58 protein-coding genes (2 of these 58 running past the window's edge) are annotated in these 56,871 nt (G+C 44.8%); 20 read left to right on the top strand and 38 right to left on the bottom strand.

From position 1 onward, the window contains the following. The 5 genes from metX to G511_RS0100305 all read right to left on the bottom strand — a co-directional run. Window positions 1-122, bottom strand: the start of a protein-coding gene (gene metX / locus G511_RS21420) for a homoserine O-succinyltransferase MetX (RefSeq protein ID WP_051221344.1). Its footprint begins 1,075 nt before the window's first position; only the first 122 of its 1,197 coding nucleotides appear in the window; its start codon is at window positions 120-122; its stop codon lies beyond the left edge, outside the window. 106 nt (window positions 123-228) lie between these two features. Next, complete coding sequence (locus tag G511_RS0100290; RefSeq protein ID WP_028467824.1) at window positions 229-519, bottom strand: DUF167 family protein; 291 nt, start codon at window positions 517-519, stop codon at window positions 229-231. Window positions 520-540: 21 nt separating this feature from the next. Further along, complete coding sequence (locus tag G511_RS0100295) at window positions 541-1,089, bottom strand: YggT family protein (RefSeq protein ID WP_028467825.1); 549 nt, start codon at window positions 1,087-1,089, stop codon at window positions 541-543. Window positions 1,090-1,243: 154 nt separating this feature from the next. Continuing rightward, window positions 1,244-2,071: a pyrroline-5-carboxylate reductase gene (proC, locus tag G511_RS0100300; protein WP_028467826.1), complete on the bottom strand. Its 828-nt coding sequence runs from the start codon at window positions 2,069-2,071 to the stop codon at window positions 1,244-1,246. 18 nt (window positions 2,072-2,089) lie between these two features. Continuing rightward, window positions 2,090-2,797 (bottom strand): YggS family pyridoxal phosphate-dependent enzyme, encoded by a 708-nt coding sequence (locus tag G511_RS0100305; RefSeq protein WP_028467827.1) that lies wholly within the window; start codon window positions 2,795-2,797, stop codon window positions 2,090-2,092. 86 nt (window positions 2,798-2,883) lie between these two features. On the opposite strand from G511_RS0100305, the gene G511_RS0100310 reads away from it, so the two are divergent. Next, complete coding sequence (locus tag G511_RS0100310; protein WP_028467828.1) at window positions 2,884-3,918, top strand: type IV pilus twitching motility protein PilT; 1,035 nt, start codon at window positions 2,884-2,886, stop codon at window positions 3,916-3,918. Between the two features lie 55 nt (window positions 3,919-3,973). Further along, window positions 3,974-5,140 (top strand): PilT/PilU family type 4a pilus ATPase, encoded by a 1,167-nt coding sequence (locus G511_RS0100315; RefSeq protein WP_028467829.1) that lies wholly within the window; start codon window positions 3,974-3,976, stop codon window positions 5,138-5,140. A gap of 61 nt (window positions 5,141-5,201) precedes the next feature. On the opposite strand, the gene G511_RS0100320 is transcribed toward G511_RS0100315, so the two are convergent. From G511_RS0100320 to metK, 10 genes are all read right to left on the bottom strand, one after another. Next, window positions 5,202-6,473, bottom strand: a complete 1,272-nt coding sequence (locus G511_RS0100320) for a dihydroorotase (protein WP_028467830.1) — start codon at window positions 6,471-6,473, stop codon at window positions 5,202-5,204. A gap of 5 nt (window positions 6,474-6,478) precedes the next feature. Further along, window positions 6,479-7,477 carry an aspartate carbamoyltransferase catalytic subunit gene (locus G511_RS0100325; protein ID WP_028467831.1) on the bottom strand — a complete coding sequence of 333 codons (999 nt, stop codon included), beginning with the start codon at window positions 7,475-7,477 and terminating at the stop codon, window positions 6,479-6,481. Window positions 7,478-7,495: 18 nt separating this feature from the next. Beyond that, on the bottom strand, window positions 7,496-8,005 hold the full coding sequence (pyrR, locus tag G511_RS0100330; RefSeq protein WP_028467832.1) for a bifunctional pyr operon transcriptional regulator/uracil phosphoribosyltransferase PyrR: 510 nt from the start codon (window positions 8,003-8,005) through the stop codon (window positions 7,496-7,498). Then, the gene (gene ruvX / locus G511_RS0100335) at window positions 7,980-8,462 is read right to left on the bottom strand and encodes a Holliday junction resolvase RuvX (protein ID WP_028467833.1); all 483 of its coding nucleotides are present in this window, start codon (window positions 8,460-8,462) and stop codon (window positions 7,980-7,982) included. Before ruvX ends, pyrR begins: the two co-directional genes overlap by 26 nt. 32 nt (window positions 8,463-8,494) lie before the next feature. Then, window positions 8,495-9,061: a YqgE/AlgH family protein gene (locus G511_RS0100340; RefSeq protein ID WP_028467834.1), complete on the bottom strand. Its 567-nt coding sequence runs from the start codon at window positions 9,059-9,061 to the stop codon at window positions 8,495-8,497. A 38-nt stretch (window positions 9,062-9,099) separates the two neighbouring features. After that, the gene (locus tag G511_RS0100345) at window positions 9,100-10,062 is read right to left on the bottom strand and encodes an energy transducer TonB (protein WP_245573790.1); all 963 of its coding nucleotides are present in this window, start codon (window positions 10,060-10,062) and stop codon (window positions 9,100-9,102) included. Further along, window positions 10,062-11,015: a glutathione synthase gene (gene gshB, locus G511_RS0100350; RefSeq protein ID WP_036550780.1), complete on the bottom strand. Its 954-nt coding sequence runs from the start codon at window positions 11,013-11,015 to the stop codon at window positions 10,062-10,064. Before gshB ends, G511_RS0100345 begins: the two co-directional genes overlap by 1 nt. 64 nt (window positions 11,016-11,079) lie before the next feature. Further along, on the bottom strand, window positions 11,080-11,826 hold the full coding sequence (locus tag G511_RS0100355) for a 16S rRNA (uracil(1498)-N(3))-methyltransferase (protein WP_342664778.1): 747 nt from the start codon (window positions 11,824-11,826) through the stop codon (window positions 11,080-11,082). A 35-nt stretch (window positions 11,827-11,861) separates the two neighbouring features. Beyond that, window positions 11,862-13,982: an EAL domain-containing protein gene (locus tag G511_RS0100360; RefSeq protein ID WP_028467838.1), complete on the bottom strand. Its 2,121-nt coding sequence runs from the start codon at window positions 13,980-13,982 to the stop codon at window positions 11,862-11,864. 164 nt (window positions 13,983-14,146) lie between these two features. Further along, window positions 14,147-15,337 (bottom strand): methionine adenosyltransferase, encoded by a 1,191-nt coding sequence (gene metK / locus G511_RS0100370; protein ID WP_028467839.1) that lies wholly within the window; start codon window positions 15,335-15,337, stop codon window positions 14,147-14,149. Window positions 15,338-15,697: 360 nt separating this feature from the next. On the opposite strand from metK, the gene tkt reads away from it, so the two are divergent. From tkt to G511_RS0100400, 6 genes are all read left to right on the top strand, one after another. Further along, complete coding sequence (gene tkt / locus G511_RS0100375; RefSeq protein WP_028467840.1) at window positions 15,698-17,692, top strand: transketolase; 1,995 nt, start codon at window positions 15,698-15,700, stop codon at window positions 17,690-17,692. A gap of 60 nt (window positions 17,693-17,752) precedes the next feature. Beyond that, window positions 17,753-18,784 (top strand): type I glyceraldehyde-3-phosphate dehydrogenase, encoded by a 1,032-nt coding sequence (locus G511_RS0100380; RefSeq protein WP_028467841.1) that lies wholly within the window; start codon window positions 17,753-17,755, stop codon window positions 18,782-18,784. Window positions 18,785-18,876: 92 nt separating this feature from the next. Further along, window positions 18,877-20,043 (top strand): phosphoglycerate kinase, encoded by a 1,167-nt coding sequence (locus G511_RS0100385; RefSeq protein WP_028467842.1) that lies wholly within the window; start codon window positions 18,877-18,879, stop codon window positions 20,041-20,043. Window positions 20,044-20,112: 69 nt separating this feature from the next. Then, window positions 20,113-21,177 carry a class II fructose-bisphosphate aldolase gene (gene fba / locus G511_RS0100390; protein ID WP_028467843.1) on the top strand — a complete coding sequence of 355 codons (1,065 nt, stop codon included), beginning with the start codon at window positions 20,113-20,115 and terminating at the stop codon, window positions 21,175-21,177. 89 nt (window positions 21,178-21,266) lie between these two features. Further along, entirely contained in the window at window positions 21,267-21,875 is a 609-nt protein-coding gene (locus G511_RS0100395) for a MarC family protein (RefSeq protein WP_028467844.1), read from the top strand. Window positions 21,876-21,975: 100 nt separating this feature from the next. Then, window positions 21,976-22,398: a YidB family protein gene (locus G511_RS0100400; RefSeq protein ID WP_028467845.1), complete on the top strand. Its 423-nt coding sequence runs from the start codon at window positions 21,976-21,978 to the stop codon at window positions 22,396-22,398. A gap of 104 nt (window positions 22,399-22,502) precedes the next feature. On the opposite strand, the gene G511_RS0100405 is transcribed toward G511_RS0100400, so the two are convergent. From G511_RS0100405 to G511_RS0100425, 5 genes are all read right to left on the bottom strand, one after another. Continuing rightward, window positions 22,503-22,859 carry a RidA family protein gene (locus G511_RS0100405; RefSeq protein WP_028467846.1) on the bottom strand — a complete coding sequence of 119 codons (357 nt, stop codon included), beginning with the start codon at window positions 22,857-22,859 and terminating at the stop codon, window positions 22,503-22,505. A gap of 32 nt (window positions 22,860-22,891) precedes the next feature. Next, a complete protein-coding gene (locus G511_RS0100410) occupies window positions 22,892-23,722 on the bottom strand; it encodes an NAD-dependent protein deacetylase (protein WP_245573791.1) in 831 nt (276 codons plus the stop codon). Next, complete coding sequence (locus G511_RS21425; protein ID WP_084628967.1) at window positions 23,715-25,571, bottom strand: cation:proton antiporter; 1,857 nt, start codon at window positions 25,569-25,571, stop codon at window positions 23,715-23,717. The genes G511_RS0100410 and G511_RS21425 overlap by 8 nt, the downstream gene beginning before the upstream one ends. A gap of 160 nt (window positions 25,572-25,731) precedes the next feature. Beyond that, window positions 25,732-26,127, bottom strand: a complete 396-nt coding sequence (locus G511_RS0100420; RefSeq protein WP_028467848.1) for a hypothetical protein — start codon at window positions 26,125-26,127, stop codon at window positions 25,732-25,734. A gap of 34 nt (window positions 26,128-26,161) precedes the next feature. Next, complete coding sequence (locus tag G511_RS0100425) at window positions 26,162-26,590, bottom strand: DUF3995 domain-containing protein (protein WP_028467849.1); 429 nt, start codon at window positions 26,588-26,590, stop codon at window positions 26,162-26,164. An 89-nt stretch (window positions 26,591-26,679) separates the two neighbouring features. On the opposite strand from G511_RS0100425, the gene G511_RS21430 reads away from it, so the two are divergent. From G511_RS21430 to G511_RS0100465, 8 genes are all read left to right on the top strand, one after another. Beyond that, the gene (locus G511_RS21430) at window positions 26,680-27,237 is read left to right on the top strand and encodes a TetR/AcrR family transcriptional regulator (RefSeq protein ID WP_036550782.1); all 558 of its coding nucleotides are present in this window, start codon (window positions 26,680-26,682) and stop codon (window positions 27,235-27,237) included. 116 nt (window positions 27,238-27,353) lie between these two features. Further along, window positions 27,354-28,817 carry a MocR-like pyridoxine biosynthesis transcription factor PdxR gene (gene pdxR / locus G511_RS0100435; RefSeq protein ID WP_028467850.1) on the top strand — a complete coding sequence of 488 codons (1,464 nt, stop codon included), beginning with the start codon at window positions 27,354-27,356 and terminating at the stop codon, window positions 28,815-28,817. A gap of 228 nt (window positions 28,818-29,045) precedes the next feature. Continuing rightward, entirely contained in the window at window positions 29,046-30,584 is a 1,539-nt protein-coding gene (mmsA, locus tag G511_RS0100440; RefSeq protein ID WP_028467851.1) for a CoA-acylating methylmalonate-semialdehyde dehydrogenase, read from the top strand. Window positions 30,585-30,773: 189 nt separating this feature from the next. After that, window positions 30,774-31,562: a putative hydro-lyase gene (locus G511_RS0100445; RefSeq protein WP_028467852.1), complete on the top strand. Its 789-nt coding sequence runs from the start codon at window positions 30,774-30,776 to the stop codon at window positions 31,560-31,562. A 20-nt stretch (window positions 31,563-31,582) separates the two neighbouring features. After that, window positions 31,583-32,344, top strand: a complete 762-nt coding sequence (locus G511_RS0100450; protein WP_036550784.1) for a 5-oxoprolinase subunit PxpA — start codon at window positions 31,583-31,585, stop codon at window positions 32,342-32,344. After that, window positions 32,341-33,018, top strand: coding sequence for a 5-oxoprolinase subunit PxpB (pxpB, locus tag G511_RS0100455; RefSeq protein WP_028467854.1), 678 nt, complete (start codon window positions 32,341-32,343; stop codon window positions 33,016-33,018). The genes G511_RS0100450 and pxpB overlap by 4 nt, the downstream gene beginning before the upstream one ends. Next, entirely contained in the window at window positions 33,015-33,953 is a 939-nt protein-coding gene (locus G511_RS0100460; RefSeq protein WP_028467855.1) for a 5-oxoprolinase subunit C family protein, read from the top strand. Before pxpB ends, G511_RS0100460 begins: the two co-directional genes overlap by 4 nt. A 28-nt stretch (window positions 33,954-33,981) precedes the next feature. Continuing rightward, a complete protein-coding gene (locus G511_RS0100465) occupies window positions 33,982-34,836 on the top strand; it encodes a DUF4392 domain-containing protein (RefSeq protein WP_028467856.1) in 855 nt (284 codons plus the stop codon). Between the two features lie 17 nt (window positions 34,837-34,853). Here G511_RS0100465 and G511_RS0100470 read toward each other — a convergent pair whose 3' ends face one another. Then, complete coding sequence (locus G511_RS0100470) at window positions 34,854-35,768, bottom strand: LysR family transcriptional regulator (protein ID WP_028467857.1); 915 nt, start codon at window positions 35,766-35,768, stop codon at window positions 34,854-34,856. A 468-nt stretch (window positions 35,769-36,236) separates the two neighbouring features. On the opposite strand from G511_RS0100470, the gene G511_RS0100475 reads away from it, so the two are divergent. Continuing rightward, entirely contained in the window at window positions 36,237-37,103 is an 867-nt protein-coding gene (locus G511_RS0100475) for an aminotransferase class IV (RefSeq protein ID WP_028467858.1), read from the top strand. 92 nt (window positions 37,104-37,195) lie between these two features. Here the strand turns inward: G511_RS0100475 and G511_RS0100480 are convergent, their stop codons facing one another. From G511_RS0100480 to G511_RS0100500, 5 genes are all read right to left on the bottom strand, one after another. Beyond that, the gene (locus G511_RS0100480) at window positions 37,196-37,801 is read right to left on the bottom strand and encodes a Yip1 family protein (protein ID WP_028467859.1); all 606 of its coding nucleotides are present in this window, start codon (window positions 37,799-37,801) and stop codon (window positions 37,196-37,198) included. 132 nt (window positions 37,802-37,933) lie between these two features. Continuing rightward, entirely contained in the window at window positions 37,934-38,863 is a 930-nt protein-coding gene (cyoE, locus tag G511_RS0100485) for a heme o synthase (protein ID WP_036550787.1), read from the bottom strand. Continuing rightward, window positions 38,850-39,908, bottom strand: a complete 1,059-nt coding sequence (locus G511_RS21435) for a COX15/CtaA family protein (RefSeq protein ID WP_051221348.1) — start codon at window positions 39,906-39,908, stop codon at window positions 38,850-38,852. The genes cyoE and G511_RS21435 overlap by 14 nt, the downstream gene beginning before the upstream one ends. A 15-nt stretch (window positions 39,909-39,923) precedes the next feature. Beyond that, window positions 39,924-40,412, bottom strand: a complete 489-nt coding sequence (locus G511_RS0100495) for a hypothetical protein (protein ID WP_051221349.1) — start codon at window positions 40,410-40,412, stop codon at window positions 39,924-39,926. Continuing rightward, window positions 40,409-41,143 carry an SURF1 family protein gene (locus G511_RS0100500; RefSeq protein ID WP_028467862.1) on the bottom strand — a complete coding sequence of 245 codons (735 nt, stop codon included), beginning with the start codon at window positions 41,141-41,143 and terminating at the stop codon, window positions 40,409-40,411. Before G511_RS0100500 ends, G511_RS0100495 begins: the two co-directional genes overlap by 4 nt. On the opposite strand from G511_RS0100500, the gene G511_RS0100505 reads away from it, so the two are divergent. Beyond that, a complete protein-coding gene (locus tag G511_RS0100505) occupies window positions 41,142-41,348 on the top strand; it encodes a DUF2909 family protein (protein WP_028467863.1) in 207 nt (68 codons plus the stop codon). The genes G511_RS0100500 and G511_RS0100505 overlap by 2 nt on opposite strands. Window positions 41,349-41,371: 23 nt before the next feature. Here the strand turns inward: G511_RS0100505 and G511_RS0100510 are convergent, their stop codons facing one another. The 6 genes from G511_RS0100510 to G511_RS0100535 form a co-directional block, all read right to left on the bottom strand. Beyond that, on the bottom strand, window positions 41,372-42,253 hold the full coding sequence (locus tag G511_RS0100510; protein WP_236591026.1) for a cytochrome c oxidase subunit 3: 882 nt from the start codon (window positions 42,251-42,253) through the stop codon (window positions 41,372-41,374). Then, window positions 42,250-42,852, bottom strand: coding sequence for a cytochrome c oxidase assembly protein (locus G511_RS21440; protein WP_051221351.1), 603 nt, complete (start codon window positions 42,850-42,852; stop codon window positions 42,250-42,252). The genes G511_RS0100510 and G511_RS21440 overlap by 4 nt, the downstream gene beginning before the upstream one ends. 8 nt (window positions 42,853-42,860) lie before the next feature. After that, the gene (gene ctaD / locus G511_RS0100520; RefSeq protein ID WP_201348999.1) at window positions 42,861-44,444 is read right to left on the bottom strand and encodes a cytochrome c oxidase subunit I; all 1,584 of its coding nucleotides are present in this window, start codon (window positions 44,442-44,444) and stop codon (window positions 42,861-42,863) included. Between the two features lie 7 nt (window positions 44,445-44,451). Then, window positions 44,452-45,576, bottom strand: coding sequence for a cytochrome c oxidase subunit II (coxB, locus tag G511_RS0100525; RefSeq protein WP_028467866.1), 1,125 nt, complete (start codon window positions 45,574-45,576; stop codon window positions 44,452-44,454). Between the two features lie 317 nt (window positions 45,577-45,893). Further along, window positions 45,894-46,100: a DUF2970 domain-containing protein gene (locus G511_RS0100530; RefSeq protein WP_036550790.1), complete on the bottom strand. Its 207-nt coding sequence runs from the start codon at window positions 46,098-46,100 to the stop codon at window positions 45,894-45,896. Between the two features lie 112 nt (window positions 46,101-46,212). Beyond that, entirely contained in the window at window positions 46,213-47,097 is an 885-nt protein-coding gene (locus G511_RS0100535) for a DMT family transporter (protein ID WP_036550793.1), read from the bottom strand. A gap of 44 nt (window positions 47,098-47,141) precedes the next feature. Between G511_RS0100535 and G511_RS21445 the strand changes: the two genes are divergently transcribed. Then, window positions 47,142-47,639, top strand: a complete 498-nt coding sequence (locus G511_RS21445; protein WP_051221353.1) for a DUF6942 family protein — start codon at window positions 47,142-47,144, stop codon at window positions 47,637-47,639. Between the two features lie 101 nt (window positions 47,640-47,740). Here G511_RS21445 and G511_RS0100545 read toward each other — a convergent pair whose 3' ends face one another. From G511_RS0100545 to G511_RS0100555, 3 genes are all read right to left on the bottom strand, one after another. Then, window positions 47,741-49,921, bottom strand: a complete 2,181-nt coding sequence (locus G511_RS0100545; protein WP_028467869.1) for a malate synthase G — start codon at window positions 49,919-49,921, stop codon at window positions 47,741-47,743. A 171-nt stretch (window positions 49,922-50,092) separates the two neighbouring features. Then, a complete protein-coding gene (locus G511_RS0100550; protein ID WP_028467870.1) occupies window positions 50,093-50,506 on the bottom strand; it encodes an acyl-CoA thioesterase in 414 nt (137 codons plus the stop codon). 91 nt (window positions 50,507-50,597) lie between these two features. Continuing rightward, on the bottom strand, window positions 50,598-53,795 hold the full coding sequence (locus G511_RS0100555; RefSeq protein WP_028467871.1) for a mechanosensitive ion channel domain-containing protein: 3,198 nt from the start codon (window positions 53,793-53,795) through the stop codon (window positions 50,598-50,600). Window positions 53,796-53,871: 76 nt separating this feature from the next. Between G511_RS0100555 and G511_RS21450 the strand changes: the two genes are divergently transcribed. After that, window positions 53,872-54,843 (top strand): alpha/beta hydrolase, encoded by a 972-nt coding sequence (locus tag G511_RS21450; RefSeq protein WP_211224838.1) that lies wholly within the window; start codon window positions 53,872-53,874, stop codon window positions 54,841-54,843. A 55-nt stretch (window positions 54,844-54,898) separates the two neighbouring features. Here G511_RS21450 and serA read toward each other — a convergent pair whose 3' ends face one another. From serA to G511_RS0100575, 3 genes are all read right to left on the bottom strand, one after another. After that, window positions 54,899-56,131: a phosphoglycerate dehydrogenase gene (gene serA, locus G511_RS0100565; RefSeq protein WP_028467872.1), complete on the bottom strand. Its 1,233-nt coding sequence runs from the start codon at window positions 56,129-56,131 to the stop codon at window positions 54,899-54,901. 189 nt (window positions 56,132-56,320) lie between these two features. Further along, on the bottom strand, window positions 56,321-56,602 hold the full coding sequence (ppnP, locus tag G511_RS0100570; protein ID WP_211224839.1) for a pyrimidine/purine nucleoside phosphorylase: 282 nt from the start codon (window positions 56,600-56,602) through the stop codon (window positions 56,321-56,323). Window positions 56,603-56,634: 32 nt separating this feature from the next. Continuing rightward, window positions 56,635-56,871, bottom strand: the final stretch of a protein-coding gene (locus G511_RS0100575) for a LysR family transcriptional regulator (protein WP_028467874.1). The gene runs 660 nt beyond the window's last position; only the last 237 of its 897 coding nucleotides appear in the window; the start codon falls outside the window, past its right edge; the stop codon is at window positions 56,635-56,637.

A 56,871-nucleotide genomic window follows, 5' to 3' on the forward strand; every position in this document is an offset into this window, starting at 1 on the left:
GTCTCAACCATCAACGTATATTGGTTAAGAGTCCTACCGCACGCAAGAGATAGCGGTTCTGTAAACTCTATGGCTTGAGGTGCAACTAGGCCAATAGAATCATCTGGGAATTTTTTCAACATGTTTATGTACCTCGACTAAGAAAAAGAACAAGCGTTAGTCGAGCATCACATTTCATACAAGAGCAGAGGTGCTCGTTGCAGTATGAGCATTTTTGGTTGAATAAACTCATGTGCGTTCAATGTTGTGGCGCTCCGGTAATTTGCGCGGGTTGCTAACCCGGACCACTTTATTTCGGCCTGATTCACCGCTAGCTATAGTGATAGATGATTTGCTTACACCAAAAATTTTAGCCAAAAACTTAATCAACTGTGTATTGGCTTTTCCATGAACGGGCGGTGCTGTAATGCGGATTTTAACACTATTGCCGTGTAGACCCACTATTTCGTCACGCGAGGACTTTGGTTGAATATAGCAAGACAGCATTAATCTGCTGTCTTGCCAGTAGTTAAATGACAAAAAACTATCTATATCACTAGATTACATCACCAAGCGAGCTAGTTGCGATTGGATAATTTGTATCGTGAGAAAAATAAGAATAGGTGATAGATCTAAGCCTCCCAAGGGTGGAATGACTTTTTGCGCTAACTTAAACAGTGGTTCGGTTATTTGTCCGATAAGTTGTGGCGCAGGATGATAGCTACCTGGAGCGACCCAGCTAATAATAACAGAACCAATAACAGCCCAAAAATAGATGTTTAGAATACTATCGAGTAAACCAACCACAGCATAAATCACAAGGCTGGCCATATCCGCTTGGACATTACCTTCCGCCATCATGATTAACGCAGTAAAAATCCCAAGCTTCACAAGTAACGCAACAACCAAGGGTGAAAGGTCCATGCGGCCGGCTTTTGGCAGGAGTTTTTGGAGTGGTGCGAGCACCGGCTGGGTTAGGCGTACTATTGATTGAGATATCGGATTGTAATAGTCTGCTCGCGCTAGCTGTAGCAAAAAACGCATTAGCAAAATAAATATAAACAGTTCACCAAGTGTTCTGATGATGAGAGTAATCGGATCTTGTCCCATGGTTGGATCAGTTCCTAATCAAGTAATAGTTTTTGGCAGTATAGTGTCTTTCAGAAAATGAATGAACCATTAAACCATGCTATCAATAAGACTTATGAGGCAATAGTCACCAGCAGGCAAAGCTCTACTAATAGACACGGTTTATAGATATGGTTCAGTCGTCCCCTAGCTCTTTAGCCATTTCTATCGATCTGGTCGCACATGCTTGCATAGCGTTGTCGACCAAAATGTCTAGATGGTTAGCTTGAAAAGAGAGAACTGCTTGCTCTGTTGTGCCGTTGGGAGAACAAACTCTACGCCTTAATTCGGCGGGATCAACATCGCTTAGAAGAGCCATCTCTGCCGCCCCGCGAGCAGTTTGTAGCGTAAGTTGAGTTGCTACTTCCTTTGTTAAGCCCTGCTTTTGAGCTGCTGTAATCATTGCTTCCATGAATAGGAAGTAATAAGCAGGCCCTGAACCTGAGACAGCTGTGACGGCGTGTAACTGGTCTTCTTGCTCTACCCATAAAGTAAGCCCAGTCGCTGATAAAACATTTTCAGCTTGGGCGCGTTGCGCTTGGCTAACTTGTGCATTGGCGAATAAACCATTGGCGCCCATTTTTACCAAGGCTGGCGTATTAGGCATACAGCGAACGATAGCTTGATTGCCACCAAGCCACTGGTTAATGCTATTTGAAGTAATACCCGCCGCCACAGAAATGAAGAGCGGTTTGTTTTCAGCGGCAGTAGTGGCGAGTGGCTGTAATACGGCTTTGAGCATTTGTGGCTTAACCGCTAGAACAACGATATCAGCTGATTGCATCGCTTCGTTATTGTCAGCGCTAACAAATAGTCCTAGAGAAGCTAAATCTGCTAATTTGCTCACAGTAGGGGAGCTAGCTCTGATTTTTCCGGCAGGAAAACCATTGCTGATTAAACCTCCGATGATAGCGCGTGCCATATTTCCAGCACCGATGAAGGCAAGAGTAGGGTGTTGACTCACAATTAATACCTGCAGAAATTAAGTAGGTTTTTTTGAATTAGGGTATTGGCGAGGGCCAAATAAAGCTGTACCTATACGTACCATAGTAGCACCTTCCTGAATCGCAATCTGCATGTCACCAGACATGCCCATTGATAGTGTGTCGAGTTCAGGATGTATGTTCTTCAACGAGATGAAAATAGATTGCATCTGTGCCAATGCTACTTGTTGTTTTGCTATGTCATCTGTTGCTTCGGGTATTGCCATTAGCCCACGCACTGATAAGTGAGGTAAGTTGGCAACTTGCAACAGTAATGCTTCAGCCTCATTAGGTAAGCACCCTGACTTGCTAGCTTCACTGCTTATATTTATTTGTAAGCAAATGTTAAGAGGTGGCAGGTGGTTTGGTCTTTGTTCTGAAAGTCTTTGAGCTATTTTTAAGCGATCTACACTATGTATCCAGTCAAAATTTTCGGCTATAGCACGCGTTTTATTGGATTGAATAGGGCCTATAAAGTGCCAGATTATAGCCAAATCATGGAGTTTTTCTTTTTTCTCAAGGGACTCTTGGAGATAATTTTCACCAAAGTGCCGTTGGCCATGCTGGTAGAGTTCTCGTAGCTCATCTGATGAGCGTGTTTTACTAACGGCAAGTAACGTTATTTCTTCAGGTGCGCGGTGAGCGTGTTGAGCTGCTTGATTTATCAGCCGACCAACACTTTTGAAGTTCTCTGCTATGCTAGACATATGGTTATTAATAGTTCTTCAGATTAGAGATATGTGTCTATTTTGAAGTAACTGGTGAATTTAAGTAAGCCCTGAGTAAATACATTATGGATATTACAGAACTTCTTTCGTTTACAGTTCAGCAGGGCGCTTCCGACCTGCATATTACGGCAGGTATGCCACCGGTTATTCGTGTGGATGGAGATGTGCGGCGAATTAAGCTGCCAGCGTTAGAGCAGAAACAAGTTCAGACGCTTATTTATGACATTATGAACGATAAAATCCGTAAAGACTTTGAAGACCGGTTTGAAGCGGATTTTTCTTTTGAAGTCCCAGGGTTGGCGCGCTTTCGTGTCAACGCTTTTAATCAAAACCGCGGAGCTGCGGCTGTTTTTCGTACTATCCCAAGTAAAGTTCTGACAATGGACGACCTTGGAATGGGAAAAGTTTTCCAAGATTTATCAATGCAAGCGCGTGGCTTAGTGCTAGTAACAGGGCCTACCGGGTCAGGTAAAAGTACAACGCTGGCAGCGATGGTAGATTATGTAAATGAAGTGCGCTCCGATCATATTTTGACAATTGAAGACCCTATTGAGTTTGTGCATGAAAGCAAAAAATGCTTAGTGAATCAGCGTGAAGTGCACAGAGATACGCAGAGCTTTGCTAATGCATTGCGTTCAGCGTTGCGTGAAGATCCTGACATTATTCTTGTTGGTGAGATGCGAGATCTAGAAACCATACGTTTGGCATTAACGGCAGCAGAAACGGGCCACCTAGTGTTCGGCACCTTGCATACAACCTCTGCGGCGAAGACGATTGACCGTATTATTGATGTATTCCCTGCTGCTGAAAAAGACATGGTGCGTTCAATGCTATCCGAGTCTTTACAAGGCGTTATCTCTCAAACTCTTCTGAAAAAAGTTAATGGCGGTCGTGTTGCCGCGCATGAAATTATGATGGGAACCCCTGCCGTTCGAAACTTGATTCGTGAAGATAAAGTAGCGCAGATGTACTCCGCGATTCAAACGGGGGCTTCGCATGGAATGAAAACATTGGATCAATCTCTGACAGAGCTTGTTCAAAAAGGTCTGATATCAAGAGAAACGGCTCGTGATAAAGCCAAAAACCCACAAGGTTTCTAAAATCGTGATTTCATTCTGTACACACGATTATAGTTTTTAAAAGGAGAGTTACAGCGTGGAGTTTACTCAGCTTCTTAAGGTAATGATTGAGCGCGGAGCGTCAGATCTGTTTGTATCGGCAGGGGCCCGACCTAGTATTAAGGTCGATGGCACGCTGAAACCATTAACAAAAGATCCGTTGAAACCATCCCAGGCGCGCTCGTTAGTGTATTCGACGATGACGGATAAACAAATATCCGAATATGAAAGTACACATGAGTGTAACTTTGCTATTAGTGCGCCAGGGTTGGGACGTTTCCGTGTAAGTGCTTACTTTCAGCGTAACTCACCAGGCATGGTGCTTCGACGTATTAACGCGACTATTCCTAGCTTTGAAGAGCTAAACCTTCCCCCTGTAATGAAAGACCTTTCCATGTCTAAGCGTGGTTTGATCTTATTTGTTGGTGGTACATCAACGGGTAAGTCAACATCGTTGGCGTCGATGATAGACTATCGTAATAGACATAGCCGTGGACACATCATCACGATAGAAGACCCGATTGAGTATATTCATGAGCATAAAGAGAGCATTGTGACTCAGCGGGAAGTGGGAATCGATACGGACTCATTTGAAGTAGCGTTAAGAAATACGCTAAGACAAGCTCCGGATGTTATTTTGATGGGTGAGATTCGAACTCAAGAGCTTATGAAGTACGGACTGGCCTTTGCAGAAACGGGACATCTTTGTATGGCCACTTTGCATGCAAATAATGCTAACCAAGCCCTTGATAGAGTTGTAAGTTTTTTCCCGCCAGAACATCATGACCAGCTTTGGATGGAGTTGTCGCTTAACTTGAAAGCGATTGTTGCCCAGCAATTACTGCCTACAAAGGATGGCAAAGGGCGTCGTGCGGCAATAGAAGTGATGATTTGTACGCCGTTGATTCAGGATTTGATCCGTAAAGGTGATATTCATGAAATTAAAGAAGTCATGAAAAAGTCGACTAATTTAGGGATGCAAACATTTGATCAGGCTCTGTTTGAGCTTTATAAAGAAGACGCTATTAATTATGACACGGCGTTAGCACATGCTGATTCAGCAAATGACTTACGTCTGATGATTAAGTTAAGTGCCGATACAAACCCTGGACTAAGTATGCAAGATGATACGGATTCACTGTTTTTGCAGGAAGAAGAAGACTTTATGAATGTGTCTGGTGAAATGGAAATTGGCAAAATGTAATACTGCTGAACGTATAAAAAACCGAACCGTATATCAATAGGGTTCGGTTTTTTTATGCCTGTTATGCCCGATAGACCATTTCGCCCTTCATCAAGGTATGTGTAACCTTACCTTTGAGAGGAGTATTCATAAAGGGTGAGTTGTGGCCCGAAGATACGCAGTTGTCACTGTTTAATTGCCATTGGGTTTCAGGGTTGAAGATGCAAATATCAGCATCACAACCAATACCTAATGAGCCTTTGTTAAGCTCTAGAATAGCGGCAGGAGCAGCGGTTAGTTTCTCTATGAGTTGTGGCAAAGAAAGGAGTTCTTGCTCTACGAGCATCAAGCCTAGAGGGAGTAAGGTTTCTAGACCCGAGATGCCGGGCTCAGTTGCTGCGAATGGCGCTTGTTTGGCTGCGGGGTCGTGTGGTTGGTGGTCAGAGCAAATTGCTTGAATACCGTCGGTCACTAAGCCGTGTCGCAAACCGGCACGATCGAGTTGGCTTCTTAATGGTGGAATAACATGAAACATGCTATTGAAGCCATTTACGTTCATATCCGTTAATAGTAAGTGGTGTATAGAAACATCGGCAGTTACGTTAAGGCCGCGTTTGCGCGCATCCGTTACCATTCTTACTGAACGTTCTGCTGATAGTTGGCCAAAGTGTGCGCGAACACCTGTCTGCTCAACAAGTAGTAAGCAGCGAGCAACCTCGATTGTTTCAGCTGTTTCAGGAATGCCGGTTAATCCTAGTCGAGTACAGGTTGTATCATCGTGCATACAGCCTTCGCCGGTTAAGTCGTGATTTTGTGGTTGAAAAATAACTAAAAAATCATGAGTGGCAGCGTATTCAAGGCAACGTAATAATACCAGTGCACTAGGGATGCTTTTTCGGGCATTACTGAACGCCACGCAACCTGAGCGGCTAAGAGAATGCATGGGTGCTAACTGCTCACCTTGTAGTCCTTGTGTTAGTGCGCCAACAGGTATTACATTGGCAAGCCCTGTTGCTTCGGCACGATCAATGATCATTTCAGCAACTGCAGGGTTATCTACTACAGGTTTGGTTGTAGGTGGCGTGATCATAGTGGTTATACCACCTGCCACAGCTGCGGCCGTTTCGCTAGCTATTGTCGCTTTCTGTGTGTAGCCAGGCTCTCGAACATGTGCACACATGTCTATTAAGCCAGGTATGACAATGTGGCCGCTAGCATCGATGGTTTTGTTTGCTGAAAAGCCTGCTGGTGCTTGATCAATCGAGATGACTTTGCCGTTTTGGATGTATAGGTCGCAGACTTTATCCTGTTGATTCTTAGGGTCTATTAGACGTCCATTTTTTATGATTAGCATGCTGGTTACGCCTCCGTCTTCAGATTTTTTTCAGTCATTTGTCCTGACATCGACATGGACATAACCGCCATTCTTACAGCAATGCCATTAGTTACCTGGTCCAGAATTAATGATTGATGACCGTCTGCGACAGCGGATTCAATTTCTACACCTCGGTTGATAGGACCGGGGTGCATGACGACAGCATCGGGTTTGGCATGTTGAAGCTTTTCGTTAGTCAGCCCGAACAATTTGTAGAATTCTGATTCGCTCGGTAATAAGGCGCTTTGCATGCGCTCTTTTTGTAGGCGCAGCATGATAACCACATCAGCATCTTTAAGCCCTGACTCCATGTTAGTGAAGACCTTGACGCCTAATGCTTCAATATTGCGTGGCAGTAACGTATTAGGTGCTACTACACGTATTTCGGCTGCACCTAACGTGCGCAGTGCGTGAATTTGCGAGCGTGCGACACGTGAATGCAAAATATCCCCAATAATGGTGACCACTAAGGGTGAAAAATCTCCTTTATGGCGCTTTATCGTAAGCATATCTAACATGGCTTGCGTAGGGTGAGCATGACGTCCATCACCTGCGTTTATCACAGCAACGTTGGGCGTAACATGCTCTGCAATAAAGTGCGCTGCTCCGCTGTCTGAGTGGCGTACAACAAACATGTCTGAATGCATCGCTTCTAATGTTTGCAGCGTGTCTTTGAGCGTTTCACCTTTCGAAGTAGATGAGGTACTGATATTCAGGTTAAGCACGTCGGCAGAGAGTCGTTTAGCGGCTAACTCAAATGTGCTTAATGTCCGTGTGCTTGATTCGAAAAACAGATTAACGACCGTCTTTCCACGCAGTAGAGGGACTTTTTTAACCTGCTGAGCGCTCATGTCTACAAATGAGTCGGCGGTATCAATAATTTCTGTCAGGAGTTCTCTGGAAAGCCCTTCGGTAGTGATGAAGTGCTTAAGTTGCCCCTCGCTGTTTAGCTGAATGTTGTTAGGGTCGGTAATTTCGAACATGCTGTGCTCCAGCTCGGGTTAGTCTTTTTGGCTGATTTCCAGTTCCAGAGGGTTGGGTCCGGTCAGTTTAACTTGTTGGTTTGGGCCTAAAGATAAAGTGCTACCGTAAACATCGGCCTGAATAGGTAATTGTCTACGTTGCAGGTCCAATAAGGTCACTAAGGTAACAGATGATGGACGGCCATAATCGAACAGCTCATTCAGTGCTGCGCGAATGGTGCGGCCACTCATGATGACATCGTCTACTAGTACTATATCGCGCCCCTCAGTAGCGAAAGGGATATGAGATGCTTGAACTTTTGGGTGTAAACCAATTTGGGAAAAATCATCACGATAAAAAGAAATGTCGAGCGTGCCTATAGGGCTTTCTAATGCAAGTTCGGTATGAAGCCTCTCTGCAATCCAGATGCCGCCGGTGCGAATACCAATAATTAGTGGAGCATCAATTTGGCGGTGTATTAAGAGTGTTTTAAGCTCAGAAACCATTTTGTCGAGTAGGGATTCAACACTCAGTGTTCCCGATACCATAAAAGTTCTCCAATCGTGTGTGGCTTGGTATGCGTGATGTACTGCCAAACCAGCTTTCAAGAATTATTTGTGCTGCAATGCCATCGACAGATTCTTTACGAAAATTAGTGCCGCCGCCTTGAGCGAAGTGTATCTCTTTTGCTTCAGCCGTTGAAAGTCGCTCATCTACAAGGTAACAGGGGAGTTGATAGCGGTCTTGAATTCGATTGGCAAAGCGGCGTGCTCGACGTGACATTTCGCTGATGGTGCCGTCCATATTTAAGGGTATGCCGACAACTAATGTTGTGGGTTGCCACTCTTTAATGGTTTTGTCTAATGCTGGCCAGTCAGGAGTTCCATCTCGAGCAAGAATGGGGGGTAATGCTAATGTAGTTTCAGTCGTTGGTTGGCCTGTGGCTATGCCTATGCGGCGTGTTCCAAAATCAAATGCGAGCACTTGTTGGTTGGGTTGGGTCATAGTTATTAGAATTCAGGGTTCTCAGGTTTAAGTCAGGCATGCCCAGTGTGGGGTGTCATTAAATTTAGATTAACCCCCAGAATGGTAGCAGCTGCTTGCAACCTTTCTTCTGCGGGCTTGTGGAACATTATATCTGAATTTGCTGGGCAGCTTAACCATACATTATCAGTTATTTCTTGTTCCAGTTGCCCAGGTCCCCAACCGGTGTGCCCTAAGGTAATAAGAGTTTCTGCATTGTCGCTTAGGGCGATTGCTTCAAGAATGTCCATTGATGTTGTTAAAAACAGTTCATCTGTTACCGCATGGGTAGCAAGCCATGGGTTGCCTAAATAGTTTTTATGTAGCACAAAGCCTCTGTCGCTCTGTACTGGGCCACCTGAATATACGGGAATATGGCTGGCAGTGTTGCTGCTGGGTAGATCAAGATGAGAGAGCATTTTATCGAGGTGAAAGTTCAGGGGGCGATTGATAATAAGCCCCATAGCACCGTATTCACTATGGTCGCAAATATAGATAATAGTTTGTGCAAATGTCTCATCTTCTAGATGAGGCATTGAGATTAAAAAGTGGTCGCGCAAACAGGTTTGAGTACTAAGCATGATAAAACCACATATAATGAAAAACGGACTACTAAGGTTTAGTACAGTTGTGTGGTTTTCTCAAATTTCCAGCTGCGAATGATCTCAAGAACATCCGTATTTTTTCTCATCTCGGTACTGAATGGCTGAAAGGGTGAGGCCAGCTTGACGATGCGAATAGCTGCGTCATCTAGTGTTTTACTGCCAGACGATTGCGTAATTTCGATACTTTTTAAACCGCCATCAGGAAGAATGGCAACAAGCACTCGTAAGGTGCCATACAGCTTTTGGCGCCTTGCCTCTTCTGGATAGTTCATATTGCCTATCATCTCAATGCGACGGCGCCAATTATCAAGATAGATAGCATCTTCATGGATTGTCGTCGAAACAGACGATAAACGGCGCGTTTTTGGGCGCTTGGCAAATTGTTCTTGTTGCATCTTTATCTGTGCCTGGAGATTAGCAATTTCCAGACTTTTAGCCAGTAGGGATGTTGATTGTCCGGTTCTTGGCTGTGCTACCGCCTGCTTCTTTTTACGAGGTTTTGTCGATGCTTTCTTTTTTTTCTTTTCAGCAGTCGTTGTCACGACCTTGCGTTTACTTTTAGCCGCTTGGTTTGAGTCGCCTCTATCGGTGACGGGTTTTTCTAGCACTTGTCTAACCGCGGGTGTGGGTTCTGGTTGTTTGGTGGGCTGCGTTGGGCGGGCTGATTGGTTACGAATCTTATTGTCTTGAAACGTTGACCGCTCAGTAGTTGATGGTAAACGTTTCTCTTCCACTGTACCGCTAGCAAGCTGGTTAGCTTGTGCAAGAAAGTCGGTTTTCTCAGGAGGCTTTTCAACAGCGTATTGAGCAAGCGTTATCTCGAGCGTTTGTACTGCAGGTGTTGATGATGGACTGATGAATGAGCTACCCAAAATAAGTACAGCATGTAATGCAACCGCCATAAAAAGTGTAAAACCCAACCGATCAGTTGCGCTGACAATAGGGCTTGCTGGTATATTTTGAGTAGCACCAGACACTATGGCTTGTTCCGTTTCTCTTCGATGGCATTCATTAGCTGCATTCCAATATCTAAGCCAAATTGGTTATCTAGCTCGCGAATACAGGTTGGGCTGGTGACATTAATTTCAGTCAGGTAATCACCAATAACATCTATCCCGACAAATAATAACCCTTTCTCTTTGAGTGTAGAGCTTACCTGGTCGCATATCCAGCGATCACGGTCTGTTAGAGGACGACCTTCGCCTTTCCCACCGGCAGCTAGGTTACCTCGAGTTTCTCCTGCCATCGGTACCCGGGCTAGCGCGTAAGGAATGGCTTCGCCATCAATTATCAATATGCGTTTGTCGCCGTTAACTATCTCAGGAAGATACTTCTGCGCCATAATAGTCTGTTTGCCGTGCTCGGTAAGCGTTTCTATAATAACGCCCAAGTTCACGCCGTCTTCTTTGATTCTAAAAATTGACGCGCCACCCATACCGTCGAGGGGCTTGAAAATGACATCTTTATGTTCTGCATGAAATGCACGTAACAATGTCTCATCTGATGTAACCAACAGAGGAGGGCAGCATTGTGGGAAGTGTGTGGCAAAAAGCTTCTCGTTAAAATCACGTAAGCTTTGTGTGCGGTTAACAATCATCGTTCCTTGTGCTTCAGCCATTGCTAGAAGCTGAGTGGTATATAGGAACTCGTTATCAAATGGAGGGTCTTTGCGCATTAAGATGACATCGAGAGATGAAAGGTCCTCAGCTTGGTATTCGCCTCGCGTAAAAAATGCATCGGGATCCATCGCAACGCTTAGTGGTGCCATGTTAGCTTTAGCTTTTCCGTCATGCAGGAACAGGTGTTTTTGCTCCATGTACCATAACTCCCAGCCTTTTTGTTGAGCAGCCCATAGCATGGCAAGAGAACTATCTTTTTTGTAGTTAATCCCATCAATTGGGTCCATAACAATACCGACTTTTAATGTCATTCTCTGCTGTCCTCTAGGTCATTTACCTGATGAGTTTAATCTAAATAGATGGAACTGGGCTAACCTAACCTAAGTCGCCCCATAAATACTGCAATATAGCCTGCGCGGCAACCGGTGCCGTTTCTGTGCGCATTACCCTAGGGCCAAATGCTACTGGTTTAAAACCTGCAGCAATAGCATGCTCTACTTCTGCTTCGCTAAGGCCACCTTCTGGGCCTATTAGTAACGCGATGGAGGCAGGGCGTTCCAGCTCTTCAAGTGGTTGCTCTGTATGATGATGTAATACTAGCTTTAGATCAGCTTCAACACTGTCTAACCATTCTTGTATTGGTTGGATAGGGGCGATGACAGGAAGTTCATTCCTAAGGGATTGTTCGCATGCGCTAATTGCCACTTGCTGCCAGTGTTTACTGCGCTTATCTTGGCGGTCATTGTTTAAGCGGACCTCGCAGCGTTCGGTAAACAGTGGCGTCATGCTGTGCATGCCGAGCTCAGAGGCTTTTTGAATAGCGTAGTCCATTCTTTCGCCACGAGATATCGCTTGACCAATATGAATTTGCAAGGGGCTAGTGCGTGACTGTGAGTGTTCTGAGATAACTTTGACGTCGACATGGCGTTTATCCACACGCTCAAGTGTACAAAGAAACTCACTACCGTAGCCGTTAAATAAGGTAATGCTGTCGCCTACTTTCATTCGCAGTACGCGGGATACATGCTGTGTTGTTGCATCACTTAGCGAGCAAGTGCGTCCTATCTGTAATTCGCAAGGCTCAAAGAATCTAGGTATACGCATGCCATTAGGGTCCGACATTAAAAAAGACACATTATGCCATTGTTCACCTTGCTTCAGTCTACTTCTATAATAAGATTTTGATTGTCGAGCAACTCAAGAAGCTTTTCGCTTTTCAATGGTCGGCTTAATAAGAAGCCTTGTGCTATATCGCAGTTAATAGAGCGCAATATGTTTAACTGCTCTGCTGTTTCAACACCCTCGGCGACTACTTTTACATTGAGTCCTTGAGCCATGTGAATAATCGCCTCTACAATCTTTTTATCACCTTTACTATTTTCTAAGTCTTGGATAAATGATTGATCAATTTTTACCTTATTAATTTGCAAGTTGCGGATGCGGCTTAAAGAAGAATAGCCCGTACCAAAATCATCGATAGAGATGCTAATGCCCATTTGCTGTACCGTTCGGATTTTTTCTTGCAACATCTCTAGAGAGGCAATTAGCACTCCCTCAGTAAGTTCTAGTTCTATCGATTCCAATGGGATGTTGTATTCGTCGGTGGCTTCATGGATAAGTTGCTGAAGGTCGCTTCGCATGAACGTTAAGCCTGAAAGGTTAACAGCAAGCTGAGGAACGTCTAGCCCCATTTGTTTCCATTGCTTAATTTGTCGGGCAGCGGCTTTTAGAACCCAGTTATCTAAACGAGTAACTAGCCCGCTTTGTTCTGCAAATACAACAAAGGTTGCGGGTGAAATAAAGCCGCGTTCAGGGTGCTCCCAGCGTAAGAGCACTTCCGCTGAGATAATCTTATTGGTATGCAGGTCGTGCAATGGTTGAAATACCAGGTAAAACTGGTCTTCTTCTATGGCTTGCTGGATGTCTTTCCACAGAATTAGTCGTTCATCTAATGCAAATGTTTTCAATTGGTTGAAAAACATGTAATCAAGTTCAAGGCGGCGTGCTTCGCTTAGGGCTTCTTCTGCATGGCTTAATAGTGCTAGTTCTTGGTCTGCGTCATCGGGTGCAATACTAATGCCTACGCGCGATTGAAAAGATAGTTGCTGGCCCTCAATCGTTGAAGGCAGCATGATCTCGGTTTGAATTGCATTGATGAGTATGTTTATTTCACGAAGGTCTGATAACTCTGGGCGTATGACAGTAATAATGTCATCACTGTAGCGTGCTAATAGGTCATTATTATTAAGGGTTTTCTTGATGCGGTTAGAAATATCGATCAAAATCACATTGCAATAATCGGTTCCCCATTGTGCCAAAATATCTCGAAGCAAGGGCAACTTGATGGTGATAACGGCGCACTTTTTTCCATTGGGTAAAATGGCTAGAAGGCGAGCAAGTTCATCTTCTAGTGCTTTACGTGATAGTAGGTGAGTGACAGGGTCGTAAGTGGCAAGATGCTGAGCTTGAATGCTAGCTTGTTTGAGATCTTCATTTTCAATAGTTTGCTGGCGAAAGTGCACAAGTGCCTTTGCTATGCTGCCAATTTCGTCGTGGCGCTCATCGTCGGTAATTTCTTCGGTGATATGTCCCGAAGTAAGTCGTTGTATTTGGTCGACAAGCCTGCCCGTAGGTGCTGTAATGCTATATGCGATACGCCCTGATATAAGGTATGCCAAGAGACCTGCAAAGGTAGCTAGCAATATGAATGTTATGTGACGGGAAAAATAAGTATGCTGAATATCATTAAGGTAAATGCCTGATCCCACTATAAGGTCCGTTCCCGGAATCAGTCTGGCGTAGCTGAGTTTTTCCGTTGGCGTTGCCCCCTCTGATTTTGGCCAGAAGTAGGTTGTAAACACCTCTCCCTTTTTACGTACGCCTTCTAGTATTGGTTGTGTGACGTAGTCACCATTGTGGTCTTTGAGCTGGCTGGCATCACGCCCATTAATGTTTGTTAGTATAGGATGAACAATATTAATGCCAGCGAGATCGATAATGAAAATATAGTTGTTATCATCATAGCGAAGAGTGTGTGCAAGTTGTTTTGTAAAGGACAGCTTCTCTTCTTCAGAAAGCGCGTGATTATCTGAAGACAGCACAGGTTTTAATTGACTAATGGCGCTATCGACAACGCTTTTGATAATGCTTTTACGAGATTCAATTAGATCATCATGTGAATATTTAAGTGCAATAAGAGACACTGCCGCAATACTGAGCATTATCAGTGCGACTAGAATAAAAAGTTTCCAGCGAATGCTGATGTCTTGTAAACGCATTAACCCTCAAACCTCCATACCTATGATTGTGAGCTAGGACTGAATAGTAATACTAAGGATGGTTGATATATGAGTTTTGGACACAAAGGTGAAAAATGCCAGTTTTTGGCGAGTATAGAAACAAAAAAAGGCGCTAGAGCGCCTTTTTTACAGTGTGCAGATGTTTAGATGCCAGCGTCTGCTTTTAGGGCTTCTACTTTATCAGTGCGTTCCCATGTAAATGCGGTAAAGGTGTCATCCTTAACGGACATTTCGTAAGGTAGGCGCCCAAAGTGTCCGTAAGCAGCTGTTGCCTGATACATAGGATGTAAAAGGTCTAGCATGCGAGTGATTGCGTGTGGACGCAGGTCAAAGTGGCGATTGATTAATCCGATAATCTTCTCATCAGATATTTTACCCGTTCCAAAGGTGTTGATAGACACTGAAGTAGGTTCCGCAACACCGATGGCATAGGATACTTGGATTTCGCAACGATCAGCTAATCCAGCGGCAACGATGTTTTTTGCAACATAACGGCCAGCATATGCAGCAGAGCGGTCTACTTTTGATGGGTCTTTGCCTGAAAATGCCCCGCCACCGTGACGTGCCATACCGCCGTAAGTATCTACGATAATCTTACGTCCCGTCAGGCCGCAGTCCCCTACAGGGCCGCCAGTAACAAATGAACCCGTTGGGTTTATGTGAAATTTGGTCTCTTTGGTGAGCCACTCCGCTGGTAAAACATGCTTGATGATCAGTTCCATCACCGCTTCGCGCAAATCAGACTGGGAAACATCAGCGTTGTGCTGAGTTGATAGCACGACAGCATCTATGCCTGATGGTTTGCCATTTTCATAGCGAAATGTCACTTGTGATTTTGCATCTGGACGCAACCATGGCAATAAACCGGATTTGCGAACTTCAGCTTGGCGCTCCACTAAGCGATGAGCGTAAGTAATCGGTGCTGGCATGAGTACATCGGTTTCGTTCGATGCATAACCAAACATAAGACCCTGGTCGCCTGCGCCTTGGTCTTCTGGTTTCGCTCGATCTACCCCTTGAGCAATTTCATGTGCTTGTTTGCCAATAATATTGATAACACCACATGTCGCACCATCATAACCGACGTCTGATGAGGTATAACCGATATCGCAGATGACGTTACGTACGATGTCTTCAAGGTCGACCCAAGCGGAGGTTGTTATTTCTCCAGAAACAATCGCTACACCTGTTTTAACCAGTGTCTCGCAGGCAACACGCGCATATTTATCTTCACTGATAATGGCGTCAAGAACGGCGTCTGAAATTTGATCGGCAATTTTGTCTGGGTGGCCTTCAGACACGGATTCAGAAGTAAATAGGCTATATTCGCTCATCGCGTGTTTGTATCCTCAATTAAAGCTATCTAGAAGAAGTGTCTAGTAGAACTCAATTTTAACTAAATAAAGTCATTTCTAGTAGAACGTTTTCTTAGTGGAGCAATAGAATTCAGAGCGTGTGTGCAAGATCACTAACGTCTCTGATTTAAAATAATGGCGTATTTTAGCTTTGTTGTGCACTTATTGCATGATATTAGATCTGGTTTTTCATGAAAATTTCATGAATTAACATGAAAATCCTTCAGTTTTCGTCGAAATTGGGTTTAACCGTTGAAGCGAAGGCGTATCTGCGAGAAAATTGCGGCCTGTTTTTATACTTCGCTTCACTAAATTGGGAAAATCCCAGGAGTTGATTGAATGTCCTCTCGTAGAGAACTGGCCAATGCTATTCGCGCTTTAAGTATGGATGCTGTTCAAAAAGCAAAATCGGGCCACCCAGGTGCGCCAATGGGCATGGCTGATATTGCCGAAGTGCTTTGGAACGATTTTATGCAGCATAACCCTGCTAACCCGCAATGGTTTGATCGTGATCGTTTCGTATTGTCCAACGGCCATGGGTCTATGTTGATCTACTCTTTGTTGCATTTGACAGGTTACGATGTATCAATTGATGACATCAAAAACTTCCGACAGCTTCATTCTAAAACAGCAGGGCACCCAGAATATGGTTACTGCCCAGGTGTAGAGACAACCACAGGTCCTTTAGGGCAGGGTGTTTCTAATGCAGTAGGTTTTGCTACAGCTGAAAAAATCTTGGCTGCACAGTTTAACCGTGAAGGACACGAGATTATCGACCATAACACCTATGCGTTTATGGGTGATGGTTGCATGATGGAAGGTATTTCTCATGAAGCGTGTTCACTCGCTGGTACATTAGGTTTAGGTAAGTTGATCGTCTTTTGGGATGACAACGGTATCTCTATCGACGGTGAAGTCGAAGGTTGGTACACAGACGATAACGTTAAACGCTTTGAAGCATACGGATGGCAGGTTATCCCGAATGTTGATGGGCACGATGCTGATCAGATTCGCAGTGCTATTACCAGCGCTAAAGAAACAACTGATCGCCCAACTTTGATTTGCTGCAAAACAACGATCGGTTTTGGCTCTCCGAATAAAGAAGGCAAAGAAGATTGCCACGGCGCTCCTTTGGGCGATGACGAAATCGCATTAACACGCGAGCGTCTTAACTGGCCTCATGCTGCATTTGAAGTTCCAGAAGATATTTATGCAGATTGGGACGCAAAAGACGCGGGTGTACGTACTGAGAATGACTGGAATACACGCTTTGCTGCTTATAATGCTGCTTTCCCAGAGCTAGCCGCTGACTTGTTGCGTCGTATTTCTGGTGATTTGCCAGCAGACTTCTCTGATAAAGCGGATGCGTGGATTGCTGAGATCGCCGCTAAAGGTGAAACGATTGCTTCACGTAAAGCGTCACAGAACTCACTGAATGCATACGGCCCATTATTACCCGAGCTGCTTGGTGGGTCTGCTGATTTAGCGGGTTCGAACCTAACATTATGGTCGGGTGCTGAAGGCATTAGTAAAGATGATGCTTCAGGCAACTACCTGTATTACGGCGTACGTGAATTCGGCATGTCTGCAATGATGAATGGCCTAGCGTTGCATGGCGGTTTCATTCCATACGGTGCAACTTTCTTGGTGTTCATGGAATATGCTCGCAATGCGTTGCGTATGGCTGCACTGATGAAGCAGCGTGTTATCCATGTTTATACACATGATTCAATCGGTTTGGGTGAAGATGGCCCTACTCATCAACCAATTGAACAGGTTTCTAACCTACGTCATACACCGAACATGAGCTGCTGGCGTCCAGGGGATGCAGTTGAATCTGCTGTTGCTTGGAAAGCCGCACTAGAGCGTACTGATGGTCCTACCGCTATGGTGTTCTCTCGTCAGAACCTTCCTCACCAGCAACGTACTCCTGAACAGATTTCTAATATTGCTCGTGGAGGATACATCCTACGTGATACTGATGGTCAGCCTGATGCAATCTTGATTGCTACGGGTTCTGAAGTTGGGTTAGCGATGGATGCTGCTGAAGTGTTAACTGCTGAAGGTAAGAAAGTACGCGTAGTTTCTATGCCAGAAACGGGTGTGTTTGATCGTCAAGATGCAGCCTATCGTGAATCAGTATTACCTGCTGCTGTAACAGCACGAGTCGCTGTTGAAGCGTTGCAAGCGGACTTCTGGTACAAGTACGTTGGCTTAAATGGCGGGATTGTTGGTATGACTACCTTTGGTGAGTCTGCTCCTGCTGGCGATCTGTTTAAGCACTTTGGGTTTACTGTTGATAATGTTGTCGCAACAGTAAAATCAGTACTGTAAAAAGCGGTAAGCCGGACGTTTGTCCGGCTTTGTTTTTATCTGAATATATAAGCGAGTTAGATGAGCTTTCGAATTGCGATTAATGGCTACGGTCGAATCGGGCAGTGTGTCCTGCGGGCAATCTATGAAAATGGATTGCAGCAGCAGCTGCAGGTGGTTGCTTTAAATGAGCTATCCGATATAGAAACTGTTACATATCTGACTCGCTACGACACAACACATGGTCGTTTCCCTCTTCCCGTAGAGCACGATGGCGAAAACCTGATCATTGCTAATGACCGCATTAAAGTCATTAATCAATCAGATCCATCGCAACTTCCTTGGGATGAAATGGGTATTGATCTTGTGATCGAATGCTCCGGTTCTTTTAGTGACCGAGAAACTGCCGAGAAGCATTTGCAGTCGGGTGCTAAAAGGCTACTGTTTTCACAACCTGCGATGCCTGATGTAGATGCAACCATTGTTTATGGTTTGAATCACCAACTCCTTATGCCCGATATGGCAGTGGTTTCTGCTGCATCTTGCACCACCAATTGTGTTATTCCGGTGCTAGACCTGCTTGATAAGGAATTAGGTATTGTTTGCGGGGTTACCACGACGATTCATTCTGCGATGAATGATCAGCCAGTTATTGATAGCTATCACCAAACGGATTTGCGTCTGACCAGAAGCGCTATGCAGTCGATTATTCCCGTTGATACAGGCTTAGGTAAGGGTATCGATCGTTTGCTGCCTCAATTGGCAGGGCGCTTTGAATGTCTACACCTGAGGGTTCCGACTATTAATGTATCTGTTATGGATATGAGCATTAATGTCTCTAAACCAACCTCTGCTGATGAGGTGAATCAGATATTTAAAAGTGCTGCGGCTCAGCATTTAAAAGGCTTGTTAGGTTATACCGAAGAGCCACACGCTTCTGTCGATTTTAATCGTGACCCTCGCTCCGCTATTGTTGATGGCACGCAAACACGAGTGAGTGGCGAAAAGATGATTAAGTTACTCTGCTGGTTTGATAACGAGTGGGGGTTTGCGAATCGTATGTTGGATATAGCTCAGGATTGGCTATACCTGCCTGGAAAAGATGTGAGTTAACGTAAATACTGCATTTCAGGCAAAGATTGTACAAAATATAGAGTGAATTTTTCGAATTAAACCATTAGCTAAATAGTCAGTAGGACACGATCATGAGTGTATTGAAGATGACGGACCTGGATTTGAACGGAAAGCGCGTACTTATCCGTGAAGATCTCAATGTTCCTGTTAAGGATGGACAAGTAACCTCAGATGCCCGTATTCGTGCGTCATTGCCAACGATTGAGTTTGCATTGAAGGCCGGCGCTAAAGTCATGGTGATGTCTCATTTGGGACGCCCTACTGAAGGTGAATATGAAGAGAAGTATTCGCTAGCACCCGTTGCCGAGCATATTAGTAAGCTTTTATCACGTCAGGTGCCTCTAGTTAAAGGTTGGCTTGAAGGTGATTTTGAAGTGGCTGCGGGCGAACTAGTGTTGTTGGAAAATGTGCGCTTTAATGCCGGTGAGAAGAAAGATAATGAAGCATTGTCACAAAAAATGGCAGGATTGTGTGATATCTATGTAATGGACGCATTTGGCACCGCACATAGAGCTCAGGCTTCTACTCACGGTGTTGCTCGTTTTGCCGAGGTGGCTTGCGCAGGGCCATTGTTAGCCAATGAATTGGATGCATTGGGTAAAGCACTGAAACAGCCTACGCCTCCATTGGTCGCTATTGTTGGTGGCTCTAAAGTATCCACTAAGTTGGAAGTACTAAACTCTCTGTCTGATAAAGTCGATCAGCTTATTGTGGGTGGCGGTATTGCTAATACGTTCTTAGCAGCAGCGGGTAAGCCGGTAGGTAAGTCATTGTGTGAACATGACTTAATTCCAGTCGCTCAAGAGCTAATGAAAAAAGTAAACATTCCGCTACCAGTAGATGTTGTAGTGGCAACGGAATTTTCTGAAACAGCAGCGGCAACGGTGAAGTCTGTCGATGATGTGGCAGAAGATGACATGATTTTAGATATAGGCCCTGCTTCTGCGAAAGCACTCGCAAGTATGCTTAAAGATGCTGGTACTATTATCTGGAATGGTCCTGTTGGTGTGTTTGAGTTTGATCAGTTTGCTGGTGGTACGAAAACATTATCGTTAGCCATTGCTGAAAGTGCAGGATTCTCTATAGCAGGGGGTGGCGATACACTAGCTGCTGTAGATAAATATGAGATTGCTGATAAAGTATCCTATATCTCAACGGGTGGTGGCGCTTTTCTTGAATTTGTTGAAGGAAAAGTATTACCCGCAGTCGCAATTTTGGAAACACGTGCAGCACAGTAAAGCGCTTTGCTTATTTTGTATCTTTTTATAGCTAAGCTGAAAACAAATTAAAGAAATAGGTGAAACACAATGGCTTTAATATCAATGCGTCAGCTGCTAGATCATGCAGCTGAATATGGTTACGGAATCCCTGCATTCAATGTGAATAACTTGGAGCAGATGCGTGCCATAATGGAAGCGGCAGATAGAACCAACTCTCCGGTGATTGTGCAGGCTTCCGCTGGCGCTCGCAAATATGCAGGTTCTAATTTCCTGCGTCATATGATTTTGGCGTCTATCGCTGAGTTTCCACACATTCCTGTTTGTATGCATCAGGATCATGGTACTTCTCCTGATATTTGTCAGCGTTCTATCGCTATGGGTTTCTCATCAGTAATGATGGATGGCTCGTTAATGAGTGATGGCAAAACACCATCAAGCTACGAGTACAACGTTGATGTGACGCGCCGTACAGTTGAAATGGCCCATGCATGTGGAGTTTCTGTTGAAGGCGAGCTGGGTTGCTTGGGGTCATTAGAAACAGGACAAGCCGGCGAAGAAGATGGCGTAGGTGCAGAAGGTACGCTTTCAATGGATCAGATGTTAACTGACCCTGATGAAGCGGCAGATTTTGTAAGCAAAACGAATGTTGATGCTTTGGCAATCGCTTGCGGTACTTCACATGGTGCTTATAAATTCACGCGCCCACCAACAGACGATATTCTGGCAATTGATCGCATTAAAGCAATTCATCAGCGCATTCCAGGTACGCATTTAGTTATGCATGGTTCTTCCTCTGTACCACAGGAATGGTTGGCTGTGATTAATGAGTTTGGTGGTGACATGCCTGAAACTTACGGTGTGCCAGTTGAGCAGATCGTTGAAGGTATCAAGTACGGCGTACGTAAAATCAATATTGATACGGATTTACGTTTGGCTTCTACGGGTGCGATTCGTCGTTTCTTAGCTGAGAACCCGTCTGAATTTGATCCACGTAAATACTTGAAGAAAACTATTGAAGCGATGAGCGATATATCTGCTGCAAGATATGAAGCTTTCGGTGCTGCGGGTCAAGCGTCAAAAATCAATGCAATATCGCTGGAAAATATGGCGGATGCATATGAGGCTGGCAAGCTGGATGCGAAAATCGCTTAAAGCGACGTGTCTGTGAAAAAGCCGCCTTCATAGGCGGCTTTTTTGTATATATTGTTTGTATGCAATTAATATTTTGAGAATGCTTTGTTATGGCTTTAATTCTGTCTACCTGGGTCAAGTTTGCTTTTCTGTTTGCGCCTTTCTTTGTTGTCTCGATGTTTTTGGCATTGACGCGTGCAGATTCGGTAGCGGATAGGCGCTCCATTGCTAACCGTGCAGTCTTTGCTGCTTTGTGTATTAGTCTTGTGCTGTTTTTCTTTGGTTCTGCTTTGTTTGCATTACTAGGAATAACACTGGATTCATTTCGTATTGGTGCGGGGATCTTGCTGTTTCTCTCTGCTATTAGTTTGGTCAGAGATGGCGTTAGGGCAAATGCTGAAGTGCCTTCTGAACAGCGTGAGGATGTATCCGTTGTGCCATTAGCCATTCCTACAATTGTCGGTCCTGCGACGATAGGTACTATCTTGGTATACGGTGCTGAGCTACATGGGCTTGATATAGCTTATGGCTTGATTGGCTTGGTGTTAGCGTTAATTAGTTTGTTGGTTTGTCTTCATCTTTCTACTTGGATGGAGAGAATATTAGGAAAAACAGGACTCAATGTATTGAGCAAAGTGACTGGGCTTATTCTTGCTGCAATGGCATCTCAAATTGTGCTGACAGGTATACATGGATTTCTTCAGTCTGCGGGTTTGTAATAAGGTTAACATGCGATTCATGTTGGTAAGCGTAGCGTATTACGCACTAATCAGGCACCTGTTAGGCACCTGCAATCACCCATAAAGAGGAGATACACCGATGGACTTATTAAAAATTGCAGCTGATTTGTTTCTGAATAAATTAGGTACATCTGCTGATGGCGTTGATTCTAATCAACTTACTAGCGCACTAGGCTCATTATTAGGTGGTGCCGACGGTCAGATTGATCTTAGCGATCTTATTTCAAAAGTGAGTAATGGTGGTTTAGCTTCGTTGGCGCAATCATGGTTAGGCGATGGTGCAAATGATGGTTTTTCTGTAGATCAGGTAATGTCAGTGTTAGGGCAGTCCCAGGTTAGTGAGTTTTCATCTTCATTGGGTTTAGATGAAGGTGCTGCATCGAACGCGTTATCAGACATGATTCCTGAGCTTATCGACCAAAACAGTTCAGCTGGTGGTTTGTTAGAGGCTGTTGGTGGTGTGAGCGGTTTGGCTGGAATGGCATCAAAGTTTTTTAAATAAGTACAACTAAGAGTTGCTGTTAGTTTTCATGAAAGTACCTACCTGCGACTAAAAGCAGACCCTGATACGGGTCTGCTTTTTACAGAAGTCTTAGGGTGTTTGTTTTAGCGTTGTGGAATTGCAGCAACAACTGAAACTTCGACTAATAATTCAGCTCTAGCCATACGTGCTTCAACGCATGCTCTTGCAGGCGCATAGCCTTCAGGCACCCACGCATCCCACACGGCGTTCATGGCAGCGAAATCTTTCATGTCACGAATATAAAGCGTCGCAGACAGAATGTTTTTATTATCCGTTCCTGCTTGTTCTAGCAAAGCGTCAACCTTGGCAAGCATGGTGCGAGTCTGCTCTTGGATATCGCTATTAGCATCTGCGGCAACCTGACCACATAAATAAACGGTATCGTTATGGATGACAATACGGCTCATGCGTTGCTGAGTTTCAAGGCGAGTAATGCTCATGTTTTTTCCTGTCTTTGTCATTGTTGGCAACCTTAACTGAGTTGTTCCAACGTCTCTTTAATGGGTGAGTTTAGCTTCAATGTCAGCAGTTCGTCCGCACGTGTTTTTCCAAGCGTTAGTGCCGCTATTGGGATGCCCCACTCGTGCGCCCTTTTGCAAAAACGAAAACCTGAGTAGACCATCAGAGATGATCCGATTACGAGCAAGCCATCTGCTTTTTTTAGCTGCTCGAGTGAACGTTCAACGTGTTGTCGTGGAACATTATCACCAAAAAATACGACATCGGGTTTTAGTATCCCTTCACACACAGGGTAGTCACTGACTTTGAATAGACCAAAGTCTACACGCTCAAGATCCGCATCGCCATCCGGAGCGGCAACAGCCTGCAAATTTTTGAAACTAGGGTTTAATTCAAGCATCCAGTTATGAACTTGGTTGCGAGAGTAATTCGCTGCACATTCCATACATAGTACGCTATCAGAGCGGCCATGAAGGTCGATAATATTCTTCTGCCCTGCTTCTTGGTGTAAGCCATCAACGTTTTGTGTGACAAGAAGAGGTATGTGGCCGGTCTTTTCGAGTTCAGTTAGCTTCTTGTGCGAGGCATTAGGTTGGGCATCTCGCATCATTGGCCATCCTACTAAGCTGCGTGCCCAGAAGCGTTGCCGTGTTGCTAAGCTGCTCATAAAATCATTGTGCTGGACCGGCTGTTTTCGTTTCCACTGAGCGTTGTGGTCCCGGTAATCAGGAATCCCCGAATCAGTGCTGATGCCGGCACCTGTCAAAACAACTAAGCGAGGATGCTTTTTTATAAACGCCTGTAGCTTAGAAGCGGCGTGCTGTGTAACTAATATCTCACTCATAGTGGGGCTTGGCATTATTTGCTTTGGGGTTGATGCTCATGTCTTTTTCATCAGGAGGAGACGTTTCAATTGATAGGATCGTCCAACCCTCTTTAACCGCGAGCTCATCTTCTGGTACAAAAAACCTTAGCCGCCCCTCGGGAGTGATGGCCATCACAAGTGAGCGGTTATTGCTATGCTCTTCTTCCCAACGCGACAAGCTGTAGTCTTCTGATAGTGTTGTGGCTTTGAAGCGAGCATCTTGGCTCATAAGGCTTGAAAGTTTCTTGAATGAGAAGCTGTCTTTGCCCATTATTTTACCTTGATGCTCTGAAGCGACAGCATGGCGTGATGATGAAGTGCTGGTTTTTTCAGCCTTGATGGCATAAATAAAGCGGGTTTCAAATTCGCTGCGAAAATGCAAGCAGGCCAGTGCGTTTATCTCATGCTGTGGTGTGGCGGCAAGTAGTTGTCCATATCCTCCTAATTCGAGCTTCTCCGAAACGCGTGTTGAAAGCGGGTTTCCATGTAAGGTTTTTAATCCAGCCATCCGAGCTTCGCTAATATTTTCCCAGCTAGGATCTATTAACAGTGTTGGGATATCTTGTTTGCCCAGTGCTATAGCAATTGCGCGAGCTACTTTGTTGGCACCAATAATGACGAGTCCTTTTGACTCTGGTTCAGTAACGCCAAGTTTTTGAGCAACAAAGCGTGCAGTCGCACTTTGAAATACCACCGTTCCAATAATCACTGAAAATGTAAGCGCAGTCAGTAGTTCAGCGTTAGCGTAGCCATTTTCTTCTAGGCGTAGCGCAAAAAAAGCAGAAACTGCCGCAGCAACAATACCTCGAGGACCAACCCAGGCGATTAAGCTTTTCTCTTGCCAGCTAAGGTCGCTGCCAATACTGCAAAGTCCCACAGATATGGGGCGAACAATAAATTGAATAACGGCGAGCAGTGCCAGTGCAGGTAAGCCAAGGGCGATGAGATGATCTAAATTAAGGCGGGCCGCTAGTAAAATGAATAAACCGGAGATCAGAAGAATGGTTAGGTTTTCTTTAAAGGATAAGATCTCCTCGATATGAATACCTTTGGCGTTGGCCAGCCAAATCCCCATCACAGTGACGGCTAATAGGCCTGATTCATGTGCCAGATGGTTAGAGAACGTGAATGTGGTCAGTACTAAGGCGAGTGTGCCAAAGGCGTGTAGGTATTCGGGGAGCCAATGGCGACGGATCACAAAAGCCAGTAAAAAGGCAGCGAACGCTCCAAGTGCAGAGCCTACCAGAATAATTTCACCAAAAAGCAGAGCGGTGTGGGATATCAACCCGCTGGCTTGCTGGCTTGATATTATCCATTCGAACACTAGCACTGCCATGAGGGCGCCTATTGGATCGATAATAATCCCTTCCCAGCGTAAAACATTAGCGATACGGCTGGTGGCGCGTAACGTTCGTAGCATAGGAATGATAACAGTGGGTCCTGTAACGACCACAAGAGCGCCAAATAATGCGGCTAGCTCGACAGGTAGTTCAATAATTAGATGAGAAGCGATAGCAATCAGGGCCCAAGTAATTAATGCCCCCCAGGTCACTAATCGCCGGACAACACTACTGACATCGCGTACCTGATTAAAGTGTAGTGTTAAGCTGCCTTCAAACAAAATGATGGCGATGGAAAGCGACACGACAGGAAAGAGCAGGTCACCAAACAGTGCGTCTGGATCCAGTGTTTGGCTTATCGGGCCAAGCAAAATACCGGTAACGAGTAAGAATAGAATAGCAGGAAGTTTTAAACGCCATGCTAGCCACTGGCAAGCGATGCTGCACAGAGCGATGACTGCCAGCAATGAAGTATCAGAGAGTTGCATTAAGCGTCCTGTATATTTTCTAATTGTCCGAGTATTACCCGTTATATGTATTCACTTTACTGGCTTCTCACTGAAAATCCAGTGTTGCCAATCGAGGGCTAAATATAGCAGCGTATTGTTTTTCTTAGTAAAACAGTGCATTTCACTAATGGTGCGTTAGTTATACCGCGCCTGTGCCGATAAACCCTAATACTCCAATTGGCAATAACAACACCCACTGCGGCAGTTTGTAAAACACTTGTGCATTGAAGAAGATCCAGCCAATCACGATAAATAACGCAGCGAACAAGATGTAAAAGCTGGATAGTGCGTTCAGTAACAGCTCAAGTCCTAGTAGTTGGTCTGGCTGCGGATTGAAACCAGCGCAAACGTATAGGCAAGATGTCAGCAACAGATACGCAGAAATCAAGTGCCAGCAGACCAGTAAACAACCTTTGATGTCGTGGGCTAAATCTGTTCTTAGGAAAGGACGAATGAGGGTTATTTGACCGCCAAATATGTGTATTGCGGTGGTGAGTAAGCCAATAGCGCCGGCGCTGAGTAGAAAGTTATTCATGCTTTGTGTCCCATGGTTGTGGGTGAGTGACGGTTTAAAGGTTGAGCACAATGCTCAAATAACCGGCTGCAAGCATCAAGCACAAGGGAGCAAAATAGTGCCGATCAAGTGACTTGAAAGGTTGAGTTCTGGGGAGGTTGGGTAGTGCATAAGAGGATAGCCCGCGCAGAAAGAAAACGGCAAAAAGAACCCACATTGACGTTAACCTGCACCATTCAGGTAGAGGAAGAGATATTACGTTGATGACCCATAAAGGCAGTACGGCCGCTGCCAATATCAGTAGTGCAACGAGCGCCGTGAGCCCCATACCTGGTGAGGCCTTGCCTGAGTCAACGCCAGCGACTGTACGAGCAAACTGTTTAGGGTCTTTGACTGGCCAAGTGCTGCCACTGGCCCACAGAAAATGTAGAGCCGAGACTCCAGCTAAAACGATAAACACTAGCCAAGCGATGAAAAGAATCATATCTATCTCCAGTTTCACGTGCTTCCATACGGTTACGTATGGTGCGGTAAACACTTGTTGCTGTCAATACGCTAGCGTATGGTTGAATAATGGAAGATAAACAACGATTAGATAAAATTGCTTGGATCAACGCGGGCTTCAGAGCGCTTTGTGTGAATGGGCCTGCGGCGTTAAAGGCTGAGTCTTTGGCGCGAGAGCTGGGCGTAAGCAAAGGCTCTTTTTATTGGCACTTTGCCAACTTGGCTGCCTTTCGAGAGGCAATGATAGGACACTGGGTGTCGGTGGCGACAAGAGGCATTATTGAGTTTGTCGAAGCGCATAGCAAAGACCCAGATGAACGTTTGCGGTATTTGGTGTATTTGTCGACTGAGCCGCCACCTGAGGCAGTTGGAGGTCGTGGGGCGGAAGGGGCTATTCGTTGCTGGGGTCGAGCTGATCCAGAGGTGGCGGAACACTTGCGTGCAGTGGACGCTACTCGGCTCGACTTTTGTTCAGAGCAGTTTTTGCAGCTCAATTTCAGCGCTGCAGAGGCGCGGTTACGGGGGCGACTGCTGTATGCTTCTTTGATTGGTTTAGAGGACCTTGATCAGTCAGGGCTGGCAGTGTTGCGCGATGATTTACAGGCATCCTTGGATGTTTTGTTGTAGGGGCCTTGTTTAGTGATATCGTGAATGCTGCGTTTGTTTATAAAAGTGCATCTTGACCCATAGACTTATGCCGTACCATACTTTTACCTATAGATTTTAGACGTGGTTAATCACATATGCCTTTTCACTTGTTCCATCTTGAAGCGGGCAGTAGCCGAACATTGCAGCAGCAGATTCGCTCTCAGCTGACAGCGGCTATTTTGAATGGCAATATTCCTGTGGATATGGCGCTGCCTTCAAGCCGTAAATTGTCTGAATTACTCGGTGTTTCGCGTAATACAGTCATTCGTGTTTATGAGTTGATGCTCAGTGAGAATGTTATTATTTCGCGTGAACGCAGTGGTTACTACATCAACCCAGAATACCGTGCTCAAGCAGCCCTTCCTCGCAGTGAGGCGAGTGGCGATGATCAAGTTAATTGGCAACGATTTTTGCACCAAAAACCCAGTGAACAGCGCAACATTGTTAAACAAAGCCACTGGCAGCGTTACTCCTACCCCTTTGTTTATGGACAGTTCGATCCACAAAGCTTTCCTGTACAGCAGTGGCGAGAGTGTTGCCGCGATTCTGTCACCGAAGCAGCTGTAGGAAATTGGGCATCTGATCAGCTAATGGACGATCCTATGTTGATTGAGCATATTCAATCACATATTTTGCCCAGACGCGGTATATGGGCTAAGCCTGAGCAAATCTTGATTACGGTCGGGGCGCAGCATGCTATTTATCTCGTCTCAGAGCTAGTGTTACGACCTGGCGATACGTTTGGCATTGAAGACCCTTGTTATGTGGATGTACGTAATATCGCAGCTGCTCGCCCAGCAAACGTTGTGCCTATCCCGTTAGATGATGAGGGTTTGGTGGTAGATGAGCGGTTGTCTGAGTGTGATTGCATCTATGTTACGCCGAGCCATCAATTTCCCACGACGGTAACGATGACATTGGAGCGCCGTAAGCAGCTCTTATTGAAAGCGGCTGAAGATGATTTTTTGATTATTGAAGATGATTACGAAGCCGAAGCTAACTTCACGGGTACGCCGTGTCCCGCATTAAAAAGCATAGATCATGCTGGGCGAGTTATTTATGTAGGTAGCTTTTCTAAAACCTTGGCGCCAGGCTTGCGATTGGGCTACATGGTTGCAGACGAGGCGCTGATTAAAGAGGCGCATGCCTTGCGCCGCCTAATGCTTCGTCAAGCACCGATGAATAATCAGCGTACGGTTGCACTATTTATTGCGCGGGGCTATTACGATGCACTCATTAATCGTCAGAGCCTGATGTATAAAGAGCGTTGGCATCTCATGCGAGAAGCATTGGCCCGACACCTTCCTAATAGTACTAACCCACCTACATTTGGAGGTTCTTCATACTGGATTGAAGGGCCGACTGAACTGGATTCTAGGAAACTATCTGAGCTGGCTAGAGCGGACAGTATTCTCATTGAACCAGGAGAAATTTATTACGCGAAGGCTCCGCTACTCAATTGTTTTAAGTTGGGGTATAGCTCGATCGCATCAGACAAAATTGAACCTGGTATCGATCGGTTAGCGCAATTAATTAACAGTCATTGGGGCAGTAGTTAAACGAAAATGGGTTGTTTTGGTGTGATTTTTAACCGATAGGGTATGTTATCTGGTTCCTTTTTCATTCTAAGGTGTGATACCAGCTATTAGGGTTAAGTGAATCAACTGGTTCTCTGCGCTCAGCCAATAGCCCCATACACTGGGGCTATTCTGAAATGGCGATACTATCGATGGTTGTTGAAAATACAGCCTCAGCATAGTTCGCTGAACGTATGAGGCTTGGTTACCATGAGTGCAACGACCCCCTATTACAAAATTCGTGATTTTATTAATGGCGAATGGATTGAAAACCACACGCTTGAAACTGCACCACTTTACAACCCATCGACTGGGGCGGTACTGGGTGAAGTTCCTTTAGGTAACGAGGAGTCTTCTCGTGCAGCTACCGCTGCTGCGGCTGAAGCTTATCCTGCATGGCGTGATACTCCTCTGCCTAAGCGTATGGATTATATTTTTGCTATGCATTCAGCTATGGTCGAGCGCAAAGAAAGCCTTGCTCAAGCCATTGCTGTTGACCAAGCAAAGCATATCGCAGAAGCCCGAGGTGAAGTGCAACGCGTTATTGAAATTATACAGATGGCTTGTACTATTCCTGCTTTGATTCAGGGTGAAACAGTTCCTAGTATCGCTAATAATATCAGTGGCCGTATTATCAAGGCGCCAATGGGAGTCTTTTGTGGTGTTGCGCCGTTTAACTTTCCTGCGCTGGTATTTGGTTGGTTTATTCCGTTTGCTATTGGTGTTGGGAACACCTTTGTTTATAAGCCATCGACTGAGTCGCCGTTGTTCATGCAAGGAATTATGGAGCTATTAACCGTTATTGGTTTACCTAAAGGTGTGGTTAACATCGTGCACGGTGATCGTGAGGTTGTCGAAGCTTGGTATGACGATGAGAATGTCACTGGTGTTTGTTTGGTGGGCTCTACACCCACAGCAAAAGCGATAGCGCAAGGCTGCGGGCGTAACGGTAAAAAAACTATGCTGCTTGGTGGTGCTAAGAATTTCTTGGCAGTGATGGATGATGCACCGATGGAGCTACTTGTTGAGAATGTTTTGATGTCCGGCTATGGGTCGGCTGGCCAGCGTTGCTTAGCGGTATCTAACATTGCTTGCGTTCCCGAAATTCACGATGAATTTGTTGCACGTCTATTAGAAGCTTCAGAAAAGGTGACAGTAGGGGATGCTATGGATCCTGATGTTTTCATGGGGCCTGTGATTTCTAAAGCGGCAAAAGAGCGTATCGAGAAATACATTCAAATTGGTCTGGATGAAGGCGCTACTCTTCTTTTGGATGGGCGTAATCCTACAGTTTCTGCCGATAATCAAGATGGATATTACGTTGGTCCAACGATATTTACAGATGTAACTCCTTGTATGCAAATCGCGAAAGAAGAGATCTTTGGGCCTGTGCTAAGCATTATGAAAGTAGGTTGCATCGACGGTGCATTACGGATGATTAAGAACCATCCGATGGGTAATGGTGCCTGTATCTTTACTCAAAATGCATACAACATTGAAAAGTTCATCAATGCAGCGGATGTTGGCATGGTTGGCGTTAACGTAGGTATTTGTGCCCCTCATCCTTATATGCCATTTGGTGGTATCAAAGATTCATTGGTAGGTAACAACAAAGTACAGGGTAAAGAAGGTATCAATTTCTTTACGCAAAACAAGGTAGCTACCGTACGTGTAGTCGACCCTAAAGAGGGGCAGGTTGCTGCGCCTGCATCAACAAACAGTGATGTTCGAAGTTGTGTTGCTAGTTAGTAAGCCTGTGTAACCTCCATTGGCTGATCAATCGATCGGCCTTTTTTGTGTTCATAATTTGAAAAACCATCTGATAAATAAAATTTATCAGATGTAACAATTATTTTCCATTAGACACGGGGCTACTTTACAGAGCAAGCTATGCTGATCTCAAAGTAGTTTAAAAAGTAAACAGATTAGAGGCATGCTATGGACGTTAATATCTCTCCCTACGACCTTCGTCAGTTAATTCGCAGTGGTGAATTTACAGGTAATACCTCCGGTTATTCACAAGGTTTTGTTCAGGGTAATTTGGCGATTATGCCAAAAGAGTGGGCGAACGATTTTTTACAGTTTTGCCAGCTTAATCCTAAACCTTGTCCAGTTATTGGTATGTCCTCAAACCCTGGTGACTTTTTATTACCTGATCTGGGTAAAGACCTAGACATCCGTAGTGATATTCCACGCTACCGTATTTATGAAAATGGCCTTCTTACTCAAGAAGTAACAGATGTCTGTGAATTTTGGCGTGATGACCTAGTCACTTTTCTTCTGGGGTGTTCTTTCTCATTTGAAGAGTCATTGATTGCAGATGGCCTAGAAGTGCGCAATATCACTGAAGGTGTCAACGTGCCTATGTATCGAACTAATATTGACTGTCGTCCTGCTGGACGCTTCAGTGGTACGACGGTGGTAAGCATGCGGCCAATGAAACCAAAAGATGCGATTCGTGCGATTCAAATTTGTACACGCTTCCCGTCCGTACATGGTGCACCGCTGCACTTTGGTAACCCTGCTGATATTGGTATCGATGATATTAACCAGCCTGATTTTGGGGATGCGGTAACGATCAAAGAAGGTGAAGTGCCAGTATTTTGGGCATGTGGTGTTACGCCTCAAGTGGCGATAGAGCAAGCACGCCCATCTTTCTGTATTACTCACAGCCCTGGCCACATGTTGGTTACGGATATTCCTAACAGTCATCTGGCGATTATGTAATTGCTGCTGGGAGAATGACAATGTCTTTGAAATTGAACTGTGATTTAGGTGAAAGCTTAGGTTCCTGGAAAATGGGGATGGATGATGCGGTAATGCCGCATATTGATCAGGCTAATATTGCGTGTGGTTTTCATGCGGGCGACCCGCTTGTTATGCAGAAAACGCTACAGCTTGCTAAAACACATGGCGTTAGTATTGGTGCTCATCCGGGTTACCCCGACCTAGTAGGGTTTGGACGTCGATCTATTAAAGCCAGTGATGCTGAAATTCAAGCGCTGATGTTATATCAGATTTCTGCTTTAGATGGCATGGCAGCGTCCATGGGGTTGTCTCTGGCGTATGTGAAACCACATGGTGCTTTATATAACGACATGATGGCTGACGAAGCGGTACGTAAAAGTATCATGCAAGCGGTTGCTAGTTATCACCGTCCCATTGTATTGATGTTGCAGGGCACGCCTGATGCGGTAAAACACCGTGCTGAAGCAGCTCAGTGGGGGTTGAACCTGTGGTTTGAAGCCTTCGCTGATCGTTGTTATGCCGATGATGGCAAGCTGCTGTCTCGTACAAAAGAAGGTGCGGTGCATAACCGAGAAAAAATGTTGGCGCAGGTTATTCAGTTGGCTAACACCGGTACGGTTACCAGTGTTAGCGGTCATACCTTAAACCTGCATGCTGATACCTTATGTGTGCATGGTGATAATCTTGCCGGCGTGCAAGCTATCGAGGAGATTCGTCAATTGATCTCTACAGATAATGATTCTGGAACGACAGCAAAATGAACGTTGAAATTGCAGGCGAAAACTCCCTGATTATCTATTTTGGCGAAACCACTGATCCTCTTGTGTCGGCTCAAGTACAGCAAGCCGCTGCAAGGTTAGAGATAGTGATGGCTGACACCTTGATAGATATGGTGCCTTCATATGCATCGCTGTTGGTGATTTATGATCAGCACAAAACTGACCATTATGCAGTGCGTCGTCATATTCGTGAAACACTTGCACAGCTTGGCCATGCGGAGCAGCAAGCCGGTCAGGTTGTCACACTGCCCGTCTATTACAGTGCAGAGTCAGGCCCTGATCTTGAGACTTTGGCAGAGAATGCAAAACTGACGGTAGCTGAAGTAATAAAGATTCATAGTGAGATGGAATACCGCGTGTATGCCATCGGCTTTGCGCCAGGCTTTGCTTATTTAGGTGAAGTTGATCCTCGTATTGCTGCTGCTCGTCTAAGTACGCCTCGCCTTAAGGTACCGCGTGGTGCTGTGGCTATTGCTGACCGCCAGACGGCGGTATACCCAGCAGTATCTCCGGGCGGCTGGAACCTGATTGGATTGTGTCCAACGCGCATGTTTAATCCTGAAGCGGATCCTACGATGCCTGTACAGGTCGGAGATCGCGTACGCTTTTCGCCGATTGAGCGCGCTGAGTTTTTGGCATTGGGAGGTGAGCTATGAGTGGTTTTTTAGTTAAGCAACCTGGCTTGCTAACCCTTATCCAAGATGCAGGGCGTTATGGTCAGCATCGCATCGGCCTGACGACCGGAGGGCCGTTGGATGGTGAAGCATTTAAATGGGCTAACCGCCTGTGCGGTAATGAACTCGATGCAACGGGTTTGGAAGTAAGTATTGGCGGGCTTGTGCTTGAGGCTCAAGTTGATACTGCTCTGGCTGTTACTGGCGCAGACATGCCTTTCAAGATTAATGGTCAAGATGTAGCTCGCTGGTGTACTCATAAGGTAAACGCTGGCGACAAAATTGAATTGGGATTTGCTACTTCGGGCTCGCGTGCTTATTTGACGGTAGCGGGTGGCTTTAATGTAGATCAGAGTTTTTCCAGTACAGCTACGGTTACGCGTGAAGCTGTCGGCGGATTGAGTGGCGATAAACTTAAGCAAGGTGATCTATTGCCTTGTCAGGCACATCGCCCGACTGCTCTTTGGGCATTGCCTGAATCTGAGCAACCCGACTATAACTCTGATGTCACTTTACGCGTGATTCTGGGCTATCAGCACCAAACATTTGACAGTGTGCAGCAGCGCTTATTCTTTTCCAGTGAATATGCGTTATCTAGCCGCGCTGATCGCATGGGGTTTCGTTTAGAAGGGCAGCCGGTAAAGTCCCAACTTAACGGTATTCTTTCTGAAGGGATTTGTCATGGTGCTATTCAAATTCCTGCTGATGGGCAGCCTATTGTCCTCTTAAATGATCGCCAGACTATTGGTGGTTACCCAAAAATTGGTTCCGTTATTTCGCGTGATACTGCTCAATTATCACAAAGAATGCCAGGGGCGAAGATCCGTTTTGAAGAGATTAGCCTGGAGAAGGCTCACAACATCAATTGCTTGGCTCAGCGACGATTTATCAACACGTCGTTACAGCAAATAGCCTGAGCTTGACCCTAATTCCGGAGAATAATAAATGACTAATCAATGTAGATTAAATGAAGCGGCTTTGAGCTTGCAGGTTGAAGATGCGCTAGTGGCAAGAAACTTACGCGGTATGAAAACGGTACAGCCTGCCTTGCAGACAGGTTATTACTTGCGTGCTGCGCGTATCCTTAATAAATGTAAAGGGCATGTATTGATTGGTACCGGGTTTCCAGTGATTGATACCTTCGAAACCGATGGCCCTGTGGGTGCAATTGCGCTTTATAATGCGTTAGAAACCTTAGGAGCAACCCCTGTTATTGTTTGTGGTCCTCCTGTATCTCAGGCTTTGATGAAAAATTACCGCGTCCATGAGATCCGTGTTGGTGAGCACCAAGAACGTATGTTAGAAGCGTTTAAGGCTTTGTACCACTTCCAACCCGATGCTGTGTTATCTATCGAACGCCCTGGACAAGCAGCAGATGGCGGTTATTACAACATGCGTGGCGAAAGCATCAGCGAGCGTACGGCATGCTTTGATACCTTTATCAACAATGCGAAGTGCCCAACGATTGGTATTGGTGATGGCGGTAATGAAATTGGCATGGGTAATATTACCGATGCGTTGAAAGATTTGGATATTGTTTCGGCTACGACGCAAGTTGATGAGTTGTTGATTGCAGATGTCTCTAACTGGGGAGCCTATGGCATTATGGCCATGCTCAGTGTTATGAATGACATCGATTTGTTAGCGGCCGTTAAACCACGCGAAATTTTAGAATATCTTTCTGGCCTTGGCAGTGTCGATGGTGTTACACGACAAAATGAATTAACGGAAGATGGGTTAGACCCGTGTGAAGGTGAGGCGGTATTAGAGCAGCTTCGCCAGATCATCGGTATGCAGTAAGGCTTCTGGAACGCTGTTTATTTCCCAGTGCTAAGGTTTTTCGCTTGTGCTGGAAACTGCATAATAGCCCGGCTGCTATCTGCTAGTAAGCTGGGTAATGTTCGATCATCATCTAGCCGCCAACTGTAGCAAAAAGCTAATTCTGGTGGGGCAGTATCGATGGATAATGCAATAAGCTCTTTGTTTAGTAGAGCTTGCTCTACAAGAGGCCTTGGCAGTAGAGCTATGCCCACACCTTGGCGAATAAGGTTGAGCAAGTTAGCAACGGAGCTGCAGGTGTGGATGACGGGTTGCTCATTCAATGCGCTAAACAGCTGTTGTAAGTAATGCCAGGGGCGGCTGTCTCGAGGAAAGCTTAATATTGGCGATGTGGCTAGATCTTGCATTGTACAATTCGCTTTATCAGCAAGTGGGTTTTCGGGCGTGGCGACCCAGCATTGTGGATAACTACAAAGTGGGTCGACGACTAGATTGGGTGGGATGCTTTGTTCGGCAACCATCAATGCGAAATCAATCTGGTGGTTTTGTAGCTGGCGAATCAGTGTAGGGGTCACGTCACTGGTAAGCTCGAATGAGATCAGCGGATGCAGCTCCTGCCAATGTTTTAGTAATGCGGATAGCCATAAGTGCGCCAGCGTATCGGCAATACCGATGCGTAACGTGCCTTTTTGTGGTTTGTCGTGGTTGACCTGGGCCTTCATCTCTTGGCTAATGGCGATAAGTTTTTCTGCATAAGGTAAAAGCTGGCTCCCCCATGCCGTAATTTTTGTACCGCTTTTATCACGAATAAACAGCTGGACACCTAGCTCTTCTTCCAGCGCAATGATACGTGCGGAAATAGCAGGCTGGCTGGCATGAAGCTGCTGTGAAGCGGCATGAAAACTTCCAAGACGAGCTACTTTAATAAATGTAGAAAGGTTGCGTAGACGCATAGAATTTCTGAACACCATAAGAAGATGAATACTGTAGAGTATATTGCTACACCAAGCTGTTTAATAGAGCGAAGGCTTATGGAATGTTTGACAAGGCATTCAATTCAGCGCTCTTTCATTTACTAGGATATTCTTGTTAGGATGGATAATATTCTCTAATACTAACGTGAGTATTACGACTTTGGAGTGAACTTTTGGGTGGGTTTATTTTCTGTTCATAAATATTTTTTTAGACATAATACCTATTTTTTTGTTATTTTTAGGTGTTTTTTGTTTAATTGTTTGAGCGCTTGCAAAGAATTCACTTTATGTACTATAAACCGTCTTCAATTTTATTAACCAGTGAAGCAGTCTTGCTTTCAAGAACGTCTTCAACAAATACTCTGCAGACTTGGCAACCCTCATATTGGAACTGCCCTTCGTTCGTCCGCAAGTACCCATAGCAAGTACAATAAGAGGTAACTACATATGAGCATCGCATACTTAAACGGTGAATATCTTCCGTTAGAAGAGACCCGCATTTCACCGCTAGATCGCGGATTTTTGTTTGGTGATGGCATCTATGAAGTAATCCCATATTACAACGGCAAGTCTGTTGGTTTGCTGCCTCATATTGAGCGTATGATTGATGGCTTAGGGTCGATTGAAATCAAGTGCAAAAAATCTGTTGATGAATGGACAGTTCTTCTCGACGATCTGATTGTCCGCAACGAAGGCGCGACTAATAATCTAGGCGTGTATGTACATGTATCACGTGGTACAGATGTTAAGCGTTTTCATGCATATCCTGAAAATGTAGAACCGACTATTTTTTGTTTTACATTCGATATTAAAGATCCTGAGCCAGTTGACCGTGAAAAGGTACATGCTTACACAGTGACGACTTCAGAAGATCTTCGCTGGAAAAGATGTCATATCAAATCTACAGCACTGTTGGGTAATGTTATGCATTTTCAACAAGGTCATGCATCAGGTAATAGTGAGTGCTTGTTGTATAACGCTAATAATGAATTAACTGAAGGCAGTTCTGTCAATGCTTACATCGTTAAAGACGGTGTGGTTATTACGCCTATTCAAGACAATCAGATTTTGCCAGGTATTACGCGTCGCATTATCATTGATAGCCTTGTTGCTGATGGTTCAATCAAGGTTGAAGAACGTACAGTGACTATGGATGAAGTCTACAGCGCTGATGAAGTTTGGATCAGTAGCTCATCTAAAGAGATTGCTCCAATTACTCAGATCGACGGTAAAGCAGTGGGTAATGGAAAAGTAGGCCCTGTTTGGGAAGCTGCATTTCGTATCTACACGGATGCTAAATTCACTCACAGCTAAGCGTATGTGAATTAATTCTATGAGTTAAAAAAGCCCCGGTACTTGATAAGTATCCGGGGCTTTTTTGTTTTTAGTTTATCTAAAAAATACAGTTATCCCGAAATGTAGCTAAGCGGTATGACGGTGCTCCAGAGGATGACAGTAGTAACCATTAAACCTACCAATACACATAAGCCAACAGTCAGAACTGAAGATGCAAACAAAAATGCACGGTCTTCAGATATCTGCATAATGATAGGAACGCCAGTATAGAGGAGGTAAATACTATAGGTAAGCGCTGCTAATACCACCATGACGTTTAACCATAGCATAGGGTAAAGTCCTGCAAGACCGGATAAAAACATAGGTGTTGCAGTAAAGGTAGTTAATAGTAAGCAGTCCTCATAAGAGGCTTCTCCACCATAGGTTTTTTCCATCCAGCGTACTCCATACGCAATGAGGCCAACTGCAACCCACATGGCAAAGTAGAAAGCTATCGCAGCCATCATAGCGCTGGAGGTTTGTAATTTAACAAACTCACCTCCGGCTATGCTCCAGCCTATCTGTGTTGTACCAATAAATAATGATATCGCTGGTATAGCAGCTAATATGCTGATTTGCGCCATGAATACATGCGTTGCAGAGTAGTGCTCGTTTTTAATCATTCCCCACTCAGTTTTTGGGTGGTATAGAATGCCCATCATATGTTGAATAAACATGTGTATTCTCCCTTTGGCGTTATCGCCCGCCCGGGTGATACGCCTATCAGTTGCGTTTTCTCAATTGCAGTTTCCTTTATTACTACTTCAGGAATCTTTGATCCTTAAAATTCTATTTTGTGCCCGTTATTATCATGAAAAAAATGCATAGTAGTGATCAACAAGTAATATAACGAATAACAGCATGATGTAAGTGATGCTGTATTTGAACATGCCCATAGCTACTTTTTTGTCGTCGCTGTTGTACACCCACCAAGCCCATTGCATAAACCTAACATTCAGTGCGACTACGCCTATTAAATAAAGATCTCCACTCATTTTTGTAAGATAAGGGAAGGCAGTGGTAGCGACCATCAAGAGGGTATAGAGAATAATTTGTAACTTAGTAAAGGCTTCGCCATGGGTGACGGGAAGCATGGGAATGCCTGCTTTTTGATAATCTGCTTTGCGTGCAATACATAAAGCCCAAAAATGAGGGGGTGTCCAAGCAAAGATAATAAGCATCAATAATAGGCTATTGGGCTCGAGTACTCCTGTCACAGCAACCCAGCCAAGTAGAGGAGGGGCAGCACCAGCTACACCCCCAATCACAATGTTTTGCGGCGTAGCACGCTTTAGCCACATTGAATAAATGACGGCATAACCGATAAGTGACGCTAGCGTTAGCCATGCAGTAAGTGCATTTATAAAAAAGACCAATGACGCTATCCCTGCTACCCCAATCACAGCTGCAAACAACAGGGCTTGCTGGTGAGTGACCTTTCCTTGAGGGAGAGGGCGATGGCGTGTCCTTGCCATTTTTTCATCGATACGGCTATCCACAACATGATTAACAGCCGCCGCAGAGCATGAGGCCAGTCCTATGCCTGTAAGCCCCCAGAAGAGCGTACTAAAAGCGGGCAGTTCTGGGGTGGCTAAGCACATTCCAACCAGCGCTGTTAACAGCATTACCGCGACTACTTTTAATTTACAAAGGCCTAAATAATCCTGCCAATGTGAAGTCGCTTCGCTGCTGGGAGATTGAGTAATATGGCTAACCTGCTCTACGTTAGAGTGCTGCATAAGTGACTCCTCTTGATGAGAATCGGGTGCTACGTTGGTAAAGCCACAACATGGCAAGTAATAAGCTTACGGCTCCTGCATGATGCGCAGTTGCTAGTGGTAGTGGTACAGCCCAAATGACGTTTGCAATGCCTAAACCTGCTTGTGCTATCGCTAGTAGCAATACCAGTTGAACGGGGCGTTTAAATACGCCTGAAAGTTTGTGTAGGTTCCAGCTAAGCCATAGAAGGTAAGCTATTAGCAGTAACGCCATGCCGCGGTGTGTCATTTGAATGGCAGCACGGGCTTCTAGTGATAGCAGGCCGCCTTCATAATTTGCTTCAATGTCAGTGGAAAGCTCAAATCCACGTACAAAATCCAGTGTGGTCTCTGTGTCCTGGTTGCAAAGGATCCAATCAGAGCATGCCCAGCCAGCGTAGTTAGCACTGGTCCATCCGCCAAGTGCCAGCTGGAAAAAAAGAAGAATGACACCGATTAAAATTTTAAAGCGAGAGCTTGAGCAGGCTCTCAATGAGTGGTTTAGCTCAGATTTTTTAGAAACCGTCGAGCATGCAGCCGCTCTAACTCTTCGCAGTTTGGCTTGTAGCATGAAGAGCAGCGTTAAGGTGAGAAGGCCTCCCAGTAAATGCAGCGTCACAATGGGAGGTAAAAGCTTCAGAGTGACTGTCCACATGCCGAACAGTGCTTGTATAGCGACTAAAACGAGTAATGCTGGGGGTAAGTAGCCTAGAGATAATTCAGTATTGCGGTTTTTATAATTTAAGAGTGCGATGCCCAGTATGAATAAGCCCAGAGTGCCAGCTGCATAACGGTGCGTCATTTCTAACCAGCCTTTGTAGGTATCAATGGGTTGGTTTGGAAAAGCGCTTTGTAGTTGCTGCAGTTGCATGGGCTCGCTGGGTAGTATGAGTGATCCATAGCAGCCCGGCCAGTCCGGACAACCTAACCCTGCGTAATTTATGCGCGTCCAGCCGCCAAGCAATACTACCACTAGGGCAAGTAGTAGAGCTGAGTTGACTAGAATCGATAAATTACGCTGCATCATCTATTGTCCTGTCTTTTAGCCTATTCGTGAGACTTTTAATAAGCGCTTTAGGTCTTTTAATAGGTCTTTGGGTGTTTGTTCTAATGAGTATTGCAACACTAAGTTGCCATTGGGGTCTGCTAACCAAATGGCACTTCCCTGTTGGGGTAATTGCGCGTTGTTTACTTGGTTTTGTTGTGTGCTTTCAGCTGCCAATGCCCAGATAACCCTGCCTTTGTCTTTACCGAGTGCTTGGTTTACTTGTGGGAGTTGCTGTTGCCAATAAGCACAACGGTCAGTGCAGGCAGCTGTGCTGATCAGGAGTAATTGCCATTGGCCATTAGCGTCGTGCTTTTTTCCTGTAGGGTCTATTAGTTCCCAATCGCTTAATGTCACTCCGGGAGGTAATAACTCACCTCTTTGGCTGCTATTTGAGGGGGCGAATCCACTGAAATAAAGGAAAACGGCTAATAGCATAGGGCCTGCACCAAATAGCCAAATGAGCCAGAAACTAAGACGGTTCATGCCATGTTCTCCTTATTAGTGAGCACTTTTTTAGCTAGAACAGCACTACAAATTAACCAGGCTGCTGCTAATCCATACCATTGAACGGCATAACCGGTATGACGTTGTGGAGGTAATACAACAGGCTCCCAAGTGAGTGTAAGTTCGGGTAATACTTGCTTTGTCGGACGGTACAGCCATGCTGAAACAGGTGTATTGAGCGCAGCGGATATTTTATTTAGATCAAGGTGCTGAATTCGTTTGGGCCATCCTTGGGACCAGTGGTCTTCGCCAAGCAATAAAGGAGCCGAAGGTTTGTCAGCATAAGCGATGATGCTAGGTATGGCATTGGGAAGAGATAAAGCCGGAAGTGTGCGTCTATCGTCCCCTGCTGCTAACCAGCCTAAGCTGATGAGCCGAGTTTTTTTATTATTGCCTATTAAGGCTACGATGACTTCATACCCTACTTGCCCTTGCCAAGTACGGTTGTCTAGTAGGAAGTAGCGTTTACTTAGCGTGCCATTTAGCTCAACTTTGTCAAATAAACGAATGTAGGTGTTGTTGGCCTGCTTGGTTTCTCCGTGGGAAAACTGCAGCAAAAGCTGTTCTTTTTCAGCGGCTCGCTGTAATTGCCAGTTGCCTAAAAAAATGAGTAGTGAGCAGATAAGCACCGCCTGCAGAGTGAGAATCCACTTGAATAGATTTCGCTGCCGGTCTTTACTATTACTGTATCTGCATTGGAGGTCACTCATGATTAAGTTCCTACTTCTGCTACTATTTATTGGGGCCGTTGTTAGTTTATTTGGCGGCCTGTACTTCCTTATTCGGGACCAAGGTTCTTCCCGTCGTATTGTCTATTCCTTGTATCTGCGTGTACTGTTTTGCGTGTTGTTATTAGTACTGCTTGTATACGGGTTTTTTAGTGGTCAATTGGTTTCTCATGCTCCTTGGCTTTGATGCGAATCTAGTTATTCAGATTATTAAAATACGTAAACAAACAGAAACAAACCTACCCAAACTACATCAACAAAGTGCCAGTACCAGGCGACTGCTTCGTATCCAAAGTGACTATCCGGTGTGAAGTGGCCTTTTAGTACTCGCAACCAAATGATAATCAACATGAGTGTGCCTAACGTGACATGTAGTCCATGAAAACCGGTCAATATAAAGAAGGTGGCGCCGTAAATGCCTGAGTGTAGAGTGAGTCCAAGTTCTTGATAGGCTTCGATATATTCGGTGGCTTGGAAGAATAGAAAGATTATTCCTAAAATAATCGTTACGCCATGCCAGAGGATAAGCGCTGAGCGGCGTTGTGCTTTTAAAGCATGATGTGCCAGTGTAATAGTGAAGCTAGATGAGATAAGAATAGCGGTATTGAGGAGAGGCAAGTGCCAAGGGTCGATAACTGCGCTAGCGCCTGGGAATTGTTCCATATCAGGCGTGGTGAGTAATGGCCATTGAGCTTCAAATCCCTGCCACAGCATATTGCTGACGCCTTTCTCTCCTTCCCCTCCTAACCATGGAACAGCGAGTGTACGCACATAAAAAAGGGCACCGAAAAAGGCGACAAAGAACATGATTTCAGAAAAGATAAACCAGCTCATACCCCAGCGAAAAGATAGATCTGCCTGAGGGCTAAATTTTCCGTCGATACTTTCATTAATGACATGTCTAAACCAACCAATGAGTATTAAACTCATCATGAAAGCGCCTGCTAAAAGCAAAAGTAAGCCCGTATCTCCTGTTTGTGTTTTGAGCCCATTAATCAGGGTGCCAGCACCATAAGCCAACAAGAATAGGGCAATTGAGGCCAAAATCGGCCAGCGGCTTTGCGCGGGAACATAATAAGTCTCATGGCTCATAATGTGTGCCTCCCTGTGCTATTAGGTTGAGATGAGTTAGACGAGGTGTTGTTTTTAGCTATTTGCGTCGTGGTGATATCAAAGAGCGTGTAGGATAAAGTCACAGTGCTTATGTGGTCGGGAAGCTTAGGGTCGATGACAAATACCAGTGGCATCTCTTTTGTTTCTAAGCTGTTCAATGGTTGTCTATCAAAACAAAAGCAATTCACTTTATGCAGGTACTGCGCCGCTTCTGAAGGAGATACCGAAGGAATTGCCTGGGCTACCATCCTTTGTGTTGTGGGGTTATGTGCTAAATAAGCAGCATGTTTACTTTCACCCGGGTATACCTTCACAACAGGGGACAGTGCGCGAAAAGCCCACGGCATTGACTCATTATTAACCGCGATCATTTGTACGCGGACAATTCTGTTTTTATCACTACCTGCAGGTGCCACAGGGCCGGTATTCGTTACTTTGCCGTTTAGTCCAGTGATGCGACAAAAAACATCATAAAGTGGCACCAATGCAAAGCCAAAACCAAACATCAGTACGCAGCTAAATAGCAATGTGCGTACGATTGATCTGTTTTTTTGTTGAGTTGAGTTTATAGGCTTCATGAGAACACCTACTTCACTTCAGGTGGTGTTGTGAAAGTGTGATAAGGCGCTGGCGAAGGAATGGTCCATTCTAACCCCTCTGGTTCATCCCAAACTTCAGGTGTGGCAGGGCTGCCACCTCGGATGGTTTTGATGATTAAAACAAGAAAAATAAGTTGTGAAAAACCAAAAATGAAAGCACCGATAGAAGCGACCATATTGAAGTCAGCAAACTGCAATGCGTAATCAGGTATACGACGTGGCATGCCAGCTAAGCCGATAAAGTGCATAGGGAAAAACGTCAGGTTTACACCGACAAAGCTACACCAGAAATGCACTTTACCCATAGTTTCGGGGTAGTAATGCCCAGTCCACTTAGGTAACCAGTAATACACACCCGCCATAATGGCAAATACTGCCCCGGGAACCAAAACGTAATGAAAATGTGCAACGACAAAGTAGGTGTCATGATATTGGAAATCGGCGGGAGCAATGGCGAGCATTAATCCAGAAAATCCACCGATGGTGAAAAGCACCACAAACGCGACAGCAAATAGCATCGGTGTTTCAAAGGTCATAGAACCCCTGAACATGGTGGCAACCCAGTTAAAAACTTTAACACCCGTCGGAACGGCAATGAGCATAGTGGCGTACATAAAGAACAGCTCTCCCATTAACGGCAGGCCAACCGTGAACATATGATGAGCCCACACGATAAAGGAAAGAAATGCGATAGATGATGTGGCATAAACCATGGAGCTATAGCCAAATAGCCGCTTGCGAGCAAAGGTGGGGATAATCTCACTTACAATCCCAAAGGCCGGTAGAATCATGATGTAAACTTCGGGGTGTCCAAAGAACCAGAATACGTGCTGGAATAGCACCGGGTCACCGCCACCGGCCGCATTGAAAAAGCTGGTACCAAAATGAATATCCATCAACATCATGGTAACTACACCTGCCAATACAGGCATAACAGCGATAAGTAAAAAAGCAGTGATTAGCCATGTCCATACAAATAATGGAAGCTTCATCATTGTCATGCCAGGGGCACGCATATTTAAAATGGTCGCGATGATGTTGATCGCACCCATAATGGAACTAATCCCCATCATATGGACGGCGAAAATAAAGTAAGTAACACTTGGAGGGGCGTAAGTTGTGGAAAGTGGAGCATAAAATGTCCAGCCAAAGTTAGGAGCACCACCGTCCATAAAGAGTGTGCTGAGCATCATGGCAAACGCAAATGGTAGAATCCAGAAGCTCCAGTTGTTCATGCGAGGCAGCGCCATATCGGGAGCACCGACCATCATAGGCAGCATCCAGTTTGCCAAACCAACAAAGGCGGGCATCACTGCACCAAATACCATGATTAGCCCGTGCATGGTGGTCATTTGGTTAAAAAAGTCAGGTTGTATCAACTGTAAGCCGGGTTGGAAGAGCTCTGCTCGAATCATCAGTGCCATACAGCCACCGGTCAGAAACATAGCAAAACTGAACCATAAATAGAGGGTGCCTATATCTTTATGGTTGGTAGTATAAAACCAGCGACTTATACCTGCTGCTGGGCCGTGATGCTCTGTATGTTCAACCTTTGTCATGGTATTCATCATCAGCCTCCTATTGCTTAGCCGCTACTTTAAGTTCATCGATGGCGGCAGGCTCTGCCTTATCGCCCATATTGTTGCCCCATGCATTTCGCTCATACGTTATGACAGCAGCTAGATCAACGGCACTTAGCTGCTCGCGGAAGGCTTGCATTGCGGACCCGGTTTTTCCGTTTAGTACAATGTCGATGTGTTGATTGATATCGCCGGTGGCTATAGGGCTGTTTTTTAGGCCTGGGAAAACATTGGGAATACCTTCACCGTTAGCTTGATGGCAAGCCGCGCAGCTTGTTTGATACACCGCCTCTCCTTTGCTCATCAGTTCTTCCATGCTGATACTTTGTTTGGCCGATGCGATTTCTTGTGCTTTGATATTTTTTTGTTGCGCTACCCAAAGCTCATATTCTGCTTGGGGGCGAACATCCACGACTATTGGCATAAATCCGTGATTTTTACCGCACAGTTCAGTGCACTGGCCGCGATAGATGCCAGGTTCTGGGACATTAGTCCAAGACTCATTAATAAAACCTGGGATAGCATCTTTTTTAACGGCAAAGTCAGGCACCCACCAGCTGTGGATAACATCCACTGAGGTAATTAAAAAACGTACTTTTTTCCCAGCAGGAATAACCAGAGGGTTATCAACTTCAAGAAGGTAGTTTTCTCCTTTCTCTTCTTCGTTGTTAATTTGCTCAAGCGGTGTGGTCGTATTCGAGAAAAAGTCGATATCTTCGCCAAGGTATTGGTAGCGCCACTTCCATTGATAACCGGTAACCTGAATATCGATGTCTGCATCAGATGGGTCGTACATTTTGACTAGAGTCGCTGTGGCAGGAATCGCCATTGCGATGAGAATGGCAAAGGGGACGAGTGTCCAGATAATCTCAACTAAGGTGTTTTCATGAAAGTGATGAGCTTTTGCACCACGAGATTGGCGGTGGTGGAATATAGACCAGAACATTACGCCAAATACGACGACACCGATGGCGACACAGATCCAAAAAATAATCATGTGTAAGTCAAAGACTGACTGGCTGATTTCAGTCACGCCACGAGGCATATTGAGTGCCCAGTCCGCGCGGGCATATGAAACGCTACTCGTTGATATGAGTAACGTCATCAGTCTGGTCACTTTCATCACAGGCTCCCCCTTATCGGGTGTCGTCCTGTTCGAAATCTGTCCACTAGGGGCGCTGTAAAACAACGTTTAGGCGGTAAAAATCACACAGTCTCAGCCTTTACGCTGTAACTTCTGCAACGTCGGTAGTGACGGGTTTCAATCAGGTTTGATGACCCGAGTTCCATCCCATCTTTTGTTATTATCCGTCCGTTTATGAGACTAAGTATAGCAGTGGAATATTGATATAAGTCAATATAATAAATGTTTAATTTTTAATATGGCGTAAATGTGTTGTTAAATGTGAATTAAAATCGTGAAATTGTTGCTAAAATCTATTAAACGCCAGCGAGTGATAAAGCCCATCGGGTTAGTAGCATAACCGCCACAATAAAAATGATCAGAGTAATAATACCGATTAGAACATAAGGCCATAAGCTTCCGTTGGTAAAGTCTCTTTCTCTGTTTTGCTCTGATTGAACGCCAAACATGGCAGAAATTACGCTTAAAATCATTTGCCATAAAGTGGGCCGTTGATCTGACATAGAAACCTCCATTTGCGAATAGGCTAGCCTATTCGCAGAGAGTTTTCTTTTAGATATTACGCTTTTTTTGAGTAGTAGCGTAACGACCTTGGAAAAAACCAAGGTGAGATGTTTATTTTGGTAAGGCATTTCGCCTTTTCTTTAACTCATAAAGTGCGGCTAATGAATTAGAAAAAATAGCCGTTAAAATGATAGCTCCGCCAATGAATGTACGTTCAGGTGTCTCTTCTCCAACAGCAAGCCATACCCAAACAGGCCCCAGAATCGTTTCAATTAATAGAAACAAACTAACTTCTGCAGAGGGAATATAACGTGGTGCGCGCATCAATAGCCATGTAGCGAGAGGCATTTGAACCAACCCCATAATGGATAACCACAAATAGCTTTGAGCAGGTAACAAAAACGGTGATGCGTGAGGAATGGCTAAGAGACCCGCGACAATACCGGATACAGCAATGATTGGTAATAATGGCAGCTTAGAAAAGTGCCTTAATAGTGTGAGTACTGCTCCCATCGAGATAGCTAAGCATAGTGCTGCAAGATCGCCTTGCCAGTGGTTTCCGTTAAAAGAACCCGCAAAGATAGTGACAACCCCAGCAAAGGCGAGGACTATGGCGAATAATACGCGAAGCTTAATCGGCTCATAGAGGAAAATTCGAGAGAAAATAGCGGCAAAAAGCGGCGAGCTAGCAAGAATAACAACCGTGTTAGCAGTGCTTGTATGCCCTATGGAGTAAACAAAAAGCACGGTATTAACGCCGTATAGCACGGCAATAATAGCGGCAGCAATCCAGTTTTTTCGACTGTCAGGCAAATGGCTTTTCTGCCGGTTGAACAGCATGAGTGCGCTGAAGGCTAAACAGATTAACCAGCCACGCCAAAAAACAACATCCCAAGATGAGGCTTCAGTAAGCCTGATCAGCATGGCATCAAAGCTGAGAACTAATGCGCCAATAGCGGCAATTTGAACGCCTGTTGTGTGAGGAGTCTGCGTCAAAATGTAACCCTAAACTATTATAAAAACAAGGAGAGTAGCTGAGTATGAATCTAGATACTAGCCATGAAAAAGCATCTATTGAGCACGTGTTAGGGGCACAAGGTTCGGATGTAGTATTGTATATTGAAAATAGTCCGACGTTTCCAAAAGAGATGAGAGTTAATGGCTCCATATCTATTCCAGTGCTGGTGGACTTAAATGGTAATCATTGGCGTAAAATATTTACAATTTTTGCCAAGCTGACGGCCCCCGGTGAGAACTGGAGAGAATACAGGGATAAGTGTCTGCTAACAAAAAATGAAGCAATCTGCTTCACTGGTCAGCGACAAGAAGGTGCCCTGGTACATATTGTCTCCGGTAAATCTTGCTGGGAAAGAATGGGGTTTGATATGGGCGAGTTTACGTCCTTAGATCCGCAGCAGCGCTTATGGGTAAAAGATGATGTTTTATGTTCGCCTTATTTTGATTATCGGCAGTTCCCCAATGCATTGATTGTAATAGCACGCGAGTGGATACAAGCTAGAAGGGCCCTGGCTAAGTAATGGCTTAAGGCCAGTAGTAAATTATGTTTTAAATGTAAAAAGCCACTTCCAGTTACTGCTAATAAGTAACCCAGAAGTAGCTTTTTTGTAACTGAAAATAGCTATGCGTTCAGCTTTGCTTTAATTTCTAAACGACGGCGATGCAATACAGGCTCTGTATACCCGCTTGGTTGAGCGCACCCTTCGAATACCAATTCACACGCTGCTGCAAAAGCAATGCTGTTATCAAAATCAGCGGCCATCGCATCATAAGTAGGATCGCTAGCATTTTGCCCATCGACAATAGTGGCCATACGTTTTAGCGTTTCCAAAACTTGCTCTTTAGAGCAGATACCATGGTGCAGCCAGTTAGCAATGTGCTGGCTAGAAATACGCAATGTAGCGCGATCTTCCATTAGGCCTACATTGTTAATATCTGGCACTTTCGAGCACCCTACGCCTTGGTCAACCCAACGAACAACATAGCCAAGTAGCCCTTGTGCATTGTTGTCTAGTTCTTGCTGAATCTCTTCGCCAGACCAGTTTGGGGTTGCTTCAACGGGGATACTCAAAATGTCATCAAGGTTGGCACGAGTGCGCTGCTTAAGCTCCGCTTGGCGAGCGAATACGTCAACCTCGTGATAGTGTATCGCGTGTAAGGTCGCAGCCGTTGGTGATGGAACCCATGCGGTGTTAGCGCCAGACATTGGATGGCCTATTTTAACCTGTAACATGTTAGCCATTTGATCAGGAATAGCCCACATGCCTTTACCAATCTGAGCACGACCACTTAGACCACACATTAGGCCGTTATCAACGTTCCAATCTTCGTATGCACTGATCCATTTAGACGCTTTCATCTCGCCTTTGCGGACCATTGGACCTGCTTCCATTGATGTATGGATTTCGTCTCCAGTACGGTCAAGGAAGCCTGTGTTGATGAACACTACGCGCTCTTTTGCAGCACGAATGCATTCTTTTAGGTTAACTGTCGTACGGCGCTCTTCATCCATGATACCCATTTTCAGAGTATAGCGAGCCAGACCTAGTGCATCTTCAACACGGCCAAACAGTTCATTTGAGAAGGCAACTTCTTCAGGGCCATGCATCTTAGGTTTAACGATATACATCGAACCTGTTGTAGTATTTCTATACTTGCCGAGTTCTTTGACATCGTGTACCGAGATGAGCGAGGTAACCATCGCATCCAGAATCCCTTCAGGTACTTCATTGCCGTCTTTATCAATAATGGCACTGTTAGTCATTAGGTGACCAACATTTCGTACAAACATTAGGCTACGGCCTTTGAGCGCAATTGAGCCGCCATTGACCGAAGTGTATTCACGATCAGCGTTCATAGATCGAGTGAAGGTTTTTCCGCCTTTAGAAACCTCTTCTGTCAGGTCTCCTTTCATTAGGCCTAGCCAGTTTCGATAGATAACTACTTTGTCTTCGCTATCAACCGCCGCAACCGAATCTTCGCAATCCATGATGGCAGTGAGTGCTGATTCCATAACAATATCTTTGATGCCAGCAGCGTCGTCTTTACCTATCTGGCTGTTACGGTCAATTTGGACTTCAAGGTGTAGGCCGTTGTTTTTAAGTAATATGCTCGTAGGCGAGCCGGGGTCACCCAAATAACCTATTAGCTTTTCTGGTTGTGCTAATGAAGCTTCTGTACCGTCGCGTAATACAATGACGAGCTGGCCGTTTTGTACGCTATAACCTGCAGAGTCTTTATGTGACCCGGTTTCTAATGGCACGGCTTCATCAAGGACGACGCGGCGAGCATATGCGATTGTTTTAGCACCACGAGCAGGGTTGTAGCTGTTACCAGCTTCAGCTCCGCCTTCATCAGAAATGGCGTCTGTACCGTATAAGCTATCATAGAGGCTACCCCAGCGAGCGTTAGCTGCATTCAATGCGAAACGTGCATTCATAACCGGTACTACTAGCTGCGGGCCAGCCATAGTGGCCATTTCTGGATCCACATTGCTGGTTTCGGCGCTAAAGTCAGCACCTTCTGGAACGAGGTAACCAATAGTTTTTAGGAACGTTTTATATTCGCTAAAATTGAAAGGCTGACCTTTACGGCTTATATGCCATTGATCTATTTGCGTTTGAAAGTCATCACGCTTTGCCAATAACTCTCGGTTACGAGGGGCTAGATCATGAATGACAGCGTCCATAGCAGACCAAAACTGATCATTACTGATGCCGGTGCCTGGTAGCGCTTCGTTATTAATAAATTTATAAAGACCTTCAGCAACCTGTAGGCCGCCAGTCTGTACCCTTTGACTCATAGTAGTAATGCCTCATTGTATATGGCCCGGTTCGGTGCGAGGCAACCATGACCGGTCGTTATAAAATATGCACAATATTTAGACAATAATTGTGCAATGCAAAAATACATCAAAAATAGCTGCTTTGTCGCCCCTGGTACGCCTAAAGTATGATATTGCGGGTCACAAGAATTAGTTTTCGATTTGGGCGCGAATTTCAGTGGGTAAGGGCACAGATTTCCCACTGTGATGATCCATCCAGACAACTTTGGCATAGCCGTTACCGACAGCTTGGCTGGTATCACTGGTGCTGTAAATATCATAGAGGGTCATAAAGCTAGAGCGCCCCGGCTCACTGACATAACAATCTATGCGTAATGTAGCTGGATAAACGACTGGGCGCATAAAAGTGCAACCTACATTAATAACAACCGGGTCAATGCCGTTGCCATCCATTGCAGCGCCCATTTTAGCGAGCAGCTGCACACGAGCTTCTTCAAGGTAGCGTATGTACATAGCGTTATTGACGTGACCATAAGCGTCCATGTCTCCCCAACGGACAGCTATTTCGCAGCTATAAATCAGTTTTCTATTATCTGTGCTCATTAAGATTATCTGCCAGTTATTGTTCTTATTTAGAAGAAATTTCTGGCTCATAAGATAAGTGAAAACACTTATTATGTGAAGCGCTAGGCTTTTAAGTTTTTTTACTTCTATGTAAATGAACATCCAGTTGAGGGAAAGCAATTTCTATATTGTGTTTCTTAAAGCTTTCATCAATGACTTGGTTTATTTCATGTGTTACTGGGAGCCTATCTGCCATGGTGCTTACAAATAACCTCAATTCTAAATCGAGTGTGCTGGCACCAAAAGCAGTGAAGTAGGCATTAGGTTCAGGGTCTTTCAGAACTTGAGGGTGTCGGGTGGCAGCATCGAGTAAAAGCTTATGAGCAAGCTTTGTATCTGATCCATAAGCAACACCCACATTGATAACAATTCGGGTAATAGGGTCGGTCAGAGACCAGTTTATAAGTTGGTCGGTGACAAAGTTTTTATTAGGAATAATAACTTCTTTACGGTCCCAGTCGGCGATTGTTGTCGCTCGGATTTGAATGCGTGTAACGGTACCGGTAAAGCCGCCAATGGTGATGGTATCGCCAATACGGATGGGCTTTTCAAAAAGAATAATAAGGCCTGAAACGAAGTTGGCAACGATTTCTTGTAAACCAAACCCTAGACCGACACCCATGGCTGCAATTAACCATTGTAACTTTGACCAGTCCAGCCCTAGCTGAGAGGTCCCTGTTAATATACTGACCACTATTAAAATGTATTTAGTAATGGTGGTTACAGCGTAAGTAGTACCCGGTGATAAATCTAAATGACGTAACACCAGTAGTTCTAATAGCCCGGGTAGGTTGTAGGCTGCCAGTATGCACAAGGTAATAAGAGCAACACTGAATAAGACATTTTTTAACGTGATCGACTCAGGAATAATCCCTGTTGCCGTTGTAACCTCGTTACTCCATAGCACCACATTATCGAGAATGTCTAATGTAGGCAGGGCGTTTCTCAAGAGAGACCAGAGTAGGGTGACAAATACAATGATTGTCATCGTTTTAAGTAACGTACGTGCTTGATCAGAGATGGATTGTAGGTCGATATAGTTCTCCTCTAAAGGAGGGACTTCTTCATTCTTTTCTCGTGCTTCTAAGATTTCGTTACGACGAGCTCTGGCTCTATCAAATGCTAAGTGTCTTTCTTCAATTAATAACCAACGATTACCCAGCTTGAAAAAGAGGAAGGTGGCATAAAAAATCCCCGTAAGCACCAGTAATATCAGCATTATTATTGAGCCAGTGAATACATAGCCGAACAACGCCGCGCCAATAATTCCTAAGTGGATCCCGACTAACCCTGTGAGCCATAATTGCGAGCGTTGCCACCAATGTGTGCTATTAGTGGTTTGGTCAATTTGTGGCGATACTTTGCGAAGAGCTGCCCAAAAAATGGTGACTAAGATAGCTAAAGAAAGGAAAACTAAGCGGCCAATTCCTGACCGAAGTTCATTAGAGCCTGATTGATCGATTAGCATTAATAAAACAATTAAAGGCATGCCCAACCAATAAAGCGGGTGTATCAGCTTGTGGAGAGTGATACAGAGCTTTTGCGGAACAGAAAAGTGTCCTTGGAGTAGTCCACTTGGTTTGAGTGCCCACGTTTGTAGTGTCAGGTACGCCCAAGATAAAGCCGCTATGGTATAGCCAATAAGATGAAATGACTCAAGATTCCATGCATCAATATTTAGCATGTTACGTGTTAATAGTAGTACCGCAGCAGGTACCGGAAGCGTGATAATGAGTGGCATCCAAAATAAGCTAAACGTGTGACTAAAGCGGTCACGAACAACGTTGCCAACTTGCTGAATCCAGATTTCAGAATGTTTATTATAATGCCGATAAATGACCACTGAGAGCAAAGATAGAAGCGCTAAAAGAACAATTTTAGGAGCCCAGTGCTTGATAGGCTGCCATAAAGAGGTATTCGGAATAGGGGTTACTAATTCAAAGAAAAGGTTAACTCCCTGAGCAATCTCCATTAGCCAATTATTGGATACGGGGAGGATACTGGGTATCCAGAGAAGGTGTTGTGATATTAACTCTCGTCCTAGGTTTATCTGTTTGTTCACTTGCTCTTGAATTGAAAGCAGTTGTGACAGCTCGTTAATTCCCTGGTTACTGGCTTCTCTGATACGAGTTGATAGGTTGCGCTTGTCTTCTAGTAGTTGGTGTAGCTGAGTGCTCTCTTTTTTGTTTAAGGCAAGTGTTTGAGTCTCTTCTTTCGAGTCGATATTAAAGAGTGAGCGCGTTACTTCTAGGTTAAGAAGACGTAATCTATTGATGCTCTCGCGTGTTTTGTTTGTGGACGTTGGCTGGGATAAGCGTCGTGTGTATTTACGTAGTTCAACACCTAAAGGTTGTGTACTGAGTTCTAACTGCTGCTGAACAGCTAGGTAGCTTTGGCTAACCATCGTTAATTGTGAGTCTAATAAGCGGCGCCGTTTTAACGTTGTTTCATTGGAGGCGAGTGTTGATCTTAACTTTTCGCTCAATGAGTGGTTTTCAACTATTTGTGCACTAATCATCGGGTGCTGGGCAGTGTTTTCTTTATCAATGCCTAGTGTTTGTAGTGTCTGTTCTGTTTCAATACGGCGTTTGGACTGCAGCGTATCCTGTAAAGTATTGATGACATCTTGACTGTGCTTTAAGTCTCTGTTGATTTTTTCAAGGCTCAAACGGTTGAGATCGTTTTGTCCAGGTAAGCTAAGGACTTCTAGCTCCAGTGCTTGATTCTTTGCTGCTCTTAAGGAAAATTGTGCGTCATTCCATTCGTTATTATCTTGGCTGTCATGGTTAAGGGTTGACTGCTTAAGCTGTACTAGCTGCTCACGTAAAAATATTAGTTTTTGGTCACTCTGATTAATCTGTTGTTGCAGGTGCTCCCGGCTTTTTTCAAACTCGAGCAAAGAGGCCTTCTCAAGTGTGAGTGATTGTTCTAGCTCAGGTACCGTTTTTTTTGCGAGAGATTTAAGCTTACTGTCATTGGTTTTCTCTTGAAGTGTTTTCTGTAAGCTTTTAATTGCATCAGGCTGTCTTTCAAGCATTGCTCTAAGTTGAAGAGAGGTTTGCTCTAGTTGAACAGCTTCTTGGTAAGCTGAGAGAATCTGTTGATACGTGTCTTTTTGTAGTTGAATAACTGGGTTGTTTTCATCAATGGTTAGCTGTTCTAGTTTTTGCTGGTACAGGCTGGCTGACTCTTGATTAGAGGCAAAGGCAAGAAAGCTGATACAGAGGGCAAAGCAGAGAAATATCCAACGACTAATAAAAGTGGTCATACAGCCTCAGAAAATTGATAAGACATTGATGATGGATTATAAACAATAGTTATACAGACTTATTATTTTGGAAATAGTGCCATTGTACAAGAGTAGCATTACGCAAAACTTAGATGTTGCAGCGCTTCGCCAATCATTATCAGACTATCAGCACGCTGAGATATTCCAGCCCAGTGAATCATGGCTATCTTATCTGAAAATGTACCAGCTTGCGTCATTACAGGAGCAATATCGGCTGCGGGTAGGTGTCGTGTCGTGTGATGCTTACGATTTAGTCGTGCAACATTATATGCAAGCTGGCGCTAGTCGCGGCACAGTCGTTTTGGTACATGGTTATATGGACCATGTTGGCTTATATAGCCAATTAATAAGTGAGGTGTTAGGGCAGGGGTGGGATGTTCTTTGCTACGACTTGCCAGGTCATGGTCTCTCTAGCGGTGATAGTTATGCGATTGATCACTTTTCACGTTACGCAGAGCAATTAGAGAAAATTTTACAGCAAGGTGTATGTGAAAAGCCTTGCGTAATGCTAGGACAAAGTACCGGCGGGGCTATCGTTCTTGCACATCAAAAGTTATTTGCGAGTGAGCAAACAACTGACCCTATAGCGCAACGCATTTTACTAGCACCACTTATTAGACCTACTCAGTATCATGCTATTTATTGGAAATATGTGGTGTTGCGTTTTTTCTTAAAACGCATCAGACGCTTTTACTCTAATAACTCCCATGATAAGGACTTCTTGTACTTTATTCGACATCAAGACCCTTTACAAAAGCAGTGGGTGGCGGTTAATTGGGTTGGCGCTATGTTGGAATGGGTAGATTTAATAGAAGGCGGGCAGCCTCAATCAATAGCGATAACCTTGATACAAGGAACGGATGATGGCACAGTCGATTGGCAGCATAATCTACCTGTGTTGCAACGACTGTTTCCTAGTATAGATGTGAAGTTAGTTGAAGAAGGACGACACCATTTGGTGAATGAAGGGTTGCCGTGGCGGCAGCAAGTGTTTGATAAAATCCGTGAAGTGTTAATGCGCTTATGACAATAAAAAACAGCTTCAAAAGAAGCTGTTTTTTTATAGAATCATAGCGCGATGTTTAGAACAAACGACGGCAGCGAATGGTCCCTTCAATCTCAAGCAGCTTTTGTAATGCCACAACTGAACAGTCGGCATCAACATCAATAACTACGTAGCCAACTTTATCGTTGGTTTGTAGGTACTGACCAGAGATGTTGATGTTGTTTTCAGAAAGAATGCTGTTGATGTTAGATAGTACGCCCGGCACATTGCGGTGAACGTGCAATAACCGGTGAACATCTGGATGCTCTGGCAGTGCTACTTCAGGGAAGTTAACAGACGTAATAGAAGAGCCGTTATCACTGTACTTCACAAGTTTTTCAGCGACTTCGTAGCCGATATTTTCCTGTGCTTCCATCGTAGAACCACCGACGTGAGGTGTCAGGATTACATTATCAAATTCGCGCAATGGAGAAATAAACTCATCATTGTTTGAGCGAGGCTCTACAGGGAATACATCAATAGCAGCGCCATGTAGTTTTCCGGCGCTTAGTGCGTCGCATAAATCATCTATGACCACGGTCGTACCGCGAGCAGCATTGATGAAGATTGAGCCTTTTTTCATTTGCTCAAATTGTGCAGCACCCATCATATCTTTAGTTGATGCTGTCTCAGGGACATGTAAAGTAATAATGTCACACGTGCGTAGCAGTTCGTTTAGATCTGCTGTTTGCTTAGCGTTACCCAAGGCCAGTTTATTGACAACGTCATGAAAGTAAACTTCCATGCCTAGGCCTTCTGCTAAAACACTCAGCTGAGAACCGATGCTGCCATAACCTACGATACCAAGCTTCTTGCCACGGATTTCGTAAGAGTTAACAGCAGATTTTTGCCAAATACCACGGTGAGCTTTAGCGCTTTTTTCAGCAACGCCACGAAGCAAGATAATCGCTTCAGCCAGAACTAGCTCTGCAACTGAGCGAGTGTTTGAGTATGGCGCGTTAAATACCGCAACCCCTTGGCGAGTAGCCGCTTCAAGGTTCACTTGGTTGGTACCAATACAGAAGCAACCAACAGCGACTAGTTTTGGAGCTGCTTCAAATACTTTCTCAGTGAGCTGTGTGCGCGAGCGCAGGCCGATAAAGTGAACATCCGCTACACGCTCTAATAATTCCTCTTCCGGTAAGGAGCCGGTGTGAAATTCAATGTTGGTGTAGCCTTGTGAATTAAGCGTGTCGATAGCGGACTGATGTACGCCTTCCAACAACAGAATTTTGATTTTGCTCTTATCAAGGGATGTAACTTTGCTCATCTTCTGCAACTCTTTTGTAGTGGTCAGAAAAAAAGTCGATTGTCTCGACCGCGTGAAAGCCGGCTATATTACCACACAGACATATGAAATGGATTGCATATAAAGAGTGAATTTAAGGAAATATATTCATTTTGAGTTGAGTCAATTTGCTGCACAGGCACAAAACCTGCGCAGCGAAAGCTAATGAGGTTAGCTATAGAAGCATAGGTAGGCGCTGGCTTGTTCAACTTTTAGTTGGAATTTTTGGTGAGCATCGACATTAAATTCCGTACCGGCAGGGTAACTAATATACTCAGTAGAGCCGGGTAATTTCGCGATTAGTTCACCGCTGACTACTTTCATAAGCTCTTTCTGGCTGGTGCCAAACTCATATTCGCCGGGAGCCATCACACCCGTTGATACCTGACCTTCACTGTTTTCAAAACCGATCGATTTTACGTTTCCATCGAAATATTCATTTACGTTCAGCATAAGGTTCTCTCTCCAATTGTCTAAGCGCTGCATCATAGAGCCTGATTGGTCTTTTGGCTACTTTGATAGTCCAGCATAAAGCTAACAAATGCCTGATTGGCTTTTGATAGATAGCGGTCTTTATTCCAAGCGATTGATAGGTCTAACCAGACTGGATGATGAAACGGCAGTGCTATTAGGTCATCATCTTTTTCTATTACCATGCCGAGTAAGGTAGATATGCCAAAGCCTTGCTTAACAATCGATTTGATTAATGGAATTAGGTTAGT

The organism is Neptunomonas japonica DSM 18939 (assembly GCF_000422765.1).
Taxonomy (GTDB): Bacteria; Pseudomonadota; Gammaproteobacteria; order Pseudomonadales; family Balneatricaceae; genus Neptunomonas; species Neptunomonas japonica.

What these genes read in the sequence shown, in the direction of transcription:
- mmsA (WP_028467851.1), top strand. Translation starts at nt 29,046, where the DNA reads ATGAGTGCAACGACCCCCTATTACAAAATTCGTGATTTTATTAATGGC.
- G511_RS0100420 (WP_028467848.1), bottom strand. Translation starts at nt 26,127, where the DNA reads ATGAATAACTTTCTACTCAGCGCCGGCGCTATTGGCTTACTCACCACC.
- G511_RS21425 (WP_084628967.1), bottom strand. Translation starts at nt 25,571, where the DNA reads ATGCAACTCTCTGATACTTCATTGCTGGCAGTCATCGCTCTGTGCAGC.
- G511_RS0100555 (WP_028467871.1), bottom strand. Translation starts at nt 53,795, where the DNA reads ATGACCACTTTTATTAGTCGTTGGATATTTCTCTGCTTTGCCCTCTGT.
- pdxR (WP_028467850.1), top strand. Translation starts at nt 27,354, where the DNA reads ATGCCTTTTCACTTGTTCCATCTTGAAGCGGGCAGTAGCCGAACATTG.
- gshB (WP_036550780.1), bottom strand. Translation starts at nt 11,015, where the DNA reads ATGACATTAAAAGTCGGTATTGTTATGGACCCAATTGATGGGATTAAC.
- G511_RS0100405 (WP_028467846.1), bottom strand. Translation starts at nt 22,859, where the DNA reads ATGAGCATTACTCGCCTTGAAACTCAGCAACGCATGAGCCGTATTGTC.
- cyoE (WP_036550787.1), bottom strand. Translation starts at nt 38,863, where the DNA reads ATGCAGCACTCTAACGTAGAGCAGGTTAGCCATATTACTCAATCTCCC.
- G511_RS0100310 (WP_028467828.1), top strand. Translation starts at nt 2,884, where the DNA reads ATGGATATTACAGAACTTCTTTCGTTTACAGTTCAGCAGGGCGCTTCC.
- pxpB (WP_028467854.1), top strand. Translation starts at nt 32,341, where the DNA reads ATGAACGTTGAAATTGCAGGCGAAAACTCCCTGATTATCTATTTTGGC.
- metK (WP_028467839.1), bottom strand. Translation starts at nt 15,337, where the DNA reads ATGAGCGAATATAGCCTATTTACTTCTGAATCCGTGTCTGAAGGCCAC.
- G511_RS0100545 (WP_028467869.1), bottom strand. Translation starts at nt 49,921, where the DNA reads ATGAGTCAAAGGGTACAGACTGGCGGCCTACAGGTTGCTGAAGGTCTT.
- G511_RS0100445 (WP_028467852.1), top strand. Translation starts at nt 30,774, where the DNA reads ATGGACGTTAATATCTCTCCCTACGACCTTCGTCAGTTAATTCGCAGT.
- G511_RS0100320 (WP_028467830.1), bottom strand. Translation starts at nt 6,473, where the DNA reads ATGCTAATCATAAAAAATGGACGTCTAATAGACCCTAAGAATCAACAG.
- G511_RS0100465 (WP_028467856.1), top strand. Translation starts at nt 33,982, where the DNA reads ATGACTAATCAATGTAGATTAAATGAAGCGGCTTTGAGCTTGCAGGTT.
- G511_RS0100360 (WP_028467838.1), bottom strand. Translation starts at nt 13,982, where the DNA reads ATGCGTTTACAAGACATCAGCATTCGCTGGAAACTTTTTATTCTAGTC.
- pyrR (WP_028467832.1), bottom strand. Translation starts at nt 8,005, where the DNA reads ATGGTATCGGGAACACTGAGTGTTGAATCCCTACTCGACAAAATGGTT.
- G511_RS21435 (WP_051221348.1), bottom strand. Translation starts at nt 39,908, where the DNA reads ATGATGCAGCGTAATTTATCGATTCTAGTCAACTCAGCTCTACTACTT.
- G511_RS0100550 (WP_028467870.1), bottom strand. Translation starts at nt 50,506, where the DNA reads ATGAGCACAGATAATAGAAAACTGATTTATAGCTGCGAAATAGCTGTC.
- serA (WP_028467872.1), bottom strand. Translation starts at nt 56,131, where the DNA reads ATGAGCAAAGTTACATCCCTTGATAAGAGCAAAATCAAAATTCTGTTG.
- G511_RS0100355 (WP_342664778.1), bottom strand. Translation starts at nt 11,826, where the DNA reads ATGTCGGACCCTAATGGCATGCGTATACCTAGATTCTTTGAGCCTTGC.
- G511_RS0100470 (WP_028467857.1), bottom strand. Translation starts at nt 35,768, where the DNA reads ATGCGTCTACGCAACCTTTCTACATTTATTAAAGTAGCTCGTCTTGGA.
- G511_RS0100295 (WP_028467825.1), bottom strand. Translation starts at nt 1,089, where the DNA reads ATGGGACAAGATCCGATTACTCTCATCATCAGAACACTTGGTGAACTG.
- ruvX (WP_028467833.1), bottom strand. Translation starts at nt 8,462, where the DNA reads ATGACCCAACCCAACCAACAAGTGCTCGCATTTGATTTTGGAACACGC.
- G511_RS0100530 (WP_036550790.1), bottom strand. Translation starts at nt 46,100, where the DNA reads ATGTCAGATCAACGGCCCACTTTATGGCAAATGATTTTAAGCGTAATT.
- G511_RS0100460 (WP_028467855.1), top strand. Translation starts at nt 33,015, where the DNA reads ATGAGTGGTTTTTTAGTTAAGCAACCTGGCTTGCTAACCCTTATCCAA.
- G511_RS0100495 (WP_051221349.1), bottom strand. Translation starts at nt 40,412, where the DNA reads ATGAACCGTCTTAGTTTCTGGCTCATTTGGCTATTTGGTGCAGGCCCT.
- ppnP (WP_211224839.1), bottom strand. Translation starts at nt 56,602, where the DNA reads ATGCTGAACGTAAATGAATATTTCGATGGAAACGTAAAATCGATCGGT.
- G511_RS0100325 (WP_028467831.1), bottom strand. Translation starts at nt 7,477, where the DNA reads ATGTTCGAAATTACCGACCCTAACAACATTCAGCTAAACAGCGAGGGG.
- G511_RS0100400 (WP_028467845.1), top strand. Translation starts at nt 21,976, where the DNA reads ATGGACTTATTAAAAATTGCAGCTGATTTGTTTCTGAATAAATTAGGT.
- G511_RS0100475 (WP_028467858.1), top strand. Translation starts at nt 36,237, where the DNA reads ATGAGCATCGCATACTTAAACGGTGAATATCTTCCGTTAGAAGAGACC.
- coxB (WP_028467866.1), bottom strand. Translation starts at nt 45,576, where the DNA reads ATGAAAGTGACCAGACTGATGACGTTACTCATATCAACGAGTAGCGTT.
- G511_RS0100505 (WP_028467863.1), top strand. Translation starts at nt 41,142, where the DNA reads ATGATTAAGTTCCTACTTCTGCTACTATTTATTGGGGCCGTTGTTAGT.
- fba (WP_028467843.1), top strand. Translation starts at nt 20,113, where the DNA reads ATGGCTTTAATATCAATGCGTCAGCTGCTAGATCATGCAGCTGAATAT.
- G511_RS21440 (WP_051221351.1), bottom strand. Translation starts at nt 42,852, where the DNA reads ATGAAGCCTATAAACTCAACTCAACAAAAAAACAGATCAATCGTACGC.
- G511_RS0100410 (WP_245573791.1), bottom strand. Translation starts at nt 23,722, where the DNA reads ATGAGTGAGATATTAGTTACACAGCACGCCGCTTCTAAGCTACAGGCG.
- G511_RS0100305 (WP_028467827.1), bottom strand. Translation starts at nt 2,797, where the DNA reads ATGTCTAGCATAGCAGAGAACTTCAAAAGTGTTGGTCGGCTGATAAAT.
- tkt (WP_028467840.1), top strand. Translation starts at nt 15,698, where the DNA reads ATGTCCTCTCGTAGAGAACTGGCCAATGCTATTCGCGCTTTAAGTATG.
- ctaD (WP_201348999.1), bottom strand. Translation starts at nt 44,444, where the DNA reads ATGATGAATACCATGACAAAGGTTGAACATACAGAGCATCACGGCCCA.
- G511_RS21430 (WP_036550782.1), top strand. Translation starts at nt 26,680, where the DNA reads ATGGAAGATAAACAACGATTAGATAAAATTGCTTGGATCAACGCGGGC.
- G511_RS0100450 (WP_036550784.1), top strand. Translation starts at nt 31,583, where the DNA reads ATGTCTTTGAAATTGAACTGTGATTTAGGTGAAAGCTTAGGTTCCTGG.
- G511_RS0100395 (WP_028467844.1), top strand. Translation starts at nt 21,267, where the DNA reads ATGGCTTTAATTCTGTCTACCTGGGTCAAGTTTGCTTTTCTGTTTGCG.
- G511_RS0100480 (WP_028467859.1), bottom strand. Translation starts at nt 37,801, where the DNA reads ATGTTTATTCAACATATGATGGGCATTCTATACCACCCAAAAACTGAG.
- G511_RS0100380 (WP_028467841.1), top strand. Translation starts at nt 17,753, where the DNA reads ATGAGCTTTCGAATTGCGATTAATGGCTACGGTCGAATCGGGCAGTGT.
- G511_RS0100500 (WP_028467862.1), bottom strand. Translation starts at nt 41,143, where the DNA reads ATGAGTGACCTCCAATGCAGATACAGTAATAGTAAAGACCGGCAGCGA.
- G511_RS0100385 (WP_028467842.1), top strand. Translation starts at nt 18,877, where the DNA reads ATGAGTGTATTGAAGATGACGGACCTGGATTTGAACGGAAAGCGCGTA.
- G511_RS0100510 (WP_236591026.1), bottom strand. Translation starts at nt 42,253, where the DNA reads ATGAGCCATGAGACTTATTATGTTCCCGCGCAAAGCCGCTGGCCGATT.
- G511_RS21445 (WP_051221353.1), top strand. Translation starts at nt 47,142, where the DNA reads ATGAATCTAGATACTAGCCATGAAAAAGCATCTATTGAGCACGTGTTA.
- G511_RS0100425 (WP_028467849.1), bottom strand. Translation starts at nt 26,590, where the DNA reads ATGATTCTTTTCATCGCTTGGCTAGTGTTTATCGTTTTAGCTGGAGTC.
- G511_RS0100340 (WP_028467834.1), bottom strand. Translation starts at nt 9,061, where the DNA reads ATGCTTAGTACTCAAACCTGTTTGCGCGACCACTTTTTAATCTCAATG.